Raw genomic sequence first — 56609 nt, 5'->3', positions numbered from 1 at the left:
GCGGAGCCCCGCCGCCGCGCCGGCCATCAGGACCGCCCGCGCCTGGTCCTCGTCGAAGGCTCCCTGCTCACAGAAGACGTCGATCCAGCGGGCGTGCTCCTTGGCCGCATCCAACATCGGGCCGGTGACGAGCTCGACGTACGCCGCGGGGTCGCCCTCGGGGACGACGTGCGCGCCGAGGAAGGTCGTCTCCTCGGTGAACTGCCGCGCGATCGCCAGGCTGCGCGCCTCGTCGCGGACCGTCAGGCCGTAGCCGCTCTTGATCTCGACGGTGGTGGTGCCCTGGCGCCGCATCTCCTCGACCAGCCGCGCGACGTGGCTGGTGAGCTGCTCGTCGGTCGCCGCGCGAGTGGCGGCGACGGTGGCGCGGATGCCGCCGGCCGCGTACGACGTGCCGGCCATCCGGGCCGCGAACTCCTGTGAGCGGTCGCCCGCGAAGACCAGGTGGGAGTGGGAGTCGACGAAGCCGGGCAGGACGGCGCGTCCGCCGGCGTCGTACTGCTCGTCCGCCTGCGGGGCATCGGCGGCCCGTCCGACCCAGGCGACCTTCGTGCCCTCGATGACGAGCGCGGCCTGCTCGATCGCGCCGAGCAGGTCGTCGCCGTCGGGGTCGTTCGTGACGAGCTCGCCGATGTTGGTGATCACGGTGCTGGTCATGCGTGCACTCTCCCGACCGCGGCCGCGAGCTCGCGGCCGATGTCCTCGTGGTCGTCGCGAGTCGCGACGACGCGGCCGTCGGCGACCACGTGGGTGATGTCTGCGGCGGTGGCGGCGAAGACCGCGGTGCCCTCGTCGGAGCCGGTGCCGGCTGTCCGTGGCGCGGTGGTGTCGATGGTGACCAGGTCGGCCCGCTGGCCGACGGCGATGGTCCCGGCATCGTCGAAGCCGAGGGACTCGTGGGCGGTCCCGGCGGCGAGCAGCTCCGCGGCGGTCCAGTGACCGCGCTGCTGGGTCGCCAGGCGCTCGTCCATCTCCAGGGCGCGCATCTCCTCGAGCAGGTCGATGACGGCGTGGCTGTCGGATCCGAGCGTGATCGTGGCTCCCGCCTTCGCCAGGGCGCGGCCGGGGCCGATGCCGTCGCCGAGGTCGCGCTCGGTGGTCGGGCAGAAGCAGGCTCTCGTCTCCGTGCTGCCGAGATGGGTGATGTCGGCGCCGGTGAGGTGCGTGGCGTGCACGGCCGTGGTGCGCGTCCCGAGCGCCCCGGCATCGCGGAGCAGCTGGGTCGGGGTGGCGCCGTACGTCGCGAGGCAGGCATCGTTCTCGGCGACCTGCTCCGAGAGGTGGACGTGCAGCGGCCGTCCGTGCGCCGCCTCGACGACGGTCGGGAGCTGGTCCTTCGGAACCGCGCGAACCGAGTGGATGGCTGCGCCGACGTGGGTGTGGTCGATGGCCGCGAGGCGCTCGGCCCAACGTCCGGCGTCACCGTCGGTGTAGCGGGCCTGGACGCCCTCCGGCGGGCGCCCGAACCCGCTGCTGAGGTAGCAGGTGTCGAGCAGCGCGATCCGGATCCCGACCTCGGCGGCTGCCGCGATCAGGGCGTGCCCCATCGCGTTGGGGTCGTCGTACGGCGTGCCGTCGGGCTGGTGGTGGAGGTAGTGGAACTCGCCCACGCTGGTGATCCCGGCCGCGGCCATCTCGCGAAATGTCGCCCGGGCCAGGGCGAAGTAGCTGTCCGGGTCGAGCCGCCCGGCCACGGCGTACATCTGCTCCCGCCAGGTCCAGAACGTCCCCCGGCTCTGCCCGTCACTTGGCTGGGTCCTCCCGCGCAGTGCCCGGTGGAAGGCGTGGCTGTGGCAGTTGGCCAGGCCGGGGATGGTGAGGCCGGCGAGTCTGCGGGTTTCCCCGGCCGGCCGGGGATTCCCGCGCGGCTCGCCGTCGGCGCCCGGCGTGTCGTGCGGGTTTCCCCGGTCAGCCGGGGAGACCCGCACGAACCGACCGTCCGCGATCTCCACCAGCACGTCGTCGACAACGGCACCGTCGACCCAGGCACGCTCCAGGAGGTACGCCGAGGTCACCGCGCCAGCCTCTCCAGGGTGTCGGCGAGGGCCGAGACGCCGACCAGGCAGTCGGCGATGGACGCCTGCTCGAGCGGCGAGTGCGAGATCCCGGTCGGATTGCGCACGAACAGCATCGCGGTCGGGATCCCCGCCGCGCACAGGATGCCCGCGTCGTGACCGGCCTGGGTCGCGATGATCGGCCAGTCCCCGCCCTCGTGGTCGGTAGCGACCGCGGCCGCCAGCACCGGGTCGAACGCGACCGACGACGACACCGACTCCGCCGTCACCACCAGCGACGTGTCGTCGCGCGAGGCCCGGTCGGACGCCTGACCGGAGATGACCTCCACGAGCGAGGCGAGCGCGGCGTCCGTCGAGCACCGCGCGTCCAGCCACGCGGTGACCCGCGACGGCACGGCGTTGGTGCCGTTGGGCTCGACCGACACCCGGCCGAAGGTCGCGCGCTGGCCGGCCAGCCGCGCCTGCTTGTTGGCGGCGAGCACGGTCATCGCGTAGGTCAGCATCGGGTCGGCGCGGTCCTCCATCCGGGTGGTCCCGGCATGGTTCGCGGCCCCCGTGAAGTCGAACCGGTAGCGCCCGTGGGGCCAGATCTCGCTCGCCACCCCGACCGCCTCGCCGCGGTCGACGAGGTCACGGCCCTGCTCCACGTGCAGCTCCACAAAGGTCCCCACGGCGGCGAGCAACGACGACGACCCGCCGGGGACGACGTCGCCGAGCGCCACTCCGTCCCGGTCCCGCAGCTCGCGCGCGTCCGACCACGAGATCGCGCCCGTCGCCAGCCGCGAGCCGAGGCAGGCCAGCCCGAACCGCGAGCCCTCCTCCTCGACGAACACCGACACCCCCACCGGCCGGGTCGGTACCACGCCGCGGGCGCGCATCAGGTCGATCGCGGCGAACGCCGAGACCACCCCCAACGGACCGTCGTACGCACCACCGTCGAGCACGGAGTCCAGGTGCGAGCCGGTCACGACCGCAGGCCCGGAGCCGGTGTCCCACCAGCCGACGACGTTGCCGAAGTCGTCACCCTCGATCCGCAGCCCCCGGGCGACGCACTGCTCCTCGAACCACACCGCCAGCTCTCGCTCGGGCGACGTGAACGGCTGCCGGAAGTAACCCCCCGACGAGGCCGACCGCCCCACCGGAGCCAGGTCGGCCCACATCCGCTCGAAGTCGTCAGGCACAGTTCGCTCCATGGAGTTCCAGGACGTCGTACGCCGTCGCAAGATGGTCCGCAGCTACTCGACCGAGCCGGTCGACCCGGCCGTGGTCGACCTGGCGCTGCACAACGCGACCCGCGCGCCCAACGCCGGCTTCAGCCAGGGCTGGGCGTTCCTGGTGCTCGACACCGCCGACGACGTACGCCGCTTCTGGGCCGCGACTGCCGACGACCTCGAGCAGCCCGACACCTGGCTGGCCGGCATGATGAAGGCGCCGGTCGTGATCCTGCCGTGCTCCAGCAAGGCCGCGTACCTCAGCAGGTATGCCGAGGCCGACAAGGGCTGGACCGACCAGGACGAGGCGCGCTGGCCGAAGCCGTTCTGGGACATGGACACCGCGATGGCGAGCCTGCTGATCCTGCAGACCGCCACGGACGCCGGGCTCGGCTCCTGCTTCATCGGCGTGCCGGCGGACAAGGAAGGCGCCGTGCGCGAGGCGTTCGCGATCCCCGACGAGTTCGACCCGATCGGCGTGATCACGATCGGCCATCCCGCAGACGGCGGGGCCGCCGGGTCGCCCGTCCGACGGGCACGCAAGCCGGTGGCGGACGTCGTACATCGCGGGCGGTGGGGGCACCACCCCAGTCCATCGGTGTAGCGGTCGCCGGTCAACGAGCCACACCCCGGCGGGGTCTCGGATCTCAGACCATGCCTCGGGGATTACCCTCCCCTGGTGACACACCCCTCCGTCGCCAAGCTCCAGGCGCTCGTCCGCATTCCCACGGTCTCCCACCGGGACCCGGACCTGATCGACGTCGCCGCGTTCGACGAGTTCGTGGCCGAGCTGGCGCGGCAGTTCCCGATGCTCCACAAGCGGCTCGAGCTGACCCGGGTCGACACCCACGGCCTGCTCTTCCACTGGGTCGGCCGCAGCCGCCCAGGATCGGCGCAGAAGCCGGTGGTGCTGATGGCCCACCTCGACGTCGTACCCGTCGAGGAGGACGCGTCCTGGCAGCACCCGCCGTTCGGTGCGGAGATCCACGACGGCGCGGTCTGGGGCCGGGGCACCCTCGACGACAAGGGCGAGCTGGTCGCGATCTGCGTGGCCGTCGAGAACCTCCTGGAGCTGGGCTTCACCCCCGAGCAGGACGTCTGGCTCTCCTTCGGCTGCAACGAGGAGGTGTCCGGCACGTCGGCGGGGCTCGCCGTCGAGGAGCTGCGGCGGCGCGGGGTCGAGCCGTGGTTCGTCATCGACGAGGGGGGCGCGATCGCGTCCGAGGCCTTCCCCGGCGTCTCGGCGCCGGTCGGCGTCGTCGGCGTCACCGAGAAGGGGGTGACCTCCCTCGAGCTGCGGGTCGACGGCCGCGGCGGTCACGCCTCGACCCCCCGGCGCAACGGCCCGACCGTGCGGCTGGCCAAGGCGCTCACCAAGCTCGACCGGCATCACATGGCAGCCAGCGTGCCAGAACCCACGATCGAGCTGCTGCGCCGGATGGCGCCGCACGCTCCCCGCGCGCTCCGGCCCCTGATGGCCAACGCCGACAAGATGCGGCCGGTGCTGACCCGCGCCCTGATCGCGGCAGGCGCGGAGCCGGCGGCGATGACGCGGACGACGTTCGCGATCACCACACTCTCCGGATCGCCGGCCCTGAACGTGATCGCCTCGACCGCGAAGGCCGGCGTCAACATCCGGATCATGGTCGGCGACACCGTCGCCGGCGTGCTCGAGCACGTCCGCAAGACCATCGGCGACGACCAGGTGCAGGTGACCGTCGTCGAGCAGAACGAGCCGAGCCCGGTCTCGCCGTACGACGACGAGGCGTTCGGCCTGATCGAGTCGACGATCACCGAGGTCTTTCCCGACGCGATCCCGGCGCCGTACGTCATGATGGCGGCCACCGACTCGCGGTTCTTCACCGAGATCTGCCCCCGGGTCTACCGGTTCGCACCGTTCCGGATGACGAAGGCGCAACGCGAGTCGATCCATTCGTACGACGAGCACCTCGGGGTCGACGCCTTCGTCGACGGCGTGCATTGGTACCAGCGCCTCATCGAGAGGATCCCCCAGTGAGCTCGCCCGTGGCTGCCACCCTCAACGACCCGCGGACCAGGGGCCTCTTCACGATCGTCGGTTTCCTGGTCTGCGTCGAGCTCGCCAGCGGCATCCTGCAGGGCTACTACACGCCGATCTTCAGCGACATCGCCGACCACCTCGGCATCGCGGACGCCGACGTCAACTGGTTCGAGGCCGCGCAGCTGATCGTCTCGGCGCTCGTCGTGCCTCCCCTGGCTCGGATGGGCGACCTGGTCGGCCACAAGAAGGTGCTGCTCCTCTCGACCGCCGTGACAGCGCTCGGCTCGTGGGTGATGGCCTTCGCGCCGTCCTTCACGACCTTCCTGATCGGCTCCGCGCTCCAGGGTGCGTACGTCGTCTGGCTGCCTCTCGAGGTGGCGATCATCTACCGGCGTACGGCGGGCACCGGCCGACAGCACCAGCTGACCCGCCGGTCCGCGGCGGTCCTGGTCGGCGCTCTCGAGCTCGCCGTGATCATCGGCGCGCTCACCAGTGGCGCGCTGGTCGACGCGACGTCGATGACCGTGCTGCTCGCGCTTCCCGCAGTCGCCGTGACCCTCTGCTTCGTCGTCATCTGGTTCGGCATCGCGGACATGGAGGGCACCGCCACCGGCGGCATCGACGTCGGCGGCCTGGTCCTGCTCAGCTCCTCGATCGGCCTCGTGATGGGTGGCCTGATCGCCATCCGGCTCGAAGGTCCGGCCAGCCCGCTCCCGTGGGCGCTGATCGCGCTCGGCCTCGTCGTCCTCTCCATCTTCGGCCGCTACGAGCTGGTCCAGACCGAGCCGCTCGTCGACGTACGCCTGCTCGGGACTCCCGGCCAGTGGCCGGTGCAGCTGACGGCGTTCCTCTTCGGCATGTCGGTGCTCGGCGCGCAGATCCCACTGTCGACCTTCGCCCGCACCGACCCCGACGTGGCCGGCTACGGGCTGGGCGCGAGCGCGAGCTTCGTGTCCACCCTGATCGGCGTCTACGTCATCTTCCTCGCGATCGGCGCCTTCACGCTGCCACTCACGGCGCGACTGCTCGGTCCACGCAACGCCCTGGTGGCGTCGTCGGTGCTGGTCGCGATCGGCTACGCGCTGTGGCTGCCGTTCCACCACGAGACCTACCAGGCGCTGATCAACATGGCGGTCGCGGGCCTTGGCTCCGGCGCCCTGGTCGCGGCCCTGCCGGCGACGGCCGCCGCAGCCGCTCCCCCGGAGCGCACGGGATTCGCCACCGGCATGACCAATGCGACGAAGACCATCGGTGGCGCGATCGCCTCCGCGATCTTCGCGATCGCACTGTCCGCGACGGGCTCGATCGACGACCCGACCGAGGGCCACGCACCACTGTCGGGCTACCTCACGGTCTGGACCATCTGCGCGGTCGCCGCGCTGCTCGCCGCCTGCGCGCTGCTGATGATGCCGAAGCGGGTGGCGGAGGAGGCCGAGGCTCTCCCCCTCGTTCAGTAACCTGGACCGGGCAGGAGGTGGTGCCCGATGCCGGAGCCCGAGGAAGAGGACCAGCCACGCAGTCGCGAGGCCGATCGGGCGGCCGCGGCCGCCCGGATCCAGCACCAGAACACCTGGGTCGATCTGCAGATCCGCCAGGCGCAGGAGCGGGGCGAGTTCGACAACCTGCCCGGCGCCGGCAAGCCGATCGAAGGCCTGGGCGGCGAGCACGACCCCGACTGGTGGCTCAAGAAGCTCGTCGAGCGCGAGCGGATCGCCGTACTCCCGCCCAGCATCGCGCTACGCAAGGAGGACGCCGAGCTCGATGAGCGGCTCGACAAGCTCAACGTCGAGGGCGACGTACGGCGCGAGGTGGAGGACTTCAACGAGCGCGTGATCCGGGCGCGCTACTCCCTCTCCGCCGGACCACCTCTGATCACGATGCCGCGCGACGTCGACGCCACCATCGAGGCCTGGAACGAACGCCGGCTGGTCCGCCGCCCTCTTCGCTTCCAGCCGGCCGACCCGCCGAAGCGTCGGCGCTGGTGGCGCCGACTACGCTGAGCCAGGCAGGAGGTGCGCTGGTGTCCGGGTACGACGAGAGTCACGACGACGGTCGTGCCGCACAGCGGGCCATCGCCGCGGCCCGGCGTCACGAGCAGCAGAGCTGGCTCGATCTCCAAGCCAGGCGCGCCGTCGAGCGTGGCCAGCACGGTCTGCCGCCCGAACCCGGGACCGAGCTCGACCCGGAGTGGTGGGCCGCGAAGCTGGCCGAGCGTGACCGCGACGCCGTACTCCCCCCAGGGCTGGCGCTCTTGCGGGAGGAAGCCACCGCCGACGCCTCGCAGGAGGACCAGGTCACACTTGACGTCCCACAGGGCGAACCCGCCGCGCAGTCGAGGCCCCGGCACTGGTGGAATCGTCGCTGATGAATTCGGTGTGGCGTGGAGAGGGAAGCTCATGAAGAACGTGGCAGTGGTCGGCGGTGGCCTGATGGGGTCGGGCATCGCCGAGGTCAGCGCCCGAGCCGGGCACGACGTGATCGTGATCGAGTCCAACGAGGACGCCGGCAAGGCCGCGCTCGGCCGCCTGGAGAAGTCGCTGCAGCGCGCCGAGGCGAAGGGCAAGATCGACTCCGCCTCCGCCGTACTCGCGCGGATCCGGGTCGAGACCGACCTGGGTTCCGTCGCGGACCGTGACGTCGTGGTCGAGGCGATCGTCGAGGACGAGGCCGCGAAGGTCGCGCTGTTCAAGCAGCTCGACCAGATCGTGGAGGCACCGGACGCGATCCTCGCGTCCAACACCTCCTCGATCCCGATCATGAAGCTCGGCGTGGTCACCTCCCGCCCGACCCAGGTGATCGGCATCCACTTCTTCAACCCGGTGCCGGTGCTCCAGCTGGTCGAGCTGGTGCCGTCGCTGCTGACCTCGACCGACACCACCGAGCGGTCCCGGGCCTGGGTCGAGGGCTCGCTGGGCAAGCAGGCGATCGACTGCCAGGACCGGGCGGGCTTCGTGGTCAACGCGCTGCTGATCCCGTTCATCCTCTCGGCGATCCGGATGTTCGAGTCCGGCTTCGCCTCCGCCGAGGACATCGACCGCGGCCTGGTGCTCGGTGCCGCCCACCCGCAGGGCCCGCTCGCGCTGGCCGACCTGATCGGCCTGGACACCACCAAGGCCGTCGCCGAGTCGCTGTACGACGAGTTCAAGGAGCCGCTGTACGCCGCCCCGCCGCTCCTGCAGCGGATGGTCGACGCCGGGCTGCTCGGTCGCAAGACCGGGCGCGGGTTCTACACGTACGCCTGAGCGCGGCCGTTGCGGTTTCATCAAGGGATGAAGGTCGACCTGCAGTTGCGCGACCGCCGCGGTTTCATCAAGGGATGAAGGTCGACCTGCAGTTCCCTCGCCGTACTCACCGCGGGAAGTGCAGATTCGACCTCATCCCTTGATGAAACCGCAGCCATCCGCCGATGAAACCGCAGCCATCCCCTGATGAAAACCCCGCACCTGTCAGATCCGTCATACCGGCGCGTAGCCATCCGCTGCTACGTTCCGCGACATGAGCGGATCGCAGAGCGCGAAGGACTTCTTCCGGCCCCTGGCAGTGGGGGCCCCGATGCCCCTGACCGACATCCCGGCGAGGCCGAGCCGGGCCATCCACTTCTTCGACCCGAGCAACCCGAAGATGGCGGCGAAGATCCCCGACATGGTCGGGACGGTCGACGTGCTGCTCGGCAACCTCGAGGACGCGGTCAAGGCGGACAACAAGGTCGCCGCCCGTGAGGGTCTCGTCGAGATCGCGAAGAAGACGGACTTCGGACCCACCCAACTTTGGACCCGGATCAACTCGCTCGACAGCCCCTGGGTGCTCGACGACCTCACCACGCTGGTCCCCGCGATCGGCGACAAGCTCGACGTGATCATGGTGCCGAAGGTGCAGGGCGCCGAGGACATCCACTACGTCGACCGCCTGCTCGCGCAGCTCGAGGCGAAGGCCGGGCTCGACAGGCCGATCCTGATCCACGCGATCCTCGAGACCGCCCGCGGCGTGGCCAACGTCGAGGAGATCTGCGGCGCCAGCCCGCGCATGCAGGGCCTGAGCCTCGGCCCGGCCGACCTCGCCGCCGACCGCCGGATGAAGACCACTCGCGTCGGCGGCGGCCACCCCGGCTACCTGGTGCGCCAGGACCCGCCCCGCGAGGGCGGCGTCGCCAACCTCGAGGCCCAGCGCGCGACGTACCAGCAGGACCTCTGGCACTACACGATCGCCCGGATGGTCGACGCCTGTGCGATGCACGGCATCTACGCCTACTACGGGCCGTTCGGCGACATCGCCGACGTGGTCGCGTGCGAGGACCAGTTCCGCAACGCCTTCCTGCTCGGCTGCGTCGGCACCTGGAGCCTGCACCCCAAGCAGATCGCGATCGCCAACCGGGTCTTCAGCCCCAGCGTCGAGGACGTCGCACACGCCCGCCGGGTCGCGGCCGCCATGGGTGACGGTACCGGCGCGGTGATGCTCGACGGCAAGATGGAGGACGACGCCTCCCTCAAGCAGTGCCTGGTGATGGTGGAGCTCGCCGAGCAGCTGGCCGCGATCGATCCCGAGCTCAAGAAGGCGTACGACAGCATCGAAGATCAACAGAGCGAGGTGGACTGAGATGGCCGACTTCACGCCGCTGCGCAGCGTCCTCTACATGCCCAGCTCCAACGCCAAGGCAGTGGAGAAGGCCAAGACGCTGCCCATCGACGCGGTGATCTTCGACCTCGAGGACGCCGTCGCCCCCGATGCCAAGCCGACGGCACGTGAGGCCGCCGCAGCAGCCGCGTCGAGCGGCGACTACGGCCGCCGTACGCTCACCATCCGGGTCAACGGCATCGGCACCGAGTGGCACGACGCCGACCTCGCCGCTGCCGCACAGGCCGGGCCGGACGCGGTCGTCGTGCCCAAGGTCAACAGCGCCGCCGAGGTCGCCCAGCTCGTCGCCACCCTCGAGAAGCACGGCGCCCCCGACCACACCAAGCTCTGGGCGATGATCGAGACGCCGATCGCCATCCTCGACGTGCTGAGCATCGCCCGCGCGTCCGAGCGGCTGACCTGCTTCGTGATGGGCACCAACGACCTCGTCAAGGAGCTGTACGCCGAGCACGTGCCGGGTCGGGCCCCGATCCTGCCGAGCCTGCACACCGCCCTGCTCGGCGCTCGCGCGGCCGGCATCTCGATCCTCGACGGCGTCTACAACGACGTGAAGGACACCGAGGGCTTCCTCGCCGAGTGCGACCAGGGCCGGCAGATGGGGTTCGACGGCAAGACGCTGGTCCACCCCGGCCAGGTCGAGGGCGCCAACGCCGCCTTCGCGCCGAGCGAGCAGGCCGTCGAGGACGCCCGCGGCCTGATCCAGGCCTTCGAGGACGGGAAGGGCACCGGCGTCGTGACCTACAACGGCCGGATGGTCGAGAACCTCCACGTCGAGTCCGCCCGCCGCACCCTCAGCATCCACGAGGCGATCGCCGCCCTCCAGGCGTGAAGGCGGTCGTCCAGCGCGTCCTCGGCGCGAGCGTCACCGTCGCCGGCGCGACCGTCGGCGCGATCGATGGCGCCGGGCTGCTCGTCTACCTCGGCGTCACCCACGACGACGGCCCCGCCGACGTCACCTGGATCGCCCGCAAGATCTGGGACCTGCGCATCCTCCGCGAGGAGCAGTCCGCCTCCGACGTCTCGGCACCGGTGCTCGTCGTCAGCCAGTTCACGTTGTACGGCGACGCCCGCAAGGGCCGGCGTCCCACCTGGCAGGCCGCGGCCCCGGGGCCGCTCTCCGAGCCGTTGTACGACGCGGTCTGCGCCGCCCTCGCCGACCTCGGCGCGACCGTCGAGCGCGGCGTCTTCGGCGCCGACATGCAGGTGTCGTCGGTCAACGACGGTCCGATCACCATGATCCTCGAGAGTCCTCGCTGACGTTTGCCCTCCGAGACGACGGGTACCCACGTCCTTGGCCCGAACCCGGGCCACGACGGAGGGAGAAACACAATGGTGATCCTCGGACTCATCCTGCTCATCATCGGACTCATCGCGAGCATCCCGGTGCTGACCACGATCGGCGCGATCCTGCTGGTCGTCGGCATCGTGCTCAACCTGGTCCCGATCGGCGGCACCCGGCGCAGGGTCTTCTAGCGCCCGAATCTCGTCGAGACACCCGAAATGGCTGGCCGAACGCTGCCTGGAGAACCACTTCGGGTGTCTCGACGCACGTTCGGCTCTCACGACTCCGGTACGACGACCACCGGGACCGGGCTGTGCCGGATGATCCGACTGGCGTGCGACCCGATGAACACCCGCGCCAGCACGCCGCGTGGCGAGGAGCCCAGCACGAGGATGTCGTCGTGGCGCCATTCGAGCCGTCCGACCGCCTCCGCCCAGTCCCGGCCGGTGGCGACGACGTGCTCGACGTCGCGGAGACCCGTGGCGGCCGCCGCGTCGCGCAGGGCCGCCTCGGACTGCTCGACGAACGAGTCGAGCACGTCCTGCTCGCCGCGTATCTCCGGCGGGTACATCGTCTTGCCGAGGACGCCGAAGGTCGCGATCCGCACCTCGGCCCCGGCAGCGGCGCAGATCTCGGTCGTACGGCGCAGCACGTCGCTGGACGCGCGGTCGGCACGGAAGGCACAGGTCGCCCGATCGAACCGGGGTACGGCGTGGGTGGCGAAGCCCCGCGGCGCCACGGCCACGGGGACGTGCGCGGCGTGCAGCAGGTGGTCGGCGGTGGAGCCGAGGCCCACCCGTTGCCACGCGCCGTCCTCGGCGGAGCCGACGACGACCAGCCCGGCGTCGACTCCGGCTGCCTGCTCCAGCAGGGCCGTCGGGACCGAGCGACCTGGGACGGCAACGGCTCGGGCCTGGAGGTCCGCGGCGACCTCGGCCAGCACGCGCTCCGCGTCGGCGACGGCTGCGGCGCCCGTCTCACGTGACCAGGCGGCGAACTCCTTGTCGACGTTGCCCGCGACCAGGGTCGGCCACGGCGCCGGCACCACCGAGACCACCAACAGGTCGGTGCCGATGGACCGGGCCAGCATCGCGCCGAGCGAGATCGCCGCGCGGTCGTGGGTACGGGTCGGATGGCCGACGACGATCGTCATGACTCGGTGATCTCGACGCCGCAATTGAGCGCCGCGTGTCGGCGGCCCCACAGGAAGTAGAAGGCCAGGACCACCAGCAGCCAGCCCCCGAAGATCACCCACGTCACCGCCGCCAGGCCGGACAGGATGTAGATGCAGACCGCGATCGTCAGCAGCGGGGTGATGGGGAAGAGCGGGACCCGGAACGGTCGCTCGAGGTCGGGTTGCGTACGCCGGAGCACCAGGACGCCCAGCGCCACCACGATGAACGCCATCAAGGTGCCGATCGACACCGTGTCCCACAGGTAGTCGGCCGGGACGAAGCCACCGATCAGCGCGACCACGATCGCGACGACGATCGTGTTGAAGGTCGGCGTGAGCGTGCGCGGGCTCACCGACGAGAACTTCTCCGGCAGCATCCCGTCTCGCCCGATGGCGAAGAGAATCCGGGTCTGGCCGTAGAGCGTCACCAACGTGACCGAGAAGATCGAGATCACCGCGCCGGCGGCGAGCACCGTGCCCCAGGCGGCATGGCCGGTGACGTTCTCCAGGATCACGGAGAGGCCGGCATCCTGCTGCTCCGGGTCCGAGAACTCCGAGGCGGGCTGCGCCGAGAGTCCCGCGATCGCCACCAGCACGTAGACGGTCACGACGACGCCGAGGGCGCCCATGATCGCGCGGGGCAGCGCCTTCTGGGGGTCACGCACCTCCTCGCCGGCCGTCGACACGGCATCGAGCCCGATGAACGAGAAGAAGATCGTGGCGGCCGCCGCCGAGATGCCGGCCGCGCCCTTGTCCCAGAAGCCGTCGAAGTGGTCGCCGTTCCAGGCCGTGAGGCCGATGACCACGAACATCAGCAGCACGCCGAGCTTGATCAGCACCATCACGGTGTTGACCCGGGCCGACTCGCTCGCGCCACGGATCAGCAGCACCATGCACATCGTCACGAGCACGACGGCCGGCAGGTTGATGATGCCGGTCGTGTTGTCCTCGTACGGGATCGGCGAGTAGGACAGCGCGTCCGGCAGCGAGAAGCCGAAGAGGTTGTCGAGCAGCTCGTTGAAGTACCCGCTCCAGCCGACCGCGACGGCGGCGCTCGAGACGCCGTACTCGAGCAGCACGCAGGCGGCGATCACCATCGCCACCAGCTCGCCGAGGGCGTGGTACGCGTAGGAGTACGTCGAGCCGCTGACCGGGATCGCACTGGCGACCTCGGCGTAGCAGAGCGCCGAGAGCCCGGCACCGAGGCCGGCCACCAGGAACGAGATGATCACCGCCGGACCGCTGTCGGGCACGGCCTCCTGGAGGACGAAGAAGATGCCGGTGCCGACGGTCGCGCCGACGCCGAACATCATCAGCTGGAAGGTCCCGAAGCTGCGCTTCAGGTCCGGCCCGTCGTGCGGACCGCGTTGGAGCTTGATCGGCTTGCGCCGCACCAGCTGCTGGGCGAGGGTGGGCCGGGGTCCGACGTCGACGCTCATGGCGGGCTCCTACCCGAGCAGAGGCAGTTCTGAGCTGCTCAGTCTTCGCCCCGACGCAGCGTCTCGTCCAGCCACAGCTTCATGCTGCCCAGCACACCGGCCACGTCGTGCACCATCTTGCCGACAGCGTCCTGGCTCTGCTTGAAGCTCTCGGAGTAGCTCTTCGCCGCTGCCTTGGCGGCGTCGGAGACGGTGGCCTGGTCGTCGTCCTGCCGGCGGGGGTAGTCGCCCGCGAGGATCCGGGTGTACTCCCCCGAGTCGACCCAGCGGCGCAGCTCGGTGGCGCGTACGACGAGGAACGGGTGCGACCGGTTCTCGACCAGCAGCATCTTGAGCACCGAATCCCGCAGGTCGGCCTCGTCGTACTCCTGGCCCTGGGCGAAGAACGACGTCGCGTCGAGGTCGTCGAGGTGGCCGCCGCTGGCAAGCTTCATGTGCACCCGGAAGGCCGTCGCCGGGTCCTGCGTCGCGAGCAGCCCGGCCCGGTCGGCGGACAGCTCGGACTTCCGCGACCACTCGTAGAGAGCGGCCACGATCGCGCGGACACCCAGGCCGCTGAGCGGGATGGCGGTCAGAACGCCGCTGAACTGGAGCAGCCGCTGGAGCAGCGTCTGGTAGACCGCGTGACCGCTCATCGCGTGACCGAGCTCGTGGGCGACGACGAACCGCAGCTCGTCCTCGTCGAGCAGGTCGACCAGGCCGGAGTTGAGCACGATGAACGGCTTGTTCATGCCGATGGTGAGCGCGCTCGGGACCGGGTTGGCCACGACGTAGAGCTCGGGCAGCTCCGGGGCGTCCAGGGTGCGGCCGACCTCGCCCAGGATCCGGTGCAGCCGGGTGAACTGCCGGTCGTCCACGCGGATCGCGGACCCGAGGAAGACCAGGCGTACGGTGCGCTCGTTGAAGAGGCCCGACATGGTCTTCAGCAGCGTGTCGAAGCCCTTGAGCTTCCGGAGCGCGACCAGCGCGCCCTGGTCGGCGGGGTGCTCCCAGGCACGGGAGCTGATGTCGGTCAACGTTGCCCGAGAACGGGCCGGCTGCTGGCTCACGCGCTCACTGTAGAGGCGATCAGCCTTCCTGGATGGGGATCCGCACGCCGCGCTCGGCGGCCACCTCGGCCGCACGCTCGTAGCCCGCGTCCACGTGCCGGATCACGCCCATGCCGGGATCGTTGGTGAGGACCCGCTCGATCTTCTCGGCGGCCAGGGCGGTGCCGTCCGCGACGCAGACCTGACCGGCGTGGATCGAGCGGCCCATGCCGACGCCGCCACCGTGGTGGATGGAGACCCACGATGCGCCCGACGCGGTGTTGACCAGCGCGTTCAGCAGCGCCCAGTCGGCGATGGCGTCGGAGCCGTCGAGCATCGCCTCGGTCTCGCGGTACGGCGAGGCGACCGAGCCGCAGTCGAGGTGGTCGCGGCCGATCACGATCGGCGCCTTCAGCTCGCCGGACGCGACCATCTCGTTGAACTTGAGCCCGGCGAGGTGGCGCTCGCCGTACCCCAGCCAGCAGATCCGGGCCGGCAGTCCCTGGAACTGCACGCGCTCACCGGCCATGGTGATCCACCTCCGCAGGCGCTCGTTGTCGGGGAAGAGCTCGAGGATCGCCTTGTCGGTCGCGGCGATGTCGGCCGGGTCGCCGGACAGGGCCGCCCACCGGAAGGGGCCCTTGCCCTCGCAGAAGAGCGGACGGATGTACGCCGGCACGAAGCCCGGGAACTCGAATGCCCGGTCGTAGCCGCCCTTGCGCGCCTCGTCGCGGATCGAGTTGCCGTAGTCGAAGACCTCGGCGCCCTTGTCCTGGAACTCCACCATCGCCCGGACGTGCACGGCCATCGACGCCTGCGCCTCCTTGGTGAACGCGGCCGGGTCCGCCGTACGCCGGGCCTCCCACTCCTCGAACGGCACGCCGATCGGGAGGTAGAAGAGCGGGTCGTGCGCCGAGGTCTGGTCGGTGACGATGTCGATCGGGGCCTCCATCTCTAGCAGTGCCGGCAGCAGCTCGGCGGCGTTGCCGAGCACCCCGATCGACAGCGGTCGGCGCTCGTCACGCGCGGCGACGGCCATCTCGACGGCCTCCGCCAGCGACGAGGCCTGGACGTCGAGGTAGCGGTGGTCGATGCGGCGCTGGATGCGGCTCTGGTCGCACTCGATGCAGATCACGACGCCGTCGTTCATGGTCACGGCGAGCGGCTGCGCGCCACCCATGCCGCCGAGTCCCGCGGTGACGGTGATGGTGCCGGCCAGCGTGCCGTCGAACCTCTTGTCGGCGACGGCGGCGAACGTCTCGAAGGTGCCCTGCAGGATGCCCTGGGTGCCGATGTAGATCCAGGACCCGGCGGTCATCTGGCCGTACATCGTCAGCCCGAGGTCCTCGAGCCGGCGGAACTCCTCCCAGTTGGCCCAGTCGCCGACCAGGTTGGAGTTGGCGATCAGCACCCGCGGCGCCCACGCGTGGGTCCGCATCACACCGACCGGCTTGCCGGACTGCACGAGCATCGTCTCGTCGTCCTCGAGCGTCGTCAACGTGCGGACCAGGGCGTCGTACGCCTCCCAGTTGCGCGCCGCCTTGCCGGTGCCGCCGTACACGACGAGGTCCTCGGGACGCTCGGCGTTCTCGGGGTCGAGGTTGTTCATCAGCATCCGCAGCGGCGCCTCGGTCTGCCACGACTTCGCGGTCAGCTCGGTGCCGTGCGCGGCGCGGATGGGCAGGCGGGGGTTCAGGGGAGCGTCGTTCATCGCAGTTCTCCAATGACGGACTCGGCGGCGGACAGGACGGCGCCCGAGGCGACCAGCTCGACGGTGGCCTCGATCTCGGGCGAGAGGTAGCGGTCTGGGCCGGGGCCCTCGATGCCGGAGGACCGCAGCAGGTCGACGACCGCGCCGGTGGCGGCCGCCGGCTCCAGCGGACGGCGCAGGTCGAGGGCTCGGGCCGCGGTGAGCACCTCGATCGCGACGACGCGGGTGAGGCCGTCGACCGAGCGGCGGAGCTTGCGCGCGGCCGACCACCCCATCGACACGTGGTCCTCCTGCATGGCACTCGACGGGATCGAGTCGACCGAGGCCGGCACGGCGAGCCGCTTCAGCTCCGAGACGATCGCGGCCTGGGTGTACTGCGCGATCATGTGGCCGCTGTCGACGCCGGGGTCGTCGGCGAGGAACGGCGGAAGCCCGTGGTTGCGGGCCTTGTCGAGGAACCGGTCCGTACGGCGCTCGCTGATCGACGCCACGTCCGCGGTGACGATGGCGAGGAAGTCGAGCACGTAGGCGACCGGGGCACCGTGGAAGTTGCCGTTCGACTCGACGCGACCTTCCTCCGCCAGCACCACGGGGTTGTCGACGGCCGAGTCGAGCTCGCGTCCGGCGACCATGGCGGCGTGCTCGACGGTGTCGCGCGCGGCGCCCTGCACCTGCGGCGAGCAGCGCAGTGAGTATGCATCCTGGACGCGGTTGCAGTCGGGGCCGCGATGCGAGGCGACGACGCCCGACCCGGCCAGCAGCGCCACCAGGTTGGCGGCCGACGCGGCCTGCCCGGGGTGCGGGCGGATCGCCTGCAGCTCCGGCGCGAAGACCCGGTCGGTCGCGAGCTGGCCCTCGACCGACATGGCCGCCGCGATGTCCGCCGTCTTGAGCAGCATCCGCAGGTCGGCGATCGCCAGCACCAGCATGCCGAGCATGCCGTCGGTGCCGTTGATCAGCGCCAGGCCCTCCTTCGCGGCCAGCTCGACCGGGGTCAGCCCAGCCGCGGCGAGCGCCTCGGCCGCCGGCAGCGGCGTCCCCGACGCGTCGCGCACCTCGCCCTCGCCCATCAGCGCCAGCGCACAGTGCGACAGCGGAGCGAGATCGCCCGAGCAGCCGAGCGAGCCGTACTCCCGCACCACCGGCGTGATCCCGTGCGCGAGCAGCCCGGCCAAGAGCTCCGCCGTCTCCCGGCGTACGCCGGTGTGGCCGGTCGCCAGCGTCGACAAGCGCAGCAGCATCAGGGCGCGCACCACCTCGCGCTCCACCTCGGGACCCGAGCCAGCGGCGTGCGAACGCACCAGCGAGCGCTGCAGCTGGGCACGCATCTCGGTGGGGATGTGGCGGGTGGCGAGAGCGCCGAAGCCGGTCGAGATGCCGTACGCCGGGGTGGGCGCCTGGGCGAGCTCGTCCACGACGGCCCGGGCGCGGTCGATCGCGGCCAGGGCGTCGTCGCCGAGCCGCACCGGCGCGCCGTGCCGGGCCACCGCGAGCAGGTCGTCGAACGTGACCGCGGCCATGCCGACCTCGACGGTCGCGGGCAGGTCAGGAGAGCCGGTCGTCATGACTCCATCGTGGTCGCCCCGCGCAGCCGGGACCAGATCCGGGAGGCCCGCGACGTCTGGGATCCGAGACGTGACGTGTGTCACCCGTCACCTCCCGGCCTCTACAGGCGTTGAGCGGACAGCTGGGGGGAACCACGCACGACCTCGCACGGGAGAGCCGCCCGAGTGAGCTGACTTCTCGGGAGGGAACCCGTATGCGACTCACCATCCGCACCACCGTGGCCGCCGTCGCGGCCCTGGCGGCAGCCACAGCTGCCACCGTCGTCGCCAGTCCCGCGTCGGCGGAGTCCGCCGGCCAGGGCCACCGCGCGGCAGCGAAGAAGCCGACCGCGACGCCGTTCGCCCTGCGCGCCTGGGGCTACAGCAGCAGGATCGTCGGCGGCGACATCCCCACCGCCTCCGGCGCCACCGGCTTCGAGTCGATCAGCTGCACGAACAAGGCGGGCCTCGACCGCACCAACGACCTCGCCGACGTCGCCCTGCCGGGTCTCGGCACCATCAGCGCCGCCGCGACCGAGGTCTGGACGACCCGTGACGCCGGCGTGGTCTCCTCGTGGGCGCGCAACACCATCGGCAAGGTGGTGCTGAGCGACTCGCCGCTCGGCACCCTGTCCCTCGACGCGGTCTCGACGACGGCGCGCGCCTACCACGACGGCACGACCTTCCGGACCTCGACGCACACCGACCTCGCGAAGCTGACCTTCCAGCCGCCGATCGGCCCCGCGCAGACCCTGCCGATCCCGACGCCGGGCCAGCCCGTCACCATCCCCGGCTTCGCCAAGGTCACCATCGGCCACTCGCGAACCCCCAAGACCAAGGACGGCGCCCGGGCCTTCGCCAACGGCATCAAGATCAGCCTGCTCGCGACTCACACCGACGTCCGCGTGGCCCACGCGGTCGCGCAGATCGGGTCCGGGGTGCAGACCGCGCTCTTCACCGGATCCTCGTACGCGCTGGGTGGCAAGGCCGCCGGTGACGTCGTGCACCTCGGGCGCAACCCGCTGCTGAAGATGCCGTGCACCGGCACGGACGGCGAGATCCAGGCCCGCTCCCTCACCGGTCTCGACCTGGGCGGCCAGGTCGTCGCGGGTGTGGCGAAGAGCGAGCAGAGGTCCGACCAGAACGGCCGCAAGGCCTGGGGCTTCGAGCGCAGCAGCGTCGCGTCGATCGCCGTGACCGATCAGCTGCGCATCGAGGGCGTCGTCGGTCAGGTCAACGTCGCCCGGCGCGGTGAGCACCTGCGCACCCTGACGCGCAGCACGAAGGGCACCACGATCGGCCGGGTCATCGTCAACGGGCAGCCCCAGGAGTTCCCCGACCTCGGCGTGCTCGAGATCCCCGGCGTGGCCAAGCTGGAGACGGCTGTGACCCAGGAGCTCAAGAACGGTCTCGCCGTGACGGCCCTGCGGATCACGTTGCTCGACGGGACCGGCGCCGTGATCGACCTCGGCAACGCGCGGTTCCAGGTCCGGCGCTCCGCGCGCTGACCCTCGTACGGCGACTCGGGTGCGCCTCCTGACGGGCCACCCTGCAAGACGGAGTACGACGGTGGGACCGGCGCGGCGTTGACTACGAGGTGTGAGCCTCGATCAGCGGCCGACCGCGCCGGTCCGCACCGTCTCCACCGCCCGTCGGTGGGCGATGCTGGTCGCCAGCACTCTGGCGCAGGCCGCGGCCGCGGTGATGGTCCACGGCCCGGCGTTCCTGATCCCGACGCTGCACGACCGGGAGGGCATGAGCCTCGCGCAGGCCGGCCTGGTCGCGGCGGCTCCCACCATCGGCGTGATGCTCACGCTGGTCGCGTGGGGCTGGGTCACCGACCGCCGCGGCGAGCGCTTCGTGATGCTCATCGGCCTCAGCGCCACCACCGTCGCCGGCATCGCCAGCGCCCTGACCGGCGGCCTGATCCTCCTCGTCGTCACACTGTTCCTCGCCGGCGCCGCCGCGGCCAGCACCAACGCGGCAAGCGGTCGCGTGGTCGTCGGCTGGTTCCCGCCCGAGCGCCGCGGCCTCGCGATGGGCATCCGTCAGATGTCGCAGCCGGTCGGCGTCGGCATCGCGGCCATCTCGATCGCCGTGGTCGCCGACGGGCACGGCGTCCATGCCGCTCTCTGGGTGCCGACGATCGCGTGCGCCCTCGCCGCAGTGCTGGCCGCCGCCGTCGTCATCGACCCACCACGGCCCGAGCGCAAGGCGGGCACGGCGGTCACCAACCCCTACCGCGAGGACTCCTACCTGGCCCGGATCCACGGCGTCTCCGTGCTGCTGGTCGTCCCGCAGTTCCTGGTCTGGTCGTTCGCGCTGGTCTGGCTCGTGCAGGACCGCGACTGGTCACCGGCCGCCGCCGGCACCGTGGTCGCCATCGCCCAGGTCGTCGGCGCGCTGGGCCGGATCGCGGTCGGCCACCTCTCAGACGTCGTCGGAGGCCGGATGCGGCCGCTGCGCTGGGTGGCACTCGCGGCCGCCGCGACCATGGCCCTGCTCGGGCTGACCGCGGCGCTCGACCTCGCCGTCGCCGTTCTCCTCGTCGTCGTCGCGACGCTGGTGACCGTGGCCGACAACGGCCTCGCGTTCACGGCGGTCGCCGAGCGAGCGGGTCCGTTCTGGTCCGGCCGCGCCCTGGGGGCGCAGAACACCGCACAGTTCCTGGCCGGATCCGCCGTACCCCCGCTCGCCGGGCTCGCGATCGCCCAGTGGGGGTACGCCGCGGCGTTCGCGATCGCCGCGATCTTCCCCCTGGTGGCTGCACCGCTGGTCCCCGTGCGCGAGGAGCGCGAGCTGTCCTGAGGAGTGCATCCGCTGCCGTCGGGTACGGCTCCGGAGACAGTCCGAGGAGGGACCATGACCACCACCGCCATCATCATCATCGCCATCGTCGTCGTGCTGCTCGTCGCAGCAGCCGCCGTCGTGAGCATGCGACGTCGCCAGGGCGCCCGTCGGCGCCGCGCGACGGAGCTCCGCTCCGAGGCGGACGCCCAGCTGGGCGCGGTCGACGCGTCCAACGAGCAGGCCGCCGCCGCGCAGGCCCGGGCCGAGGCGGCCCACGCCGAGGCGGAGCGGACCGAGCAGGAGGCCGCCGAGGCACAGCGCCAGCTCGACATGGAGCAGGCGGCCCGGGAGGACGCGCTGCGCGAGGCCGATGCGATCGACCCCGATGTCGACCACCGCGCGGACGACTACCGCCCCGAGACGTCGCCGACCGACAGGCCCGCTGCCCCGTAGCCTTCGGGCATGAGCCAGGTGCCCGCAGCCACGCGCGCGATGCGGGTGCTGCGGTTCCTGGCCGGCCAGCCCGACCCGGTCCCGCTCGACCGGATCATGCGCGCCTGCGAGCTGCCGCGGAGCACGACGTACCACCTGCTCAACGCGATGATCGAGGAAGGCTTCGTCGTCCACCTCGCCGACGAGCACCGCTACGGGCTGGGACTCGCGGCGTTCGAGCTCGGCAGCGGCTACGCACGCCAGGAACCCCTCCAGCGACTGGCCCGACGACCGCTGGCCGCACTGGTCGACCACGTCGGTCACTCCGCACACCTGGCGGTGCTCCACGGCCGTGAGGTGCTGTACGTCGTCGAGGAGCGCGCACCCGGCCGGCCGCCTCTCGTCACCGACGTCGGCGTACGACTGCCGGCGCAGCTGACCGCGAGCGGCCGGGCGATCCTCGCGCAGCTGCCCGCGCCCCAGGTCCGCGCGCTCTACTCGCAGCCGTCCGACTTCGTCGACCGGCACGGCCACGGGCCGAGCACGCTCAGCGCGCTGCGGCGGCTGCTGACCGACACCCGCCAGCGCGGGTACGCCGTCGAGGACGGCGAGGTCACGCCCGGGCTGGCCAGCGTCGCCGTCGCGGTCGCCGACCACAACCAGCACCCGGTGGCGGCCGTCGCCGTCACCTACCCCGACGCCGACGGCGGCACGGACGCCGTCGCACTGGCGGCCGAGGTCACCGCCACTGCCACCAGCATCACCCGTCGGATCGGCGGGTGGATCGGCTGAGCACGACACCCCCTCGTGCGGGCTTCGGCCTGCTCCAGATCTGTCTCGCCGGCGTCCTGTGGGGCACCGGCGGCCTCGGCGTCCAGGTGATCCGCGACGAGGTGCCGATGTCGGTGCTCACCATCAGCGCCTGGCGGATGGCGATCGCCGCCGCCGTCCTCCTCGTCGTACTGCTCGTCCTGCGACAGTTGCCCTCACTGGTGGCGCTGGTGCGTGCGCACCCCAGCCGTGTCGTGCTCGTCGGCTGCGGGACCGCGGCCTACCAGGCGCTCTACTTCGGCTCGGTCGTCGCCGTCGGCGTCTCGGTCTCGACGGTCGTCAGCCTGGGCCTGGCACCTGTGCTGCTCACCGTCGCCGAGTCGTTGCGCCACCAGACGACCCCGAGTCGCAGCCAGGTGCTGGTGCTCGTCGTGGCGCTCACCGGCCTGGTCCTGGTCAGCGTCGCGGCCGGCAGCCACGAGCCCGGTCCGCACCCGACGCTCGGGGTGCTGCTGGCGGTCGGGTCCGGCGCGACGTACGCCGTAACCACCGTGGTCGGTCGCTCGCTCACCCGGGCCACGACCCCGCTGACCCTGACGACGGCCACGACGACCGTCGGCGCCGTCGCGCTGATGACGTGCGCCGCGTTCGGCGGTTCGCTGACGGAGGGTCTCGGCAACCCGACCGCCTCTCTGACACTCGTCTACCTGGGCGTGTTCACGATGGCGCTCGCCTACGGGTTGTTCTACGCCGGCCTGCGGACGGTCCCCGGCAGCGCCGCCGTCATCGCGACCCTGCTCGAGCCGGTGACGGCCGCCGTCGTCGCCGCGATCTGGCTCGACGAGCGGCTCGGCGCGGGCGGGGTCGTCGGCACCGCGTTCATCCTGCTGGCGGTCGCCGGTCTCGGGCGCAAGCCCGCCGCGACGACGGGCGTGGTGAGTCCGGCGCCCTGACGGTGACCTCCGGTGGCCTCAGTCGTTGCAGAGCCATGTCGAGTGAGACCACACGTTCGAGCCGACGGGTCGTCGCCGCGGTGGCGACCGCGGCCCTCCTTGTCACGACGGCCATCGCGCTCGGTGGCGCCGCAGGGGTCCGTGAGGGCAGCCTCTCGGGCCGCTATGCCTACGCGCAGAACGCCCTCTCCGCCGTGCGGGCCGACAAGAACGCACTCTCCCGCGCCGGCGACCTCGGCACGTCGACGAAGGACCCCACCACGGCCGCCGATCGCGCCGCGGCCGCGTCGTACGTCGAGCGCGAGCGCCGCCTCGCCGACCCGAAGCTCACCTCCGTCCGCGTGACGCAGCCGCGGGCCGCTCGCCCGCAGGACCGCTACGCGATGGCAGGAGGCTGCTACTCGCTGGCCGGCACCCCGATCTTCTTCAAGCCGACCGACCTCGGCGACTACCTGCTCTACGACGCCGCCCGGAAGTTCGTGATCGCGGACGGCAAACGCGCGAGCGCACCGGGTCGCACCACAGTCTGGACCGCGCGGAAGTCCGGCAACCGGTTCACCTTCACCAACAACGGCTCGCCCCTGACCATCGGCGGCGCCAGCGCCTTCGCGCTCACGCGGACGACCGGCTGCGCCGCCTACCCCGAGTCGCAGATCGACGTCTCGGGCCGCCCGCACGCGGGTGTGACGCCGTACCAGGAGGTGCGCGGGTACGTCGACGCGCACACCCACGGCATGGCCTTCGAGTTCCTCGGTGGCGCCGCCCACTGCGGCAAGCCGTGGGCCGCGTACGGCGCGCCGTACGCACTGGTCGACTGCCCCGACCACACCGCGACCGGCGGGTACGGCGGAGTCCTGGAGTCGATGCTCTCCGGCCAGCCCAACCACGACCCGGTCGGCTGGCCGACGTTCAAGGACTGGCCGGCGCCGGAGTCACTGACTCACGAGGGCACCTACTACCGCTGGCTCGAGCGGGCCTGGCGCGGCGGGCAGAGGATCTTCGTCAACCTGCTCGTCGAGAACAACAAGCTCTGCCAGGTCTACCCGCTCAAGAAGGGCCTCGAGTACGCGAAGTGCGACGACATGGAATCCGTGCGTCGTCAGGCCCAGGACATGCGGGAGATGCAGGACTACATCGACGCCCAGTCCGGCGGCCCGGGCAAGGGCTTCTACCGGATCGTCACCAGCCCCTACCAGGCGCGCAAGGTCATCAACGCGGGCAAGCTCGCCGTGGTCACGGGCATGGAGACCAGCGTGCCGTTCGGCTGCACGGTGAAGCTCGACATCCCGCAGTGCGACATCGGCGACATCGACACCCAGCTCGACCAGCTGAAGCGGCTGGGCCTGCGACAGGTGGAGCTCGTCAACAAGTTCGACAACGCCCTGTCCGGCGTCGCCGGCGACAACGGCGCGGTCGGCACGGCGGTCAATGCCGCCAACTTCCTGGAGACCGGCTCGTTCTGGGACATGCGGCACTGCGAGCCTGCCGACGGAGAGTCGCACGACCGCGACCAGGTCGCGCTCCCCTCGACTTCTGGGCAGGAGATCTCGGCGCAGCAGCAGGACGCGCTCTTCGGCGCCGTCGGCCAGCTCTTCGACACGCTGCACACGGCGCTGCCGCTCTACGGCCCGGCGCACCACTGCAACTCCCGCGGACTGACCACGCTCGGCGAGCACACGATCGCCGGCCTCGCGAAGCGGCACCTGATCTTCGACCCCGACCACATGAGCGCGAAGGCGCGGGCGTCCGCGCTCGACCAGATCGACGACCTCGGCTACCACGGCGTCGTGTCGAGCCACTCCTGGTCCACGCCCGACTCCTACCCGCGGATCTACCGGGAGGGCGGCTTCATCACGCCGTACGCCGGCGACTCGACGGGGTTCGTCGAGAAGTGGCGGACCCACATCGGCTGGGCGGACAAGCGCTACTACTGGGGCATCGGGTATGGCGCCGACATGAACGGCCTCGGCGCGCAGGGCGACCCGCGCGGCACCGACGTGGCCAACCCGGTCACCTACCCGTTCAAGGGGCTCGGCGGCGTGACTGTCGACAAGCAGCACGCCGGCGAGCGCGTCTACGACATCAACGCCGACGGCGTCGCGCAGTACGGCCTCTACCCCGACTGGATCCAGGACCTCACCAAGGTCGCCGACACGCAGAAGCGCGGAGACGGCGCGAAGATCGAGGACGACATGGCCCGCGGCGCCGAGGCCTACCTGCAGATGTGGGAGCGCGCGGAGGGCGTCGCGCCCGACTCCTGCCGCAACCCCGGGCTGCGCAAGCGGGTCGCCCAGGTCTCTAGGCTCGTCCGCCGCGGGATGACGACCACCGCCGTGATGAAGGCCGTCGGCCAGCCCTACACCCGGCTCGGCTCGACGTACGGCTTCTGCGCGCGGACCAGCACCGACCCGAAGGTGATGATGAAGGCGACGTTCTCGAAGGCCGGTCGGGTCACCGGGGTCCGGCGTACCTGAAGTTACCTGCCGGTAGGATTCTTCTCACGTCCATGCGAACTGACACCACCGAGCACGGGGAACTAGGCTCACGGCGCGCCGTACGGCGTCGCCCCGCCCGACTGCCGCCGCTCGAGGGAGTCCCGCTCCATGCAGATCTTCGCCATCGTCGTCTCGCTGGCCATCACGGCCGTCGCCGTCGTCGCGGTCACCCTGGCCGTCCGTCGGATGCTCGCCGTGATGCGCCTCGGCCAGGCAGCGACGCCGCGGACCGACCAGCCCGGTCGCCGTACGCTCACGATGGTCAAGGAGACGCTGCTCCACACGCGGATGCTCCAGTGGCACTGGGTCGGCATCATGCACTGGTTCGTGTACGCCGGCTTCATCGTGCTGAGCGCGTCCGTGCTGACCGGCTACTTCCAGCTGTTCTCCCCCGGCTTCGCGCTGCCGATCATCGGCCACTTCTTCCTCTACGAGTGGGTCATGGAGGCGCTCGGCGTCCTCAGCACGGTCGGCATCGTCTTCCTGATCATCTACCGCCAGATCAACCACCCGCGCCGCCTCGGCCGCAAGAGCCGCTTCTACGGCTCGAACTTCTGGCAGGCCTACTTCGTCGAGGCGATGGCGCTGCTCGAAGGCTCGGCGATCCTCTTCATCCGCGGCGCTGAGTACAAGCTCGACCCTGAGGCCAGCCGCTTCCACTACCCGGTCAGCGCGACCGTCTCCAACATCTTCCCGGACGGGCACGACACCCTCGAGAACATCGTCTACGGCATCGCGATGTTCAAGATCGTGCTCGCGATGGTGTGGCTGCTGGTGATCGCCCGCAACATCACCATGGGCGTGGCATGGCACCGGTTCACCGCCTGGTTCAACATCTGGTTCAAGCGCGAGGGCTCCGGGCGCACGGCGCTCGGCGCGCTCAAGCCGCTGACGATCGACGGCAAGGCGGTCACCCTCGAGGACATCGAGGAGGATCGACTCGACGAAGACGCCATCCTCGGCGTCGGCTCGATCGAGGACTTCAGCTGGAAGGGCATCCTCGACTTCACGACCTGCACCGAGTGCGGTCGCTGCCAGTCGCAGTGCCCGGCCTGGAACACCGAGAAGCCGCTCTCCCCGAAGCTCATGATCATGGGGCTGCGCGACGCGGCGTACGCGAAGGCGCCGTACCTCCAGACTCCGGAGGACCAGCGCGAGGGACTGAGCGAGACGCTCGTCAAGGAGGGTGAGCGACCGCTGGTCGGCGACACCGGCGACGACTGGTTCTACATGCCGGAGAACGGCTCGGCGGTCATCGACCCCGACGTCCTGTGGTCCTGCACGTCGTGCGGCGCCTGCGTCCAGCAGTGCCCCGTCGACATCGAGCACGTCGACCACATCATCGACATGCGCCGCTACCAGATCCTGGTCGAGTCGAACTTCCCCGCCGAGCTCAACGGCCTCTTCAAGGGCCTGGAAAACAAGGGCAACCCGTGGAACATGTCGCCGACGGCGCGCATGGACTGGGCCAAGGGCCTCGACTTCGAGGTCAAGGTCGTCGGAGACACGATCGAGTCGCTCGACGAGGTCGACTGGCTGTTCTGGGTCGGCTGCGCCGGCGCCTACGAGGACCGTGCGAAGAAGACCACCCGCGCCGTGGCCGAGCTGCTCGACATCGCCGGCGTGAGCTTCGGCGTACTCGGCAACGGCGAGACCTGCACCGGAGACCCGGCCCGTCGCGCGGGCAACGAGTTCGTGTTCCAGGGCCTCGCGCAGCAGAACGCCGAGACCTTCAAGGAGTACAAGGTCAAGAAGGTCGTCTCGACCTGCGCCCACTGCTTCAACACGCTCAAGAACGAGTACCAGGAGTTCGGTGTCGAGCTCGAGGTCGTGCACCACACCCAGCTGCTCAACCGGCTGGTGCGCGAGGGCAAGCTGACCCCTATCGCGGACGGCGCGGGTGCACACAAGCGCTCGATCACGTACCACGACCCCTGCTACATCGGCCGCCACAACGGCGTCTACACGCCGCCGCGCGAGCTGCTGCAGATCCTGCCCGGTGCCGAGTTCGTCGAGATGGAGCGCAACTCCGAGAAGTCCTTCTGCTGCGGCGCCGGTGGTGCGCGCATGTGGATGGAGGAGACGCTCGGCGAGCGGATCAACGTCAACCGCACCAAGGAGGCCGTCGGCACCGGCGCCGACCAGATCGCGGTCGGCTGCCCCTTCTGCCGGGTGATGCTCTCCGACGGTCTCACCGCCCAGCAGGCCGCGGGCGAGGCGCGCGAGGAGGTCGAGATCCTCGATGTCGCGCAGATGCTGCTCTCGTCGGTCAAGGGCGAGATGGCCACCAAGCTGGCGCCCGGCGCCGGTGCGGCGGCCGCCGCCGCTCCCGCCGCCAAGGCTGCTCCGGTCGAGACGAAGGCCGAGCCCGAGGCCGGCGACGAGACCATCACCGACGACACCGTCGTCGAGACCCAGGACGCTGGCCCGGCCGCCAAGGCGTCGGGTGGGTCGTCGCTCTTCGACACGCCCGCCGAGGCAGAGGCGCCGGCCGCGAAGCCCGCGGCTTCGGGTGGTTCGCTCTTCGACACCCCGGCCGACGAGCCGGCTGAGCCCGAGGCCAAGCCGGACCAGTCCGAGCCGGCGAAGACCGAGCCCGCGAAGCCGGCGTCGACCAGCGGCTCGCTCTTCGACCTCGGTGGCGACGAGCCCGCCCCGGAAACGAAGGCGAAGGCCGATCCCGAGGCCACGACCGTGCCTGCAGCGAAGGCAGACCTCGGCTCCGGCGGCTCTCTCTTCGACATCGCGGCCGAGCCGGCAACCGAGCAGAAGGCGACACCCGAGGCCGAGGAAGGGCCGAAGGCCGTGCCCGCTCCTGCGACGCCGGCCGCGGAGATCTCGTCGGGCGGCTCTCTCTTCGACATCGCCGTCCCCGAACCGACCCCGGTGGTCGAGCAGCGAGCGCCGGCGACCGACGTCGAGACCCCCGCACCCGACAAGAAGCCCGAGCCGCAAGCCGCAGCTCCCGCGTCCTCGATCCCCGAGGGCGGCTCCCTCTTCGACATCGCCGCACCGGCGGTCGAGCAGCGAGCTCCAGCGACCGACGTCGAGACCCCCGCACCCGACAAGAAGCCCGAGCCCGAGACCAAGGCCGAGGAGACCAAGGCAGCAGCGCCAGCCGCAGCACCGGCCACCTCGATCCCCGAAGGCGGCTCCCTCTTCGACATCGCCGCACCGGCGGTCGAGCAACGAGCTCCAGCGACCGACGTCGAGACCCCCGCACCCGACAAGAAGCCCGAGCCCGAGACCAAGGCCGAGGAGACCAAGGCAGCAGCGCCAGCCGCAGCACCGGCCACCTCGATCCCCGAAGGCGGCTCCCTCTTCGACATCGCCGCACCGGCGGTCGAGCAGCGAGCTCCAGCGAGCGTCGTCGAGACCCCCGCACCCGACAAGCAACCCGAGGCCGCGGCAGTCACAGAGCCGGAAGGCGAGCCGGAGCCCGACGTACTCGCCGAAACCCCGGACGGCGCGGCGCTCAGTGCCGCGGCAACCGCCGCCGCGAGCGACGAGCCCGCTGCAGACGCGACACCTGCCACCTCGGCAGAGCCGGAGCCGGAAGCCGACGCCGAGCCGACAGCCGAGGAGAAGCCGAGGCCCGCGGCCAGCGGCGACGCGCACCAGCCGAAGACCGACGTCGACATCCACGGCGCCGGCTCCCTCTTCGACCTCTGACCGGGCGGTCAGCCAAAACCTGCCGGCACGCCGTTGCTGCAACGGCGTGGCGGCAGGTTTCCCCGGGCAGCCGGGGAAACCCGCAGCCCCAATCCAGGCGTAGCGTCGACTCCGAACAGGAGTCGACATGGATCCCGGCGAGTACCGCGACGCACGCTGGCACTCGCTGCTGCGCGCGGCCGAGGACCTGGGGGTCGACGCGGACCAAGCACCGCGCCTGGTGGACGAGGTGCTCGGCAAGCAGCAGCGACGGATCCGCCGGGCAGAGGATCCCGACCCGCTGGTCCGTCAAGCACTCACCGACGCGATCCTCGGCACGCCGGACCGACCCGGGACACCGCGCCGACGCTGGCCGGCGGTGGCCGCACTGGCGGTCGCCGTCGCGACGGCCGGGACCGTGATCGCGCTGACACGTCCGGATCCGCCTCCGGTCGACCACCTGGACGACGACCAGATGCCGTCCCTGTTCGGGTACGACGGCGCTGCGGCGAGTGCTTTGCTCGAGGAGCGCGGGCTCGACGTCCAGCAGCGCCCGTTCCGCTCGTGCGAGGTGCGCGACCGGGTCGTCGCGAGCGCCCCGGCCGCCGGATCGACCGTCGACCGAGGCGACCAAGTCGTCATCTACACGGCGCTGCCGGCCGACGTGTCCTGCCTGACCGACTACGGCGAGCGGGAGCTGGCGTGGCAGCTCCTCGACTTCGCCAACGGACACGGACCGGCACCGGCGTTCGCTCCCCGGGTCTGGGTCTACCCGGGCGACGGGCAGGCGCAGGTCCTGGTCAGCACCGACGCGGCCGACCGGGACGCGTGGCGGGGCACCGCGGTCCTGGCGGCCTTGCGGAAGGCGTCGTCGGACGTGGCGCTGGTGCAGGAGCACCCACTGACCTACGCCGTCCCGGCCATCCGCGTCGTCGACGTGACCGACGGACTCGGCGAGTGCGGCGTCCCCACTCCCTCGGTCGCCGGCACGGCCGACGTCGTGGCGTTCATCGTGCGGTCGGCCGACCGCACCGGCTGCCCCCTGCGGGTCGAGGTCTACCGCGACCGGGACCGACGGATCGAGAGCGTCGCGCTCTACCCGGCGTCGTCCTGAGTCGCGTCCTCGGTGGACGCGTCGCGCTCGGGTACGACGACCGGGCGCACTCGCGCCCAGATCAGGAACGCCGCCCCCATCACGAGCATCACGATGCCCGCCCAGAGGTTGGCGTTGACGTCGCCGGTCTTGTCGAGCTCCTTGTCGCCGAAGAGCCCCATCAGCGTGAGGATCACGCCGTAGACGCCGATCAGGCCACCGATGATGTTGCGGATGTCGAAGGCGCCCGCTGTGTGCTGGTTCTGTGCCATGACTGGCTCCTCAGAAGATCAGGTTCAGGATGATGACCAGCACCAGTGCGATGCCTGCGAGCGGCAGTGTGCGCTGGTACCACGGACGTGCGGCCTCGTCGGGATCCACGAGGTCCCCCTTGGGTGTCTCGGAGTAGACCAGGCCACGCAACTCCGACGCCTCCTTCGGCTTCGTCACCATCGAGATGGCGATGCTGAGGACGATGTCGACGACGAACGCGGCGCCTGCGGCGACGAAGGAAGCGCCCTGCCCTCCGATCGGAATCGTGCCGGTGCTCCACGACCCGAAGGCGTCCTCGCTGAGGAAGGCCACTGCGACGGCCGACACCGTGCCGGCGACGAGGCCGACCCATCCGGCCGTGGGTGTCATCCGCTTCCAGAACATGCCGAGGATGAACGTCGCGAAGAGCGGCGCGTTGAAGAACCCGAAGAGCGTCTGCAGGTAGTTCATGATGTTCGAGAAGTTGGACGCGAGACTGGCCGTGAAGATCGCGACCACGACCGCGGCAACGGTGGCGATCCGCCCGACCAGCAGGTAGTACGCGTCGCTGCGCTCCTTGACGATGTAGCGCTGCCAGAGGTCGTAGCTCCAGACGGTGTTGAACGCCGAGACGTTCGCTGCCATACCCGCCATGAACGCGGCGAGCAGGCCGGCGATCGCCAACCCCAGCAGACCGTTCGGTAGGACGTCACGCATCAGGTAGAGCAAGGAGTCGTTGTAGGCGACCCCCTCCCCGGAGGCTCCGCCTGCGACCGCTTCACCGGACTTCACCTGCGCGATCTCGTTCACCAGGACCGCCGCGATCATGCCGGGGATGATCGTGATGAACGGGATGAACATCTTCGGGTAGGCGCCGATGATCGGGGTCTTGCGCGCCGACGAGATCGAGTTCGAGGCCATTGCCCGCTGGACCTCGACGAAGTTGGTCGTCCAGTAGCCGAAGGACAGCACGAAGCCGAGGCCGAAGACGATGCCGACGACCGACCAGAAGTCGGACTCGAAACCGGTGAGGGCGTTGCCCGGCCAGGAGTTCAGCTGCTGGTCGGCCGGCGCGATGGTGTCGGGGTTGGCGTTCGCGGCCTTGGTGATGCCGTCGGTCAGGCCGTCCCAGCCGCCGACCCGGTGCAGCCCGATCAGGGTGAGCGGCAGCAGCGCCGCCACGATCACGAAGAACTGCAGCACCTCGTTGTAGATCGCGGCGCTCAGCCCGCCGAGGGTGATGTAGGACAGCACGATCACGGCGGCGACGATCAGCGCGACCCACAACGGCCAGCCGAGCAGCGCGTGCACGATGCTGCCGAGCAGGAAGAGGTTGATGCCGGCGATCAGCAGCTGGGCGACCGCGAAGGAGATCGAGTTGACGAGGTGCGCGCCGGTGCCGAACCGCCGGAACATGAACTCGGGGACCGAGCGCACCTTCGAGCCGTAGTAGAACGGCATCATCACGACACCGAGGAAGAGCATCGCGGGGATGGCGCCGACCCAGAAGTAGTGCACGGCCGGGAGCCCGAACTGGGCGCCGTTGGCGGACATGCCCATGATCTCGACCGCACCGAGGTTGGCGGAGATGAACGCCAGACCGGTGACCCACGCGGGCAACGAGCGTCCCGACAGGAAGAAGTCCAGGGAGTCCGAGACCTGTCGTCGGGCCAGCAGCCCGATGCCCATTACGACCCCGAAGTACAGAAGGATGATCAGGTAGTCGACGAACTTCGCGTCGATGATCGTCGTGGCCAAAACTGTCGGAGCCGACATCTAGCGCGCCTTTCGTGCACCGATCCGGTGGCGAACACCCGGAAGGACCACCGGACCTCGTGCCCACCAGCGTCCGCCCACAAACCCTCGCCCCGCCTCGCCCGAGCCGGGTGAGGAACGGATGACGCCGCATGACATCACGAGAGGCTTGACGTGACATCAAAATGATGTCACGGTGGTGCGCATGGACATCACCCCGTACGTCGAGAGCCTGCGACGCGACCTGCTCGCGGCCGCGGACGCCGCCGGCCCCGAGGCCCGCGCCGCCACTGAGCGGCTCGCCTACGCTCTCGACCCCGCCGCACGCCTGGCTCTGATGGAGGCCATCTCCCAGGCGGCCGCCGAGATCACGGCTGAACTCCCGTCGGGCGGCGTCGACGTCCGACTCAACGGCCGGGAGCTCGAGTTCGCGGTGCACGCCCCGCCGGCAGCGCCGAGCGCTCCGCCCCCACCGCCAGGTCCCGGCGTGGACGAGGTCGAGGAGGACGGCAGCGTCGCCCGGATCACGCTCCGCATCCCCGAGTCGGTGAAGGCCAAGGCCGAGCAGCTGGCCGACCGATCCGGGCACTCGCTCAACACCTGGCTCGTCAACCTCATCCGCGGCGCCACCCGCGAGGGCGCCATCAACGTCGACATCGACCTCTCGAGCATCCCCTTCGTCGGCGGCAACGACCCGTTCGGCGGCAAGCGCGGCAGCCGGCGCATGAGCGGCTGGGCCTAGCCCGCAACTACCCCACAGCACTCCGGGACCGGCAACAGGCCGGCCCCGTGGACGAACACACCCTCACGCAGGAGAGCACCATGACCGACCACCGTTTCGACACCCCCCAGCCCGTCGACCTGTTCGTCGAGATCGGCCGCGGCACGGTCTCGATCACCGCGACCGAGACCCCCCACACCGACGTGGCGATCTCCGGCCGCGACGCCGACCAGGTCACCGTCCGCCAGGACGGACGGCAGATCAGCGTCGTCGGACCCAAGCAGCGCGGCGCCTTCTTCGGCGGCGACCACGGGCTCGACGTCCGCGTGACGCTGCCGTCGGACAGCGACCTCGCCGTACGCACCGGGAGCGCGGACATCTCCGTCACCGGCACCGTCGGCAACGCCCAGCTCAAGAGCGGCTCCGGAGACGTCCGCTTCGGTACGGCGACCGGCCCGGTCGTCGCTGACACCGGGTCCGGCGACATCCGGATCGAGGAGGCGCACGGCGCGCTCAAGATCAAGAGCGGCTCCGGCGACATCGTCGTCGGCACCGCCGAGGCAGTCGTCTCGGTGTCGACCGGGTCCGGCGACGTCCACGTCGGCAGCTCCGGCGGTCCCACAGTCGTGAAGACCGGCTCCGGCGACCTCGAGGTCGGCGACTCGACGAACGACGTCTCGATGAGCACCGGCTCCGGCAACCTCGTCGTCAACCGCGCGCACCGCGGCCGGGTCACGGCAAAGGGGGCCTCCGGCGACGTCCGGATCGGCATCCCCGCCGGCATCCCCGTCTGGACCGACATCACCACCATCAGCGGCGCCATCCGCTCGCAGCTCACCGGCGCTGGCGAGCCCCAGCCCGGTCAGGACCACGTCGAGGTACGGGCCCGCACCGTCAGCGGCGACGTCGTGCTCTCCGAGAGCTGAATCCATCCATCCACCGCAAGGCACCAGAGGAGAACTGTCATGGAGTACAGCAACGTCGTCCTCGACGCCGAGGCCAACCGTCAGCAGCTCGCCGAGCGGATCGCTCGCGCCAGCTCACCGAAGATGCCCGCCACCGCTCACCGCCACCTGCTCGCCCAGCGGCTCCGCCGCATCGCCGACCGCGTGGACAACTAGCAGTCCCGGTGGCGGCGTGCGATCGGTGCGCTACGAAGACGGTGCCCTACGAAGACGGTGCGCTACGAAGACATGGAGACGCCGCGGCGCCAGTAGCCCATGAAGGCCACCTGGCGGCGGTCGACGCCGAGGTCCTTGACCAGGACGCGGCGCAGGGCGGTGACCACCCCGGACTCGCCCGCGATCCACGCGTAGATGTCGTCGAGATCGTGACCCACCACGGTGGCCGCGACGTCGACCTCCTCGCCGGAAGACGAGTACGACGGGGTCTCCCACAAGTCGGGGTCGACCTCCTCGGGCTCCTCGATCGGCACGCCGCCGAGGCCGAGGTGCTCGAGCACCGCCTGGTGCAGGCGCGCACCGTGGGTGTCCTCGTCGCGGGCCAGCCACACGACCTCGACACCCTCCGGGTGCTGGACGCTCAGCACGTCCGCAGCGGTCGGCACCTCCATGAACGCCGCACCGACGGCGTCGTGGGGGAGGAGGCCGAGGACCGCGCAGATCGCCGGCACCGCGGTCTCGTCGCCGACGAGCAGCAGCCGGCCCGCCGTACCGGGCTCGAACTCGATGCCACCGTAGAACTGCCCGCGCCGCGGTGCGATCACGACCAGCCGGTCGCCGACCGACGCGTTCGCGGCCCAGGCGCAGCCGGGTCCCGGCGCACCGTGGTCGTCGGAGTGGACGACGATGTCGACGACCAGGCGCGTGTCGACGCCCTCGCCGCGTACGTCGCGGACCGTGTAGGTGCGCATGTGGCCGCGCTCCTCGACCGGGCGCTTGATCCAGCTGTCGTACCAGGAGTCGTCGGCGCCCTCGAACGACGGGACCGCACCACCGGGCACGCCGGGAAAGACCAGCTTGATCCGCTGGTCGTAGAGCGGGCCGTCGACGCCGAAGTCGGCCAGGCAGGCGCCGCCCAGCTCGAACCGGACGAAGGACGGCGAGAGCCGGTCGACACGCATCACCTCGACCTCATCGAGGATCATCGGCAGAGTCTGCTGATCGGTCGTCATGAAGTAAGGCTAACCTAACTTCACACCTGCTCCCAGGTCGGGTTCGACCCACCCGGAGAATGGGACCCGTGAGCTTCCAGCGGTACGTCGCGATCGGCGACTCCTTCACCGAGGGCGTGGGCGACCCCGACCCGGCCCGACCCAACGGCCTGCGCGGCTGGGCCGACCGGGTGGCCGAGGTGCTCGGCCGCAACGCCCTGTCCGCCGGGGCGGACTTCGGCTACGCCAACCTCGCCATCCGGGGCCGGAAACTGCCCGGCATCCTCGACGAGCAGCTCGAGCCGGCGCTCGCGCTCGAGCCCGACCTGGTGACGGTCTACGCCGGCGCCAACGACATCCTGCGACCGAAGGTCGACATCGACAGGATCGTGGAGAGGTACGACGCGGCGCTGGGTCGGCTCGCGGACACGGGCGCCCGGGTGGTGGTGTTCACCGCGTTCGACCCGGGCGGCTCGGCGATCTATCGCCCCCTGCGCGGCCGGTTCGCCCTCTACAACGAGCTGGTGCGCAGCAGCGCGCGGGCGCACGACGCGACCGTCGTCGACTTCTGGACCATGCGGGAGTACCGCGACTGGCGCTACTGGGACCCGGACCGGATGCACCTCGGCCCGGCCGGTCATCAGCGGATGGCCACCGAGGTGCTCGACACCCTCGGCGTACCCCACGACCTCACGCCGCTCCCCCTCGTCGACCACCCGGCGCTCAGTCGGGCCGAGCAGCGTCGGGAGAACCTCACCTGGGTCCGCGAGATGGCGATCCCCTGGGTGCACCGGCGCCTCACCGGCCGGTCCTCCGGCGACGGACTCGACCCGAAGCGCCCGACCCTCGCACCGATCGACTAGTATCGCCGCGACCGAATCGGCAGCGTCGGTCATGCGGATGTAGCTCAGTTGGTAGAGCGCGACCTTCCCAAGGTCGATGTCGCGAGTTCGAATCTCGTCATCCGCTCCAGATTTCCCCGCGAGTCGGCGCAAAGTGACCCGCGAGTGGGCGCAAAGTGCCCCCGCCGCCCATCTCCTCAGGCCGCCGCCGTACCGGCCGATCAGGCCTCTAGCCTGTGACTGCTGTGACTTGTGGTGCGCTTGACTATTCAAGTGGCTGGGGTGACAGTGGTCGGGCCGCGTCCCCTTCCCCGATTTCGGACTCGAGGTCCTTGATGTCTCGCCCCCGCGCCCTCGTCGTCGCCATCGGCGGCCTGGCCCTGCTGCTCGCGCTCGCCCCCTTCGTCCCCCGCGGCGGTGACGACGACGGTGCGCTGCAGCCCTCCGGCGACGGGACCGGCAAGTCCCAGCGAGTGGCCTCCTCGAACGCCGTCGGCAGCTCGACCGTGACGCCTGCGATGCAGACCGAGATCGACCGCGTCGTCGCGGCCGGACGCTCGGCCGGGCGCCTGGGGACCAGGGCCGGCATGGCCCGGGCCGCGCAGCTCGTGCGGTGTGCCGAGCTCGACGGACAGCGCTACTGCCTCGGCGTCGGCTGGACCGAGGACACCGAGGCCGACGTCCGTGCCCGAGTCACCTCGGCCGCCCGGGTCGCCGCCCGCACCACTGGTCGCACCACCACCGGCGACCTCGACGCCAACGCGGCCCTCGCCCGTACGGCGCGGCTGTCACCCAAGGCCCGCGCCGCCGCCGACCGCGCCGAGCTCGAGGCGGCCGCCAAGTCGGTCGCCAAGGTGTGGCTGCTCCGCCACGAGATCCTCGGCGAGCCGCTGCCTGCCGACTTCCTCGCCCGGCACCCGGAGGCCCGCGCCGCCGCCCCGGCGGCCAAGAAGGCGACCCCGACGCCCGCTCCGACGCCGATCATCACCCCCACTCCGAGCACGTCGGCGACGCCGGTCGTCGCCGCGTCGACGACTCCGAACACCAACGCCTCGGCCACCGCGACCCCGGCGGCGGCACCGCCGCCCGCCAAGACCGGCCGCGACTACCCGAAGCGCGACGAGATCCTCGATCCCACGCACGTCGCCGAGCAGACCCGCAGCTACTGGTGCGGCCCGACCTCGATGCAGATGATCGCCTGGGGCTGGTCGGGCAAGGCCAAGAGTCAGGACCTCTGGGCCAAGCGGCTCGGCACCACCTCGAGCGGCACCGGCATGACCGACATGGTCCGGATCGTCAACGAGAACACCGGCTGGGACAAGCCGACGTACGCCGGGAAGTACATCACCCTCGACGTGGGCGGCTGGACCTACAAGCAGTGGATGCTGCTGATGATGCGGCACATCTCCGACTACAAGGCGCCCGTCGTCCTGCACCCGATCCTGCGCAAGCGCTACTACCCCTACCTCGACGACGACGCGTCCGGCCACTTCCAGGTCGGTCGCGGCTACGACAAGAACGGCAAGAAGGCGGCCCTGCTCGGCTACTTCGAGCCGTGGAACCAGCAGCGCTTCGACCCGTCCGAGCCGCGCATCGAGCGCGTGCAGTGGCGCAACGCCTACAAGAGCTACCGCGCCAACCAGGACCACTTCCTCCACAACCTCGGCGTCTGATGGGCCGGGCCACCGCGACTCTTCGGTACGCCGCCGCTTCGGTGCTGCTGCTGACGCTCGCCGCCTGCGGTGACAGCGACGGCCCGGACGCCGCGCCGAGCCCGACGCCGAGCGCGACCCCGACCGAGACCACGACGTCACCCAGCGCCACGAGCACCTCGACGCCGGACGACCAGGCCTCGGGCGGCACCGCCGACGCACCGACAGCGCTGGAGCCTCGCACCGACCCGCTCGACTGGCAGCCGGTGGACGGCTCGGTCGAGGACGCCGTCACCCGCAACGGTGAGTGGTCGCTGAGTATCCCCGAGGACGGCTCCACCTGGCAGCTCGAGAAGGTCGCGGCCGGCGGCAGCAGCTCCGGCCAGGCCGGCGCCAACCCCGGCTGGAAGGTCAGCGACGGACTGCTCGACGAGGACTGGGCGGTCGTGGTGCTCCAGGACGAGAAGGAAGAGAAGCCCAGCACGGCCACTGTCACGAATCTCGAGACCGGCAAGACCTTCGAGATCAACGGCCGGTCCGACGTACCCACCACCAACGGCGGCACCTGGGCCCTCGGCGACGACCAGCTCCTGCACGCCACCATCGACCAGGGCGCCTACTGCCTCGCGACCGTCGACCTCGAGTCGCGACGCTCGACCGTCGCCTGGTGCGCACCCGAGCAGCACGGGTTCAACGCCGGCCACGTCACCGACGAGGGCATCTCGCTGCTGACCTTCGACAACGCCGCGACCTCGTGCCGCACGGTGGCGAGCATCGCGGACGGCCAGGCCACGCCGTTCCCCGGCGTCACGGAGTGCAAGGCGTGGGAGGGTCTGCTGCTCGAGGACGCGGCCGTCTGGTCCGTCATCCCGAAGGAGCGGCGCATCGAAGAGGCGCACCTCTACGCGCGGGTCGGTGACGGCTACTTCGACCTCGGACCGGGGACGTCGGGCAGCCTCGTGTCGTGCGACGACGCGGCGTACTTCACCCGTGACCCGCAGCAACGGGGCGCCCCGGCGACCCTGATGCGGTGGAGCCCCGAGGACGGACTCTCCGTGGCGTACGAGTCGCCGAACGGCCAGGCCTTCATCGAGCAGCCGCGCTGCGGCGGCGACACCATCACGGTCACGGCACTGACCTCGTCGGGCGACGAGCAGGTGTCGGCGAGGCTGTAGACCCGTCGGCCTAGGCTGGCCGGCGTGACTGACGGCTTCACCGGGTTCCCCGCCGCGGGACTGGACTTCTACGACGACCTCGAGGTCGACAACACCAAGTCGTACTGGGAGAAGCACAAGGCGGTGTACGCCGAGGCGGTCAAGGCGCCGATGACCGCGCTGTGCGCTGCGCTCGAGCAGGAGTTCGGCACCGCGAAGATCTTCCGCCCCTACCGCGACGTCCGGTTCGCGAAGGACAAGACGCCGTACAAGACCCACCAGGGCGCGTTCGTCCGGGTCGGGGATGCGACCGGCTGGTACGTCGAGCTCTCACCTCGCGGCATCCGCACCGGCGGCGGGTTCTACGAGGCGAGCGGTCCGCGACTGGCGGCGTTCCGCGAGGCCGTCGCCCACGACCGCTTCGGCCCCGAGCTCGAACGGATCCTGAGCAAACTCGAGAAGACGGGCTTCGAGATCGGCGGCGACCGCCTCAAGACCACTCCGCGCGGGTACGCCGCCGACCACCCCCGCATCGAGCTGCTCCGGCACCGGTCGCTGACGGCCGGCCACCCGCTCGGCTTCGAACCGGTGATCCACACGCCGGAGCTGCTCGACCTGGTGCGTGCCGACTGGCGGGCGATGCGCCCGCTGGTCGAGTGGTGCGGCCGGCACGCGCAAATCTGACTACTGCTGGTCCTCGAGCCAGACTGGATCCCGCACGAGCTCGACGAGCTGCTTCTCCGTGAGCACCGGGGCCGCGCCGGCCACGCCCTCGGCGTCCTCCTCGCCCGCCGCCCAGGCCGTCGCCGTGATCACGAAGCCATCGGGGGTGGCGTTGGTCGCGGTGCTGGCGCGAGCCCCGACGAGCTCGTCGTCGCGCGGGTGTGGGGCCCCGGTCGGTCCGTTCCCGCTCGCCGGCCCCCCGCGGGTCCACCAGCTCAGGATCCCGCCGAGGACCACTTCGCACTGAGCGCCCGGGGGGAGCTCGCCGCAGGGTGGCCGCGGCTGAGTGCGCTCGAGCCGAACCGTCACCTTCGCGCCATCCAGGAGCACCGACCCTGCCTGGAAGCCCGATGGTTCACCGTGACGCTCGTGCCAGGCACGAATCTGGGTCACGTCTCCGACCAGCAGGTCACCGAGCACCCGCCCCATGTTCGCCGGTTCAGGGCCGAACTGGCGCGGCGTCTGAGTCGGAAGGTCTGTCGACAGGGTTGGGCTGCTCGCCGCCGTCGTGTCATCGTTCTCGGCGGCCTCGTCGCCCGGCAGTGAGGCGTAGCCCAGCGCACCCACGACGGCCACCGCCGCCACACCGGCCACTATCGCGTTGGCTGCCCGTCGCCGCCGCGTGCGTCCCCGCGCGGCACCGCCGGCGACCAGCCACGCAACATCAGGGTCCAGGCACGATCCGACGCGCTCCAGCAGATCGGTCATCTCGTGCTCGTTCATCGAGTGGCCCTCTCCCGCGCGCGCTCCAGCGCCCGCATGCTCCGGTTCTTGACCGCGCCGGGCGTGACGCCGAGGCGGCGCGCGACCTCAGCCACGCTGAGGTCCTCGCTGTAACGGAGCACCAGCACCGCCCGGTCCAGCGGCGCGAGGCCGTCGAGGACCTCCTGCAGCTCGAGCCGCAGGTCGGCCGCCGCGACCGGGTCGACCGAGGCCGAGTCGGGCAGATCGGCGTACGGCAGCTCGTGGCTGCTCCGCCGCCGACGCTGGCTCAGGAAGGTGCGCACCAGCGTGGTCTGCGCGTACGCCGCGGGGTTGTCGATCCGCCATCCCCACTTGACGTAGACCTTGGCCAGCGTCTCCTGGACCAGGTCCTCGGCGCCGTGGCGGTCACCGCAGAGCAGGTACGCCGACCGGTAGAGCTGCGGCGTCCGCGCGATGGCGAACTCCTCGAACTCCCGGTCCTTCGCCATGTCACTCCTGAGGGTGGTAATGCTCCACCCACTACGACGCACGGGACCGTCGTGCGGTCACACCTTCGTGAACGATGCCATCGTGCGCTCGGGCTCCCAGAAGGCCTTCATCGAGGCGACCCGACCGTCGTCGTGGATGACGTAGACCATGATCAGGTCGGTGGTCGTGTAGCTGCCGTCGGGGAACGACGTCTTGATCCGGCCGATGTTGGCGCAGGTGTTGCTGCCCGGGTTGGCGAACGACTCGTAGATCTCGAACTCGAACCTCTCGATCGGCTCGATCGCCAGCTTCCAGAACGCCGAGATGCCCTCGTGACCGCGGTGCCCCTTGCCCTCGGGGTCGAACATCGACGGGCCGACCGGGTCCTCGAGGACCGCATCCTCGGCGTACACCGTCAGCCACTCGGCGAGGTCGCCCTTGGCGACGGCGGAGTACGAGCGCTGCGAGGCCGCCCGCGCCGGGTGGTCGTCGTTCGGCGCGGTCCAGTTGATGGCGTCGGAGGTGATCATGACCGCATCCTAAGCGTGAATTGAAACACGTTCTAGTGTTGAGTGCAACGGCCAGGGCTTCGGCGACACGTCACCGCGAGTTCACCTCGCCGACCGACCCGGCTCTCACCCTGGAGCCATGGCCCGACACATCGTCTACCTGCACCTCGGACTGCCCGGCAGCGGCGGCGGCTTCCTCGAGACCGCGCTCCCCGAGCACGCCGCGACGCTCGCGACCTTCGGGGTGGCCCACCCGGTGGCCACCTCGAACGAGATGTTCCGCTCGGCCGTGGAGATCCGCCGCGACCACCGCACCTGGGGCTACCGACGCCGCGACGTCGAGGGCACCTGGGCCGAGATCTGCCGGCGCATCCTCAAGCAGCGCAACCGGGTGCTGCTCAGCCAGGAGCTGCTCACCGGGTGCACCCCCGATCAGGCGGATCTCCTCCTCGACACCCTCGCCGGCGCCGAGGTGCACGTCGTCATCACCGCCCGTCGCGCGGACGCGGAGCGACACGAGTTCGCCGCGCTCACCGCGCTGTGGACGGCCGCCGTGCGCCACCCCGACCGCGTCCACACCCTGGTGGTCCCGGCCGACGTCGAGCCGCTCGGCTGGATCTGGTCCGAGCTCGGCGAGCTGGTCGGCTTCGACGCGGCACAGCTCCCGCTCGGCGCCGACACGGCGATCGCGGCGTACGGGCTTGCGAGGCAGCGCGAGCTGCAGCGGGTCCGAGCGGCCGCGCAGCCTGACGAGCCACGACGCCGCGGCCTGCGGCAGTGGGTGGCGCGGGCCTGACCTCAGCAGGTCAGTGCGGCTGCCAGGCGTCTTCGTCGGCGGTGAGCGAGGTGACCTCGTCGGGGAGCTTGCGGTCGGCCAGGTCCTGGATCGACACCCGCTCGAAGACCTCGCGCAGCGAACGACGAGCCGCGATCCACACGTGCTGGAGCACGTCGGCCGCCTCGTTGTAGGTGACCGCCTCGGGACGCAGCCCGTAGACGGAGACCAGCGGGCCGTCGACCGCGCGGATCACGTCGGCCACGGACACCTCGGAGGCGGCGCGGCCCATCCGCCACCCGCCGGACTGTCCTCGCTGCGACATCACGACGCCCGCTCGACGGAGGTCGGCGAGGATCGCCTGGAGGAACCCGTGGGGGATCTCCTGGAGCCGGCCGAGCTCCTCCGCGCTCACGGCGCGTCCGTCCTCGCGCGAGGCCATCTCGATCAGCGCACGGAGGGCGTAGTCGGACTTGGCGGAAACTCGCATGCGTCCAGTGTGTCAGATGTGTCGACTTGTTCACTCGACCTTGGTGGCTTGTTGCCGAGCCGAGACCTAGTGCCTCACGCCGCGAGGTGCGCGCGCACCCGCTCCTGCGGTGCGATGCCAGCCCCTTCACGGTCGGCCTCCTCGAGCTTCACGGCGTACGCCACCCACAGCACCCAGAGGGTGAAGACCATCGACGCGAGCACCGCGATGGTGATGCCCGGGACGCCGATCACCTCGGCCAGCGTCTTGAGGTTGGTCAGCACGATCACGCCACCGACGGCGACGCCGAGCACCCGAGGCGGCAGGCAGCGGACCAGGGTCGCGGCGATCGGTGCGGCGATGACGCCGCCGACCAGCAGCGCAGCGACGAACGCCCAGTTGATGCCTTGACTGCCCAGCGCGAGCAGGAAGCCGAGCGAGGCGCCCACCGTGACGACGAACTCGGCGGTGTCGACGGAGCCGACGACCTTGCGCGGCTCGAGTCGGCCCGAGGAGAGCATCGTGGTGGTGCCGACAGGGCCCCATCCGCCGCCACCGACGGCATCGACGGCGCCCGCCACCAGGCCGAGCGGCGCGAGGAAGCGTCCGGACGGCCGCGGCTGGAACCTCAGGGAGCGGAGCGTGAGGAACCGCCACGTGACGTAGAGCCCGAGGGTCAGCAGGATCGCGGCGACCAGCGGCTTGGCGAGGTCCGCGTCGAGGTTGACGAGCAGCGTGGCGCCGACGAAGGCGCCGACGAAGCCGGGCCCAGCCAGGATCGAGACGGTGCGCCAGTCGACGTTGCCGAGCGCCTGGTGGGAGATGCCGGACACCAGCGAGGTGCCGATCTCGGAGAAGTGGATCGCTGCCGACGCGGCTGCGGGGCCGAGGCCGCCGGCGACCAGGAGAGTGGCGGAGGTGACGCCGTACCCCATGCCCAGAGAGCCGTCGACCAGCTGGGCAGCCAGGCCGACCAGGGCGAGCACCACGAGCTTGTGCATCCCGTCACCTCAATTGGATTAATTCTAGTGATTTTATGGTCAATCCAAATCGAGGCAATGTCAACCGATGTGTGGATGCAGTTCGGCAATGCGGTGTTGCGACGTTACTGACGGGTACGTACCATGGAAGTTACCGACCAGTATCCTGACAACCAGCTTGGCGAAGGTGGGGCTGTGAGCCACTACAAGAGCAACATCCGCGACATCGAGTTCAACCTCTTCGAGGTCTTCGGCCGCGACCAGGTCCTGGGCACCGGACCGTTCGCCGAGGTCGACACCGAGACCGCGCGCGAGATCCTGGCCGAGGTCGACCGGCTGGCGCGCGAGGACCTCGCGGTGTCGTTCGTCGACGCCGACCGGAACCCGCCGGTCTTCGACCCGAAGACCAACACGGCGCCGCTGCCGGAGTCGTTCAAGAAGAGCTACGCCGCGTGGATGGACGCCGAGTACTGGCGCCTGACGACGTTCGCCGAGCTGGGTGGCACCCCGGCACCGTCCAGCATCTGCTGGGCGATGGGTGAGCTCGTCCTCGGCGCCAACCCGGCCATCTGGATGTACGGCGCCGGCCCGATGTTCGCCGGCGTGCTGTGGCGCAACGGCAACGAGCGCGACCGCAAGATCGCCCAGCTCGTCGTCGACAAGGGCTGGAACACCACGATGGTGCTGACCGAGCCCGACGCGGGCTCCGACGTCGGCGCCGGCCGCACGAAGGCCACCCAGAACGCCGACGGCACCTGGAACATCGAGGGCGTCAAGCGCTTCATCACCTCGGCCGAGGGCGACCTGAGCGACAACATCATCCACATGGTGCTGGCCCGCCCGGTCGGCGTCGAGGGCGCCGGCGGCCCCGGCACCAAGGGCTTGAGCCTCTTCATCGTGCCGAAGTTCCACATCAAGGACCTCGAGACCGGTGAGCTGGGCGAGCGCAACGGCGCCTACGTCACCAACGTCGAGCACAAGATGGGCATCAAGGTCTCCAACACGTGCGAGCTGACCTTCGGCGACCCGGGCGTCGGCGGCGGCGAGCCGGCCGTCGGCTACCTGCTCGGCGAGGTGCACAACGGCATCGCCCAGATGTTCCAGGTCATCGAGAACGCCCGGATGATGGTCGGCACCAAGGCCATCGCGACGCTGTCGACCGGCTACCTGAACGCGCTCGACTTCGCCAAGGAGCGCGTCCAGGGCGCCGACCTCGCGCAGTCCGCGGACAAGACCGCGCCGCGCGTGACGATCACCCACCACCCCGACGTACGCCGCTCGCTGATGACGCAGAAGTCGTACGCCGAGGCGATGCGCGCGCTGGTGCTCTACACCGCGACCTGGCAGGACCAGGTGATGGTGGCCGAGCACAACCTGAAGAACGGGGGCGAGCGCGACGAGCTCGCGGAGAAGGTCAACGACCTGCTGCTCCCGATCGTGAAGGGCTACGGCTCCGAGCGCTCGTGGACCCTGCTCGGCACCGAGTCGCTGCAGACCTTCGGCGGCTCCGGCTTCCTGCAGGAGTACCCGATCGAGCAGTACGTCCGGGACGCCAAGATCGACACCCTCTACGAGGGCACCACGGCCATTCAGGGCCAGGACTTCTTCTTCCGCAAGATCGTCAAGGACCAGGGCGCCGCGCTCGGCCACCTGGCCGGCGAGATCTCGAAGTTCATCGAGAGCGAGGCCGGCAACGGTCGGCTCAAGGTGGAGCGCGAGCTGCTCGCGACGGCTCTCGACGACGCCCAGGCGATCGTCGGCCACATGATCAACGACCTGATGTCGGCCCAGGACGACACCCGCAACATCTACAAGGTCGGCCTCAACACCAGCCGCCTGCTGATGGTGCTGGGCGACGTGGTCTGCTCGTGGCTGCTGCTGCGCCAGGCCGAGGTCGCGCTCGAGAAGCTCGGTGGAGACCCCGGCAAGGACAAGTCCTTCTACGAGGGCAAGGTCGCCGCGGCGCAGTTCTTCGCGCAGAACGTGCTCCCGAAGATCACCGCCGAGCGCCAGCTCGCCGAGGCCACCGACCTCGCGATCATGGACCTCGACGAGTCCGCCTTCTGAGCCGAGTCGGCGCAGACTGACCCGCGAGTCGGCGCAAAGTGACCCTGACCAGGGTCATTTTGCGCCGACTCGGCTACTTCGGGAGCTTCTCGCGCGCCAGTCGTACGGCGGGGCGCGGCTCCTCGAGGAACGCCAGCAGCGCGGACCGGTCGACCATGTCCCAGGTGGTGATCCGGTCGTGGCGGCCGAGGTAGACGTCGCACAGCTCGCGCCGCTCGTGGTCGCAGCCGCATCCGCAGCGAGTCGCCGGGGCGCTCGGCGTCGAGGGCCTCGATGACGTCGGCCGCGGTCACACCCGTCACCGTAGCCCGGCTCGCGCGGCCCGGCGTACGACGTCGGTGAGGCGGCCGAGCACGGGCGAGTCCAGGCGCCAGCGCTGCCAGTAGAGCTGGACGTCGACGTGCAGCCGGGTGCCGAGCGGCACGAGCCGCCCGGCCTCCACGGCGGGACCGAGCTGTGGGTGCGGGATCATCCCCCAGCCGAGGCCGAGGCAGACCGCCTCGAGGAAGTCAGCCGACGTCGGGACGCGGTGCACGACCGGCGGCGTCCCTACCCCGCGGGCGGCGAGGGCGTCGTGCTGGAGGTGGTCCTTCTCGTTGAAGACCACCATCGGCATCGCGGCCCAGTCGACGCCGCGACCGTGGCGCCAGCGCTCCGCGAACCCCGAGGCGGCGGCGGGGACGTAGCGCAGGTGGCCGAGCGGCTCGACCGAGCAGCCCTGGACCGGCGTCGGCTCGGACGTGACGGCGCCGAGGACGTGCCCGCTGCGCAGCAGGTCGGCCGAGAACGCCTGATCCTCGACGTGGAGGCGCAGCGCCACGTCCGACCAACCGGCCACCTCGATGAGCCCAGCCCGGAACCAGGTCGCCAGCGAGTCAGCACTCACGGCGACGGGGAGGTCGACGATGCCGACGTGCCCGTGCGCGAGCGCGTCGCGGACCTCGTCCTGCAGCAGCCGGGTCTGCCGGGCCAGTCGGATCAGCTCCTCCCCTGCCGGGGTCGGCCGGCACGGCGTCGTACGGCGCACCACGACCTGGCCGATCTCGGACTCCAGAGCCCGGATCCGCTGACTGACCGCCGAGGCCGTCACATGCAGGTGGCGGGCCGCGGCCTCGAAGGTCCCGTGGTCGGCGATCGCGACCAGGGCAGCCAGCTGGGCGGGCACGAACTCCATGAAGCCACGCTAATGGACTTGTAGAAACATTCGGTGGTCTTCATCTCGACGGACACCTAGCGTTGGCCGGGTGCTCGACTCCACCGCCGCCGGGATGCTCACCGGCCTGTCCCTGATCGTCGCGATCGGCGCGCAGAACGCCTACGTGCTGCGACAGGGCCTGGCTCGCGAGCACGTCGGGATCGTCGTCGCGATCTGCGCGCTCTCCGACCTGGCGCTGATCACCGCCGGTGTCGCGGGCATCGGCCGGATCGTCGAGCACGCGCCCTGGGTGCTCGACGTGGTGCGGTGGCTCGGCGTCGCCTTCCTGACCTGGTACGGCGTCTCCTCGCTGCTGCGCGCTCGGAGGCCCGAAGCGTTGCGGGCGTCCGGACGTGCGACCGTCAGTCGTCGCGGAGTCGCCGCCCGAGCGTTCGCCCTGACCTGGCTCAACCCGCACGTCTACCTCGACACCGTCCTGCTGCTCGGCACGATCGCCAACCACGAGGGCACGACGGGCCGCTGGTGGTTCGCGACAGGCGCGGGCGTGGCCAGCATTCTGTGGTTCTGCGGACTCGGCTTCGGCGCCCGCTACGCCAGCCCTCTCCTGGCCCGCGCACGCGCCTGGCAGGTGCTCGACGTGCTCATCGGCGTCGTCATGCTCCTGATCGCACTCCAGCTCGCCCTCGGTTGAGTCGCGGCCACCCGCACCGGTGGGAACCAACCCGAACGCCGGACTCCTCGACACCTCCTCGATAGGCTCGAATCGGGAGGAGAGGAACGGATGACGGAGGCAGGCACCGGGCACGGCGACCCGTCGTTCGACCGGTACGCCCGAATGGTCTGCCGGGCCCTGGGCGTGAGCACCGCGACCGTCACCATCATCGAGCCGGGCCGCGCCGTCTTCCGCGGTGCGTGCGGGCTGCCCGACGACCTGCAGCTGGACCGCGAGAGCCCGCTGTCCCACTCGTTCTGCAAGCACGTCGTCGCCGAACAGGGCCCACTGATCGTCAGGGACGCCCGCGAGGACGACCGGTTGCGCGACAACCTCGCCATCTCGGACCTCGGGTTGATCTCGTACGCCGGCTGGCCGATCACCGACCACACCGGCGTCATCGTCGGCTCCCTGTGCGCCGTCGACGGCGAGCCCCAGGACTGGACCGACGACCAGATCGAGATGCTCGAGGACCTCGCGGCAGCGTGCTCGGCGGAGCTCTCCGAACGCGGCCTGCGCAGCCTCGCCGCCGTCGGGGAGCGGGCGGCCAAGGATCTGACGCACCGCAGCCGGGTGCTGCTCGCGCTCAGCGAAGGCCTGTCGGCGACCCGCACGATGTCCGACGTCGCGCAGGCGGTCGAGCTGATCGCCGTCGAACAGCTCGGCTGCCTGCATGCCGGCATCTGGCTGCGCAGCACGGGACAGGCGGCCGACACCGACCACGCGCACGAGATCCTGACCTTCGTCGCGCCGCCGACGACCACCTGGACCTCCGCCCTGCGCAACGCTGTGCTGCCGTACGACGACACCAACCCCCTGGGTGGCGCTGCCGTGCACGGTCGCGCCGAGTACTTCAGCAACAAGGCGACCCAGAACGCCCTCTACCCGCACCTCGACACCAGCAGGCAGGTCGGCGAGGCCCGCTCCTTCCAGCCCCTCATCACCCGGGGCGCCGTCCTCGGCACCATCGCCCTGATCTGGGACGACCCGCACCCACTGACGGAGGAGGACCGGATCACGATCGAGGCGCTGGCGTCGTACTCGGCCCAGGCCGTCCAGCGCGCCGACCTCCTACAGGAGCGGTTGGACGCGCTCGTGACGCTGCAGAGCGCGCTCCTGCCGGCCCTGCCCGAGTCGGAGTGTCTCGAGCTGGCTGCCCGCTACCGCCCGGCCGCGTCCCGCGACCAGGTGGGTGGCGACTGGTACGACGTCGTGGTGCTGCCGTCCGGCGCGACCAACCTGATGGTCGGCGACGTCGTCGGCCACGACATCGCCGCCGCGGCCGTGATGGGCGAGCTGCGGACCATGCTCCGGACGATCGCCTGGGCCCTCTGGGACAGGCCGGCCGTCCAGGTGCAGCGGCTGGACCGGGCGCTGGAGGACCTGGAGGTGGATGCGATGGCCACCCTGGTCTACGCCGTGGTCGAGGCCAGGGACGGCAGCGACGGCCGGACCCTGCGATGGACGAACGCGGGTCACCCCCCTCCACTGCTGGTGGGCGTCGGCGGGACGACGACGTTCCTCGACGACGGCGTCCCGGACCTGATGGTGGGGGTGCAGCCCGACACGGAGCGCAGTGACCAGACCATCCTGCTGGCACCTGGGGCGACGCTGCTGCTCTACACCGACGGCCTCGTCGAGCGCCGCGGGGAGGACATCACCGACGGCCTCGACCGTCTCGCCGACGCCGCCCGGCGATACCACGACCTCGGTGTCGACGACTTCCTCGACGCCGTCCTCGGCGACCTCGTCGGACGAGAGCTCGCCGACGACGTGGCCGTGCTCGCCGTACACCTCCGCGCATAGGGTGCAGGGCATGACGGACCAGGATCTGCTCAGGGCGTACGTCGACGTCTGGTGGCAGGCGATCAACGACTTCACCGACCTCCTCGAGGAGCTGCCGGCCGAGGAGTGGTCGACCCCGACCGACCTGCCGGGCTGGGACGTGAAGGCGGTGGCGTCGCACGTCGCCCACCTCGAAGGGATCCTGGCCGGCGGGCCGGAGGAGACCGCCGACGTCGGTGAGCCGCCGCACGTCACCGGCATGATGGGCCTCTACACCGAGGCCGGCGTCGTCACCCGGCGCGAGGCCAGCCCGGACGCGATCATCAACGAGATCCGCGCCTCCGCCACTGCCCGGCACACGGCCCTCATCGCCGACCCGCCCACCGACGCGTCCGCCAAGCCGGAGCGGATCTTCGGCGGGGTGCCATGGGACTGGCGCACCCTGCTGCGCAACCGCCCGCTCGACGTGTGGATGCACGAGCAGGACATCCGCCGCGCGGTCGACCGTCCTGGAGGCATGGACTCTGCGGCGGCGCGGCACACGGCGGAGTACCTCGCCGAGAGCCTGGGCTTCGTGCTGGCCAAGCGCGTCGGGGCCGAGTCCGGGACGACGGCGGTGCTCGAGCTCGAGGGCAGCGACCCGTTCGCGTTCGCCGTCAACGACGCGCGCCGTGGCGAGCGGCTGGCCGCCGCGCCGACCGACCCGACCGTGCTGCTGCGGATGGACCGCGAGGCGTTCATCCGCCTGGCCGGTGGCCGCTGCCAGCCCGAGCCGGGCACACTCGCCGTCGACGGTGACGAGGCGCTCGCGGCACGCATCATCGACGCCATGGCGACGACGCCGTGACCAGGCCGGACCGCTGGGACCTGGCCGACATCCCCGACCAGGCCGGCCGCACCATCCTGGTGACCGGCACGACCGTGGGCGGGCTCGGCCACCACACCGCGCTCGAGCTAGCCCGGCGCGGCGCCCGGGTCGTGATCACCGGCCGGTCGCCCGACCGGCTCGCCGAGACCGTGGCCGCGATCCGCACCGAGGCGCCGACTGCCGCCCTCGAGACGGTCGAGCTCGACCTCTCTGACCTGTCGTCCGTACGCCGGGCCGCCGCGGACGCAGCCCGGCTCGGACCGATCGACGTACTGGTCAACAACGCCGGCGTGATGGGTACGCCGTACCACCGCACCGGCGACGGCCTCGAGCTCCAGATGGCCACCAACCACTTCGGGCCGTTCCTGCTGACCGGGCTGCTGCTGCCGCAGCTCGTCGCATCGGAGGACGGCCGCGTCGTCGCGGTCTCCTCGCAGATGCACCGGATCGCACGCTCGGCGCCACTGGGCGATCCCCTGGTCCAGCACGGGCGCTACCAGCCGTGGCCGACGTACGGGCAGTCCAAGCTCGCCAACCTGCTGTTCACCTACGAGCTCGACCGGCGGCTGCGCCGGGCGGAGCTGTCGGTGAAGGCGCTCGCCGCCCACCCGGGCTTCGCGTCGACGCACCTCGCGGCCAACGGGCAGTACGGCCGAGCCGTCGGCGGGCGCGCGTCGATCCTCGACGGCGCCATCAAGCTGGTCTCCCCCAACACCGCGGCGCAGGGGGCGTGGCCGACGCTGATGGCGGCCACCGCCGAGCTGCCGGGCGCGACGTACTGCGGTCCCGACGGCTTCCTCGAGTGGGGCGGCCGGCCGCGGATCACGACCGGCAACAAGCTGTCGAACGACGAGAGCGCTCAGCAGCGGCTCTGGCAGCTGAGCGAGGACGTCACGGGGATCACCTACCCCTGACCGATCTGTTGGCCGGCCCGAGTGGGATTGCCGCGGACCGTCGTCTTGGCAACCGCGGCCTAGACATTCAGGTCGCTAGGCGGTCGACGAACGCGGCCGTTGGTGGCGACGGGCAGGCCAGAGCACAACAACGAAGACTGCCGCGCAGACCCCCAGCGTGGACACCACGACCACCGCGATGAAGTCCCAGGGAATGTCGAGGATCAGACGTTGCCGCGTCGCACCAGCGAGGATGGCGATCGCCGACACGCTGGCGCCGGTGGCGGCCAGCCCTGCTCCGAGCAGCGTGAGTCCGAGCTGATTGAAGCCGACAGCGAGAGTCCATCGATGGCGGAGCCCCAGGGCGACGAGGCGTGCCCCGTAGCCGCGCAGGTAGTTCGCTTGAGCGATGACGAGTGCCCCGAGGATGAGCGTGGTCACCGAGAGAAGCCCGACCAGGGCGGTGTACCAGTCCCGCGTCGGCGAAGTCGGCTCCGGGACCACGTGGTACTGAAGGGGGTGGGTGTCGCGCCCGGCGCGTTCGACAGCAGCGGTCGCGCTTCGGATCTGCTGGTCCGAGAGGTCATTGAAGACGTCGAGGCTGGGGGTGACCCTGAGGCCGAGGTCCTGCGCGGTGCTCGTGAGCATGAAGCCGGCGGCCGCCTGCTGGAGCTCCGGCGCGACCCCTCGCACGACCGCGAACTCACCGGGTAGTGCCTGAGGATCGGCCTTGCCGGGCTGGATCAGGACCGTCCGACCCTCAGACACTCCGCTGATCAGCAGGACGCCGCCGGAGGTGAGCAAGGACTCGTACTCCGATGCGATGCGGGTTCCGAGCAGGTCGCCCAGATCGTCCATCGACCTGACGGTGCGGATGCCCGCCTGAATGGCGCCGACGCTCTCGGTGTTCCCTTCGGAGAAGGCCATGGTTGCGCCGAGCTCGATGGGCTGCGCACCGACGTCGTCCGCGACCATGTGACTCGCCCTGGCAGCGGGCCTGCCTTCAGAACGATCGACCCACAGCTGTCCGTCCGGGACCGCACTCAGGTTGGCCGCGGCCTCCGTGCGAGTGGAGGTCGCGACGAAGGTCGACGCCGAGACCGGCGCCGCGATGCTCACCGCCACGAGCGTCCCGATGATGGCGAAACGAGCCCGGTCCGCCTGCATGAGTCGCTTCGCGATGAGCGTTCGGGCCTTGCTGGTCGAGAGTGTCGCAACCAGCAGGCGCATGATGTCCGGCACCAGGAGGATGGTGGCGGCGACCAACTGCGCGATCAGGATTCCTGCGCTGTCTGAGTCGGAGTCGCGAGTTCCCGCCGAGGCGAGCGACCTGATCAGGAGGACGGCCACGGCGAGCCATCGCAGCAGACTCCACGGGACCGACCTGGCCACGAGACGAAGTCGCGACGGTCCAGATGCGTGCGCGAGCAGCGGGCTGAAGATGACGGGAACGATCAGGGCCGGGACGAGTACGGCGACCAGCGCCAGAGGTCGCAGGTCTCGGACGGGTCCGACGGGTTGATCGACGATCGAGGGCAGTACGACGGCTCGTAGCCCCTCTCCGACCAGCAGGCCCGCCAGCACCCCGGCACCGAACGCGAGAGCGGCGAGACCGGCCGTCATGCCCGTCACGAGGATGACGAGCCGCCGCCGCCTGAGTCCGACCCGAACCATGGCTTCGACGACCCCCCGAGCCCACCCGAGAACGGACCGACCAGCCATTGCGACGGCGGCAACGGACAGTGTCAGGAACGGCAGCGTGAAGACGAACCCGGCCGTATCTGCCAGGGAGAGATCGTCCACGCTCTCCCACGTCGCACGATCCACGAGCCCGGTGATGATCTCGTCCGGCTTCTCCGAGCCTCCAGAGATCCTGGCCAACGCGTGTGCTACGCCGTCCGCACTCGCAGGCCCCTTCCAGTAGAGGGACAGCTGCGCTCCGGTCCCGGTGAATCGCTGTGCGATCTCGTCTGTCGGCATGGAGTTCCAGGTCCCCGGCGCAGCGATCACGCCGTACGACGACTCCGCGAACGTGTCCGTGAACGTGCCCGTGACCGTGAAGGTCGCTGCCCCGGAGAACGCTGTGAACTCCTGGTCGACGAGCGCGTCCTTCGCTTCGAGTCGGTCTCGGAGGCCCTCGGTGATCGCCACCTCCCCAGGAGCACTCGGCCAGCGGCCCTTGCCGAGTTTCCGTCCGGACGGAAACAGCGTCTCGATGTCCGAGGCTTCCACGTAGCTGACGATCCGACTCTTCCCGGTCGTCATCGGCCTCGGGATGGCGTCGGGGCGCACGTCGAAGGACCGCAGCACGACCCAGGACTCGCTGGCACCGAGGCCTTCGACGTCGCGGCGGAGTCGATCCTCGACGTTCGGTTCTGCAGCCCGGTCCCCGGGGCTGACTCCGATGGACAGTTGGGCGTCCGCTGCACCCAGATCCCGAACGGCAGTCTGCTCTCCGGAGAGCGCGAGGCCGCAGAGGACCACGTAGAAGGCGGTGAACAGCAAGGCCACAGCGGCAGGCAGGATCATGGGATGCCACAAGCGCTTGGAAGTTCCGAGCCGCCTGACCAGGAGCGCGGTCGCGTCTCGACGGACGCCCGCGATCACGACTCGACCATCCGGCCGTCGCGGACCGTGACTGTGCGCGTCGCATAGTCATGTGCGAGCGGGTCGTGGGTGGCCACGAGTACGGCGGCACCCGCGTTGTCGCACAGTTCGCGCAGCAGAGCGAACAGATCGGCGGAGTTGGCGGAGTCAAGAGCGCCGGTCGGCTCGTCGGCCACCAGGATGCTTCGGTCGCCGACCAACCCGCGGGCGATCCCCACCCGTTGGCGCTGGCCGCCGGACATCTGGTCGGGATGACGCGCCCCGACGGCTGCAACGCCGACCCTCTCCAGTGCGGCCCGCGACAGTTCGCGGGCCTCCCTGGACGAGAGCCCTCTGGCCAAGAGGGGGAGCGACACGTTCTCGAGTGCTGTCAGCTCGCGAACGAGATTGTCGTCCTGGAAGACGACGCCCACACGCCGCAGTCGCAGATCCGCACGGTGGTCCTCCGACATCGCGGACACGAGCTCCTCGTCGACGGTCACTGTGCCCGAATCCGGCAGGTCGAGGCCCGCCACCAGGTTGAGCAGGGTCGACTTGCCGGACCCACTCGCGCCCTGGAGGCATATCAGTTCCCCCACCCCGAAGGACAAGGTGACGTCATCGACCGCGACGACACGATCAGGCTCCTCCCCGAACACCCTGCACACACCATCGAGCCGGACCAGATCCTGCGGCACGTCGCTCACCAATCTCGTCAGCAGCCGCGGTTGGTGGCCCAGGACGTCAGCTTGTCGTTCTGGGAGTCAGCCAGGTCCGGGTTCGACGAGGTGTTCGTCATAGTGATGCAGAACCCGCCACCATTGGCCAACTGGAACCAGCGGGCGTTGGTCAGCGTCCGGTTCGCCCAGGACGAGGTCCGGTCGTTACTGGCGTCCTGGATGTTCGCGATCCCGAGCCCAGCGGCCCTGGAGCCGAGATAGTCACCGCTGTGGTGGTTGTTCTGCCACGCACACACCCTGTTGGACGCGCAGTCGCTGTATGCCGCGTTCGCCCCCAGGACGGGCGTCACGGCAAGGCCGGCCGCCGCGAGTGCACCTACGCCAATCAGGACCTTCAACTTCTTCAGGAATTCTGCCTTTCCGAAGCGACCGACGCGGATGGTCGTGGCCGCGGTGGCAGTAGACCAACATTGCCCGGGATCCCCTGACACGGGGCCCTAGAATGACACAGAATTTTGCCAAGATTTGTCACGTGGATGACAAGAATCCGGCGCGCCCATCAAGATCCTTGGTCCGGTTGGCTCACCAGAGCAACCCGAGTGTGGCAGCGCTACCGCGGCGGTAGCTGAGCGAGGAGACGGTCGGCATCACCTACCCCTGACCAAAGTCGATGCTCCCGTCGGCCCGCGGCCGATGTGCTCACCGCCGGCGTCGGCTCGAGGTCCGGTTCAGCACCCTCGGCGCACCCCGAGCGCTACGCGCTGCTCCAGACGGTCGGCAAGGTACCGATCGTGTGGCGTCGCTGCCTGGCCTGCTTCGTCTTCTCGTTGCCGATCGACCTGCCGTCGATCCCGTCCCCTGACCTGCCCTCCCTGCCCCGGTCCGACCTGCCGTCCCTCCCCTTCCCCGACCCGCCTTCGTGGTCGGCACCCGGCTGGGTCGAGCAGGTCCTCGACGTCGCGCACTACATCTGGCCGGTCATGCTGACGTTCGTCTTCGCCCGCGCCGAGATCCGGCGGCGCCGGCGGCAGGACGAGAAGCGGGCGCCCGCCGAGGACGGCCCCAGCTAGGCCGCGTGCGGGCAATTGGTTCGACCGCGGCGGCGGCGCGGGGCATGCTTGCGCCGGTGACCTCGAGGTGGCCGTGCCCGTGCTGCGGGCACCTGACCCTTCCCGACGGGCCGGGCGCCTACGAGCTGTGTCCCGTCTGCTTCTGGGAGGACGACGGCACCCAGCTGCGGTGGCCGATGAGCCCCGACGGCGCCAACGGGATCAGTCTCGTCGAGGCACAGCAGCGCTACCGTCGCACCGGGGCGATGGACGGCGGGTTCCGCCGGAAGGTCCGCCGCCCGCTGGCAGGCGAACTCCTCGATCCCGGGTGGCGGCCGTTCGACGCCGACGTCGACTGGACCCATCCCGAGATGCCCGGTGAGCGCTGGCCCGCGAACCCGGAGGCGCTCTACTACTGGCGCCCGACGTACTGGAACGGGGATCCTCACCGCACACCTGCTCCGCCGCGAGAGCTCACCGGGGATGACCGGCTCGTGCAGCACCTGATCACCGAGGTGCCCGAGATCCAGTCGGTCGTCGATGCTGTGGAGTGGAAGTACGGCGAGGCCGCTCCCATGGCGATCTGCGCACGCGCCGCGGACGTCGCGATCGGCGCCTATCGCGACGGCAGAGCCGATCTCGGTCTGAGGATCGCTCGCGCACTGAACCCGGGACTCGACGAGTCGTCGGAGCTCTACGCGCCCAACTGCGTCAGCATCAGCTTCCTGGAGAACGACGGCTGGCACGACGACGCGCTCCTGCACTTCTTCGACCAGTGGCCCGACGAACTGCGCGCCGAGATCCGGGAGCAGCTGGCGCACGTGGCCTGGTCGCGTGCACAGAGCACGGCACGGCTGAATCTCTGGGAGAGCTCTCGGGGCCAGCCGATTCACGTGGTCGAGGACCAGTTGCGGAACCTCGACGGCATCCACAACGGCGGCCTCCACGCCGAGTTGCACCGTGCGTTGATCGCGCGCGTGCTGTCTGACCATCGGTGGGGATTCAAGCATCCCCTGGCAGCGCTCGCGCTCGCGTGGCGATATCGGAGCGTGCAGTCACCGCTGCGCACCCTCAACTGGTTGCGTAGGCCGCGCTTCGCGGGTTGAGCAATCGTCGGCCTAGGGTCGTCGGTGGAAGCTGACCCTGCCGCTGGGGTGATGGGTCGTCTCGTAGGTGGGGTCGTGTGCTCTGGCGTGGTGTCTCGGGCAGAGGAGTCCGCCGTTGGTGAGGTCGGTGGGTCCTCCGTCGGCCCATCGCTGCCAGTGGTGTGCGTGGCAGAGCCAGGGTGGCCAGTCGCAGCCGTCGGCGACACAGCCGCGGTCGCGGAGGGTCATCGCGGTCAGCTGGGCCTTGGTGAAGAGCCGGCGGACACGGCCCACATCAAGGACCTGGGAGTCGCCGTCGAGGACGACGGGGATGATCCGACCCGTGCAGGCAAGCCGGCGGGCCTGTCC

54 protein-coding genes and 1 tRNA gene (1 of these 55 running past the window's edge) are annotated in these 56609 nt (G+C 70.6%); 34 read left to right on the top strand and 21 right to left on the bottom strand.

Annotation, left to right across the window (positions count from 1 at the left end):
• The 3 genes in view from hutI to ABEA33_RS23510 are tightly spaced (each overlapping or abutting the next) and all read right to left on the bottom strand, a layout consistent with a single transcriptional unit that may run on beyond the window.
• Window positions 1-657 carry the 5' portion of an imidazolonepropionase gene (gene hutI, locus ABEA33_RS23520; protein WP_345529524.1) on the bottom strand. 507 nt of this gene lie to the left of the window's left edge, so 657 of the gene's 1164 nt are visible here — the first part of the coding sequence; its start codon is at window positions 655-657; the stop codon falls past the left edge of the window.
• Complete coding sequence (locus ABEA33_RS23515) at window positions 654-2015, bottom strand: formimidoylglutamate deiminase (protein ID WP_345529522.1); 1362 nt, start codon at window positions 2013-2015, stop codon at window positions 654-656. The genes hutI and ABEA33_RS23515 overlap by 4 nt, the downstream gene beginning before the upstream one ends.
• Window positions 2012-3196, bottom strand: a complete 1185-nt coding sequence (locus ABEA33_RS23510) for an allantoate amidohydrolase (protein ID WP_345529521.1) — start codon at window positions 3194-3196, stop codon at window positions 2012-2014. Before ABEA33_RS23510 ends, ABEA33_RS23515 begins: the two co-directional genes overlap by 4 nt.
• A gap of 10 nt (window positions 3197-3206) precedes the next feature.
• On the opposite strand from ABEA33_RS23510, the gene ABEA33_RS23505 reads away from it, so the two are divergent.
• The 10 genes from ABEA33_RS23505 (at window position 3207) to ABEA33_RS23460 (ending at window position 11351) form a co-directional block, all read left to right on the top strand.
• Window positions 3207-3830: a nitroreductase family protein gene (locus ABEA33_RS23505; protein WP_345529520.1), complete on the top strand. Its 624-nt coding sequence runs from the start codon at window positions 3207-3209 to the stop codon at window positions 3828-3830.
• A gap of 75 nt (window positions 3831-3905) precedes the next feature.
• A complete protein-coding gene (locus ABEA33_RS23500; protein ID WP_345529519.1) occupies window positions 3906-5243 on the top strand; it encodes a M20/M25/M40 family metallo-hydrolase in 1338 nt (445 codons plus the stop codon).
• The gene (locus tag ABEA33_RS23495; protein WP_345529517.1) at window positions 5240-6703 is read left to right on the top strand and encodes an MFS transporter; all 1464 of its coding nucleotides are present in this window, start codon (window positions 5240-5242) and stop codon (window positions 6701-6703) included. The genes ABEA33_RS23500 and ABEA33_RS23495 overlap by 4 nt, the downstream gene beginning before the upstream one ends.
• A gap of 27 nt (window positions 6704-6730) precedes the next feature.
• The gene (locus ABEA33_RS23490) at window positions 6731-7246 is read left to right on the top strand and encodes a DnaJ family domain-containing protein (RefSeq protein ID WP_345529516.1); all 516 of its coding nucleotides are present in this window, start codon (window positions 6731-6733) and stop codon (window positions 7244-7246) included.
• A 20-nt stretch (window positions 7247-7266) separates the two neighbouring features.
• Window positions 7267-7611, top strand: a complete 345-nt coding sequence (locus tag ABEA33_RS23485; RefSeq protein WP_345529514.1) for a hypothetical protein — start codon at window positions 7267-7269, stop codon at window positions 7609-7611.
• 31 nt (window positions 7612-7642) lie between these two features.
• Window positions 7643-8488, top strand: coding sequence for a 3-hydroxybutyryl-CoA dehydrogenase (locus ABEA33_RS23480; protein ID WP_345529513.1), 846 nt, complete (start codon window positions 7643-7645; stop codon window positions 8486-8488).
• Window positions 8489-8741: 253 nt separating this feature from the next.
• Window positions 8742-9839: an HpcH/HpaI aldolase/citrate lyase family protein gene (locus ABEA33_RS23475; protein ID WP_345529512.1), complete on the top strand. Its 1098-nt coding sequence runs from the start codon at window positions 8742-8744 to the stop codon at window positions 9837-9839.
• A 1-nt stretch (window position 9840) separates the two neighbouring features.
• Entirely contained in the window at window positions 9841-10707 is an 867-nt protein-coding gene (locus ABEA33_RS23470) for an HpcH/HpaI aldolase/citrate lyase family protein (RefSeq protein WP_345529511.1), read from the top strand.
• A complete protein-coding gene (gene dtd, locus ABEA33_RS23465; RefSeq protein ID WP_345529510.1) occupies window positions 10704-11135 on the top strand; it encodes a D-aminoacyl-tRNA deacylase in 432 nt (143 codons plus the stop codon). Before ABEA33_RS23470 ends, dtd begins: the two co-directional genes overlap by 4 nt.
• Window positions 11136-11207: 72 nt before the next feature.
• Window positions 11208-11351, top strand: a complete 144-nt coding sequence (locus ABEA33_RS23460; RefSeq protein WP_345529509.1) for a hypothetical protein — start codon at window positions 11208-11210, stop codon at window positions 11349-11351.
• An 86-nt stretch (window positions 11352-11437) separates the two neighbouring features.
• Here ABEA33_RS23460 and ABEA33_RS23455 read toward each other — a convergent pair whose 3' ends face one another.
• From ABEA33_RS23455 to hutH, 5 genes are read right to left on the bottom strand one after another with little or no spacing between them, the layout of a single operon-like run.
• Entirely contained in the window at window positions 11438-12313 is an 876-nt protein-coding gene (locus tag ABEA33_RS23455) for a universal stress protein (RefSeq protein ID WP_345529508.1), read from the bottom strand.
• Complete coding sequence (locus ABEA33_RS23450; protein ID WP_345529507.1) at window positions 12310-13773, bottom strand: amino acid permease; 1464 nt, start codon at window positions 13771-13773, stop codon at window positions 12310-12312. Before ABEA33_RS23450 ends, ABEA33_RS23455 begins: the two co-directional genes overlap by 4 nt.
• Before the next feature lie 38 nt (window positions 13774-13811).
• Entirely contained in the window at window positions 13812-14822 is a 1011-nt protein-coding gene (locus tag ABEA33_RS23445; RefSeq protein WP_345529506.1) for a M48 family metallopeptidase, read from the bottom strand.
• Window positions 14823-14841: 19 nt separating this feature from the next.
• Window positions 14842-16512 (bottom strand): urocanate hydratase, encoded by a 1671-nt coding sequence (gene hutU, locus ABEA33_RS23440; protein WP_345529505.1) that lies wholly within the window; start codon window positions 16510-16512, stop codon window positions 14842-14844.
• The gene (gene hutH, locus ABEA33_RS23435) at window positions 16509-18077 is read right to left on the bottom strand and encodes a histidine ammonia-lyase (protein ID WP_345529504.1); all 1569 of its coding nucleotides are present in this window, start codon (window positions 18075-18077) and stop codon (window positions 16509-16511) included. The genes hutU and hutH overlap by 4 nt, the downstream gene beginning before the upstream one ends.
• Window positions 18078-18271: 194 nt before the next feature.
• On the opposite strand from hutH, the gene ABEA33_RS23430 reads away from it, so the two are divergent.
• The 8 genes from ABEA33_RS23430 (at window position 18272) to ABEA33_RS23395 (ending at window position 30262) form a co-directional block, all read left to right on the top strand.
• Window positions 18272-19564, top strand: coding sequence for a choice-of-anchor P family protein (locus ABEA33_RS23430; RefSeq protein WP_345529503.1), 1293 nt, complete (start codon window positions 18272-18274; stop codon window positions 19562-19564).
• Between the two features lie 91 nt (window positions 19565-19655).
• Window positions 19656-20864, top strand: coding sequence for an MFS transporter (locus ABEA33_RS23425; RefSeq protein ID WP_345529502.1), 1209 nt, complete (start codon window positions 19656-19658; stop codon window positions 20862-20864).
• 54 nt (window positions 20865-20918) lie between these two features.
• Window positions 20919-21299 (top strand): hypothetical protein, encoded by a 381-nt coding sequence (locus ABEA33_RS23420; RefSeq protein WP_345529501.1) that lies wholly within the window; start codon window positions 20919-20921, stop codon window positions 21297-21299.
• Between the two features lie 9 nt (window positions 21300-21308).
• Complete coding sequence (locus ABEA33_RS23415) at window positions 21309-22070, top strand: IclR family transcriptional regulator (RefSeq protein WP_345529500.1); 762 nt, start codon at window positions 21309-21311, stop codon at window positions 22068-22070.
• On the top strand, window positions 22058-23002 hold the full coding sequence (locus ABEA33_RS23410) for a DMT family transporter (RefSeq protein ID WP_345529499.1): 945 nt from the start codon (window positions 22058-22060) through the stop codon (window positions 23000-23002). The genes ABEA33_RS23415 and ABEA33_RS23410 overlap by 13 nt, the downstream gene beginning before the upstream one ends.
• A gap of 35 nt (window positions 23003-23037) precedes the next feature.
• Window positions 23038-25476 carry an amidohydrolase family protein gene (locus ABEA33_RS23405; protein WP_345529498.1) on the top strand — a complete coding sequence of 813 codons (2439 nt, stop codon included), beginning with the start codon at window positions 23038-23040 and terminating at the stop codon, window positions 25474-25476.
• A gap of 129 nt (window positions 25477-25605) precedes the next feature.
• Window positions 25606-29169: a heterodisulfide reductase-related iron-sulfur binding cluster gene (locus ABEA33_RS23400; RefSeq protein ID WP_345529496.1), complete on the top strand. Its 3564-nt coding sequence runs from the start codon at window positions 25606-25608 to the stop codon at window positions 29167-29169.
• A 127-nt stretch (window positions 29170-29296) separates the two neighbouring features.
• The gene (locus ABEA33_RS23395) at window positions 29297-30262 is read left to right on the top strand and encodes a PASTA domain-containing protein (protein WP_345529494.1); all 966 of its coding nucleotides are present in this window, start codon (window positions 29297-29299) and stop codon (window positions 30260-30262) included.
• Here the strand turns inward: ABEA33_RS23395 and ABEA33_RS23390 are convergent.
• Window positions 30244-30513, bottom strand: coding sequence for a hypothetical protein (locus tag ABEA33_RS23390; protein ID WP_345529493.1), 270 nt, complete (start codon window positions 30511-30513; stop codon window positions 30244-30246). The genes ABEA33_RS23395 and ABEA33_RS23390 overlap by 19 nt on opposite strands.
• 10 nt (window positions 30514-30523) lie before the next feature.
• Complete coding sequence (locus ABEA33_RS23385) at window positions 30524-32269, bottom strand: sodium:solute symporter family protein (RefSeq protein WP_345529492.1); 1746 nt, start codon at window positions 32267-32269, stop codon at window positions 30524-30526.
• Between the two features lie 184 nt (window positions 32270-32453).
• Between ABEA33_RS23385 and ABEA33_RS23380 the strand changes: the two genes are divergently transcribed.
• From ABEA33_RS23380 to ABEA33_RS23370, 3 genes are all read left to right on the top strand, one after another.
• Window positions 32454-32990 (top strand): pilus assembly protein HicB, encoded by a 537-nt coding sequence (locus ABEA33_RS23380; RefSeq protein ID WP_345529491.1) that lies wholly within the window; start codon window positions 32454-32456, stop codon window positions 32988-32990.
• An 80-nt stretch (window positions 32991-33070) separates the two neighbouring features.
• On the top strand, window positions 33071-33895 hold the full coding sequence (locus tag ABEA33_RS23375) for a DUF4097 family beta strand repeat-containing protein (RefSeq protein ID WP_345529490.1): 825 nt from the start codon (window positions 33071-33073) through the stop codon (window positions 33893-33895).
• Between the two features lie 39 nt (window positions 33896-33934).
• Entirely contained in the window at window positions 33935-34090 is a 156-nt protein-coding gene (locus tag ABEA33_RS23370) for a hypothetical protein (RefSeq protein WP_345529489.1), read from the top strand.
• A gap of 62 nt (window positions 34091-34152) precedes the next feature.
• On the opposite strand, the gene ABEA33_RS23365 is transcribed toward ABEA33_RS23370, so the two are convergent.
• Window positions 34153-35103 carry a siderophore-interacting protein gene (locus ABEA33_RS23365; RefSeq protein ID WP_345529488.1) on the bottom strand — a complete coding sequence of 317 codons (951 nt, stop codon included), beginning with the start codon at window positions 35101-35103 and terminating at the stop codon, window positions 34153-34155.
• Window positions 35104-35171: 68 nt separating this feature from the next.
• On the opposite strand from ABEA33_RS23365, the gene ABEA33_RS23360 reads away from it, so the two are divergent.
• The 5 genes from ABEA33_RS23360 (at window position 35172) to ABEA33_RS23340 (ending at window position 39414) form a co-directional block, all read left to right on the top strand.
• The gene (locus ABEA33_RS23360; protein ID WP_345529487.1) at window positions 35172-35945 is read left to right on the top strand and encodes an SGNH/GDSL hydrolase family protein; all 774 of its coding nucleotides are present in this window, start codon (window positions 35172-35174) and stop codon (window positions 35943-35945) included.
• 33 nt (window positions 35946-35978) lie between these two features.
• Window positions 35979-36054, top strand: a tRNA-Gly gene (locus tag ABEA33_RS23355).
• 205 nt (window positions 36055-36259) lie between these two features.
• Entirely contained in the window at window positions 36260-37597 is a 1338-nt protein-coding gene (locus tag ABEA33_RS23350) for a C39 family peptidase (RefSeq protein ID WP_345529486.1), read from the top strand.
• A complete protein-coding gene (locus ABEA33_RS23345) occupies window positions 37597-38751 on the top strand; it encodes a hypothetical protein (RefSeq protein WP_345529485.1) in 1155 nt (384 codons plus the stop codon). Before ABEA33_RS23350 ends, ABEA33_RS23345 begins: the two co-directional genes overlap by 1 nt.
• A gap of 24 nt (window positions 38752-38775) precedes the next feature.
• Window positions 38776-39414 (top strand): DUF2461 domain-containing protein, encoded by a 639-nt coding sequence (locus tag ABEA33_RS23340; RefSeq protein ID WP_345529484.1) that lies wholly within the window; start codon window positions 38776-38778, stop codon window positions 39412-39414.
• Here ABEA33_RS23340 and ABEA33_RS23335 read toward each other — a convergent pair whose 3' ends face one another.
• The 3 genes from ABEA33_RS23335 to ABEA33_RS23325 are packed head-to-tail and all read right to left on the bottom strand — an operon-like array spanning window position 39415 to window position 41156.
• Entirely contained in the window at window positions 39415-40176 is a 762-nt protein-coding gene (locus ABEA33_RS23335) for a hypothetical protein (RefSeq protein WP_345529483.1), read from the bottom strand.
• Complete coding sequence (locus ABEA33_RS23330; RefSeq protein ID WP_345529482.1) at window positions 40173-40646, bottom strand: SigE family RNA polymerase sigma factor; 474 nt, start codon at window positions 40644-40646, stop codon at window positions 40173-40175. The genes ABEA33_RS23335 and ABEA33_RS23330 overlap by 4 nt, the downstream gene beginning before the upstream one ends.
• Before the next feature lie 57 nt (window positions 40647-40703).
• Window positions 40704-41156, bottom strand: a complete 453-nt coding sequence (locus tag ABEA33_RS23325; protein WP_345529481.1) for a nuclear transport factor 2 family protein — start codon at window positions 41154-41156, stop codon at window positions 40704-40706.
• Window positions 41157-41274: 118 nt separating this feature from the next.
• On the opposite strand from ABEA33_RS23325, the gene ABEA33_RS23320 reads away from it, so the two are divergent.
• Window positions 41275-41931, top strand: coding sequence for a hypothetical protein (locus tag ABEA33_RS23320; RefSeq protein ID WP_345529480.1), 657 nt, complete (start codon window positions 41275-41277; stop codon window positions 41929-41931).
• A gap of 10 nt (window positions 41932-41941) precedes the next feature.
• Here ABEA33_RS23320 and ABEA33_RS23315 read toward each other — a convergent pair whose 3' ends face one another.
• Complete coding sequence (locus ABEA33_RS23315; protein ID WP_345529479.1) at window positions 41942-42400, bottom strand: RrF2 family transcriptional regulator; 459 nt, start codon at window positions 42398-42400, stop codon at window positions 41942-41944.
• 74 nt (window positions 42401-42474) lie between these two features.
• Window positions 42475-43380, bottom strand: a complete 906-nt coding sequence (locus tag ABEA33_RS23310) for a sulfite exporter TauE/SafE family protein (RefSeq protein WP_345529478.1) — start codon at window positions 43378-43380, stop codon at window positions 42475-42477.
• Between the two features lie 174 nt (window positions 43381-43554).
• Between ABEA33_RS23310 and ABEA33_RS23305 the strand changes: the two genes are divergently transcribed.
• The gene (locus ABEA33_RS23305; RefSeq protein ID WP_345529477.1) at window positions 43555-45426 is read left to right on the top strand and encodes an acyl-CoA dehydrogenase; all 1872 of its coding nucleotides are present in this window, start codon (window positions 43555-43557) and stop codon (window positions 45424-45426) included.
• A gap of 298 nt (window positions 45427-45724) precedes the next feature.
• On the opposite strand, the gene ABEA33_RS23300 is transcribed toward ABEA33_RS23305, so the two are convergent.
• Complete coding sequence (locus ABEA33_RS23300; RefSeq protein ID WP_345529476.1) at window positions 45725-46600, bottom strand: LysR family transcriptional regulator ArgP; 876 nt, start codon at window positions 46598-46600, stop codon at window positions 45725-45727.
• A gap of 70 nt (window positions 46601-46670) precedes the next feature.
• Here ABEA33_RS23300 and ABEA33_RS23295 point away from each other — a divergent pair, with 70 nt between their 5' ends.
• The 4 genes from ABEA33_RS23295 (at window position 46671) to ABEA33_RS23280 (ending at window position 50861) form a co-directional block, all read left to right on the top strand.
• Window positions 46671-47273 (top strand): LysE/ArgO family amino acid transporter, encoded by a 603-nt coding sequence (locus ABEA33_RS23295; protein WP_345529475.1) that lies wholly within the window; start codon window positions 46671-46673, stop codon window positions 47271-47273.
• 90 nt (window positions 47274-47363) lie between these two features.
• Entirely contained in the window at window positions 47364-49100 is a 1737-nt protein-coding gene (locus tag ABEA33_RS23290) for a SpoIIE family protein phosphatase (RefSeq protein WP_345529474.1), read from the top strand.
• A gap of 10 nt (window positions 49101-49110) precedes the next feature.
• Window positions 49111-49926, top strand: coding sequence for a maleylpyruvate isomerase family mycothiol-dependent enzyme (locus tag ABEA33_RS23285; protein ID WP_345529473.1), 816 nt, complete (start codon window positions 49111-49113; stop codon window positions 49924-49926).
• Complete coding sequence (locus ABEA33_RS23280; protein ID WP_345529472.1) at window positions 49923-50861, top strand: oxidoreductase; 939 nt, start codon at window positions 49923-49925, stop codon at window positions 50859-50861. The genes ABEA33_RS23285 and ABEA33_RS23280 overlap by 4 nt, the downstream gene beginning before the upstream one ends.
• A gap of 75 nt (window positions 50862-50936) precedes the next feature.
• Here ABEA33_RS23280 and ABEA33_RS23275 read toward each other — a convergent pair whose 3' ends face one another.
• The 3 genes from ABEA33_RS23275 to ABEA33_RS23265 all read right to left on the bottom strand — a co-directional run bounded on the left by ABEA33_RS23275 (window position 50937) and on the right by ABEA33_RS23265 (window position 54597).
• Window positions 50937-53369 carry a hypothetical protein gene (locus ABEA33_RS23275; RefSeq protein ID WP_345529471.1) on the bottom strand — a complete coding sequence of 811 codons (2433 nt, stop codon included), beginning with the start codon at window positions 53367-53369 and terminating at the stop codon, window positions 50937-50939.
• Window positions 53370-53443: 74 nt separating this feature from the next.
• Entirely contained in the window at window positions 53444-54133 is a 690-nt protein-coding gene (locus ABEA33_RS23270) for an ABC transporter ATP-binding protein (RefSeq protein ID WP_345529469.1), read from the bottom strand.
• 8 nt (window positions 54134-54141) lie between these two features.
• A complete protein-coding gene (locus ABEA33_RS23265; RefSeq protein WP_345529468.1) occupies window positions 54142-54597 on the bottom strand; it encodes a peptidase inhibitor family I36 protein in 456 nt (151 codons plus the stop codon).
• Window positions 54598-54801: 204 nt separating this feature from the next.
• Between ABEA33_RS23265 and ABEA33_RS23260 the strand changes: the two genes are divergently transcribed.
• Both ABEA33_RS23260 and ABEA33_RS23255 read left to right on the top strand, forming a co-directional pair.
• Window positions 54802-55176: a hypothetical protein gene (locus ABEA33_RS23260; RefSeq protein ID WP_345529467.1), complete on the top strand. Its 375-nt coding sequence runs from the start codon at window positions 54802-54804 to the stop codon at window positions 55174-55176.
• 56 nt (window positions 55177-55232) lie between these two features.
• On the top strand, window positions 55233-56261 hold the full coding sequence (locus ABEA33_RS23255; protein ID WP_345529466.1) for a CPCC family cysteine-rich protein: 1029 nt from the start codon (window positions 55233-55235) through the stop codon (window positions 56259-56261).
• Between the two features lie 12 nt (window positions 56262-56273).
• On the opposite strand, the gene ABEA33_RS23250 is transcribed toward ABEA33_RS23255, so the two are convergent.
• Window positions 56274-56609: HNH endonuclease signature motif containing protein (locus tag ABEA33_RS23250; RefSeq protein WP_345529465.1), on the bottom strand; the 336-nt coding region annotated here is incomplete at its 5' end.

Origin of the sequence: Nocardioides endophyticus (assembly GCF_039543845.1) — a bacterium.
Classification (GTDB): domain Bacteria; phylum Actinomycetota; class Actinomycetes; order Propionibacteriales; family Nocardioidaceae; genus Nocardioides; species Nocardioides endophyticus.
The sequence above is the reverse complement of the archived record's forward strand: the minus strand, read 5'-3'. Positions and strand labels throughout refer to the sequence as shown.

Excerpts from the sequence above, each read along its gene's own strand:
- ABEA33_RS23385 (WP_345529492.1), bottom strand. The coding sequence starts at position 32,269 with ATGTCGGCTCCGACAGTTTTGGCCACGACGATCATCGACGCGAAGTTC.
- ABEA33_RS23275 (WP_345529471.1), bottom strand. The coding sequence starts at position 53,369 with ATGATCCTGCCTGCCGCTGTGGCCTTGCTGTTCACCGCCTTCTACGTG.
- ABEA33_RS23460 (WP_345529509.1), top strand. The coding sequence starts at position 11,208 with ATGGTGATCCTCGGACTCATCCTGCTCATCATCGGACTCATCGCGAGC.
- ABEA33_RS23290 (WP_345529474.1), top strand. The coding sequence starts at position 47,364 with ATGACGGAGGCAGGCACCGGGCACGGCGACCCGTCGTTCGACCGGTAC.
- ABEA33_RS23325 (WP_345529481.1), bottom strand. The coding sequence starts at position 41,156 with ATGATCACCTCCGACGCCATCAACTGGACCGCGCCGAACGACGACCAC.
- ABEA33_RS23480 (WP_345529513.1), top strand. The coding sequence starts at position 7,643 with ATGAAGAACGTGGCAGTGGTCGGCGGTGGCCTGATGGGGTCGGGCATC.
- ABEA33_RS23310 (WP_345529478.1), bottom strand. The coding sequence starts at position 43,380 with ATGCACAAGCTCGTGGTGCTCGCCCTGGTCGGCCTGGCTGCCCAGCTG.
- ABEA33_RS23370 (WP_345529489.1), top strand. The coding sequence starts at position 33,935 with ATGGAGTACAGCAACGTCGTCCTCGACGCCGAGGCCAACCGTCAGCAG.
- ABEA33_RS23490 (WP_345529516.1), top strand. The coding sequence starts at position 6,731 with ATGCCGGAGCCCGAGGAAGAGGACCAGCCACGCAGTCGCGAGGCCGAT.
- ABEA33_RS23455 (WP_345529508.1), bottom strand. The coding sequence starts at position 12,313 with ATGACGATCGTCGTCGGCCATCCGACCCGTACCCACGACCGCGCGGCG.
- ABEA33_RS23505 (WP_345529520.1), top strand. The coding sequence starts at position 3,207 with ATGGAGTTCCAGGACGTCGTACGCCGTCGCAAGATGGTCCGCAGCTAC.
- ABEA33_RS23420 (WP_345529501.1), top strand. The coding sequence starts at position 20,919 with ATGACCACCACCGCCATCATCATCATCGCCATCGTCGTCGTGCTGCTC.
- ABEA33_RS23335 (WP_345529483.1), bottom strand. The coding sequence starts at position 40,176 with ATGAACGAGCACGAGATGACCGATCTGCTGGAGCGCGTCGGATCGTGC.
- ABEA33_RS23475 (WP_345529512.1), top strand. The coding sequence starts at position 8,742 with ATGAGCGGATCGCAGAGCGCGAAGGACTTCTTCCGGCCCCTGGCAGTG.
- ABEA33_RS23450 (WP_345529507.1), bottom strand. The coding sequence starts at position 13,773 with ATGAGCGTCGACGTCGGACCCCGGCCCACCCTCGCCCAGCAGCTGGTG.
- ABEA33_RS23430 (WP_345529503.1), top strand. The coding sequence starts at position 18,272 with ATGCGACTCACCATCCGCACCACCGTGGCCGCCGTCGCGGCCCTGGCG.
- ABEA33_RS23470 (WP_345529511.1), top strand. The coding sequence starts at position 9,841 with ATGGCCGACTTCACGCCGCTGCGCAGCGTCCTCTACATGCCCAGCTCC.
- ABEA33_RS23400 (WP_345529496.1), top strand. The coding sequence starts at position 25,606 with ATGCAGATCTTCGCCATCGTCGTCTCGCTGGCCATCACGGCCGTCGCC.
- ABEA33_RS23330 (WP_345529482.1), bottom strand. The coding sequence starts at position 40,646 with ATGGCGAAGGACCGGGAGTTCGAGGAGTTCGCCATCGCGCGGACGCCG.
- ABEA33_RS23375 (WP_345529490.1), top strand. The coding sequence starts at position 33,071 with ATGACCGACCACCGTTTCGACACCCCCCAGCCCGTCGACCTGTTCGTC.
- ABEA33_RS23415 (WP_345529500.1), top strand. The coding sequence starts at position 21,309 with ATGAGCCAGGTGCCCGCAGCCACGCGCGCGATGCGGGTGCTGCGGTTC.
- ABEA33_RS23390 (WP_345529493.1), bottom strand. The coding sequence starts at position 30,513 with ATGGCACAGAACCAGCACACAGCGGGCGCCTTCGACATCCGCAACATC.
- ABEA33_RS23395 (WP_345529494.1), top strand. The coding sequence starts at position 29,297 with ATGGATCCCGGCGAGTACCGCGACGCACGCTGGCACTCGCTGCTGCGC.
- hutH (WP_345529504.1), bottom strand. The coding sequence starts at position 18,077 with ATGACGACCGGCTCTCCTGACCTGCCCGCGACCGTCGAGGTCGGCATG.
- ABEA33_RS23380 (WP_345529491.1), top strand. The coding sequence starts at position 32,454 with ATGGACATCACCCCGTACGTCGAGAGCCTGCGACGCGACCTGCTCGCG.
- ABEA33_RS23285 (WP_345529473.1), top strand. The coding sequence starts at position 49,111 with ATGACGGACCAGGATCTGCTCAGGGCGTACGTCGACGTCTGGTGGCAG.
- ABEA33_RS23320 (WP_345529480.1), top strand. The coding sequence starts at position 41,275 with ATGGCCCGACACATCGTCTACCTGCACCTCGGACTGCCCGGCAGCGGC.
- ABEA33_RS23300 (WP_345529476.1), bottom strand. The coding sequence starts at position 46,600 with ATGGAGTTCGTGCCCGCCCAGCTGGCTGCCCTGGTCGCGATCGCCGAC.
- ABEA33_RS23405 (WP_345529498.1), top strand. The coding sequence starts at position 23,038 with ATGTCGAGTGAGACCACACGTTCGAGCCGACGGGTCGTCGCCGCGGTG.
- hutU (WP_345529505.1), bottom strand. The coding sequence starts at position 16,512 with ATGAACGACGCTCCCCTGAACCCCCGCCTGCCCATCCGCGCCGCGCAC.
- ABEA33_RS23365 (WP_345529488.1), bottom strand. The coding sequence starts at position 35,103 with ATGACGACCGATCAGCAGACTCTGCCGATGATCCTCGATGAGGTCGAG.
- ABEA33_RS23350 (WP_345529486.1), top strand. The coding sequence starts at position 36,260 with ATGTCTCGCCCCCGCGCCCTCGTCGTCGCCATCGGCGGCCTGGCCCTG.
- ABEA33_RS23315 (WP_345529479.1), bottom strand. The coding sequence starts at position 42,400 with ATGCGAGTTTCCGCCAAGTCCGACTACGCCCTCCGTGCGCTGATCGAG.
- ABEA33_RS23345 (WP_345529485.1), top strand. The coding sequence starts at position 37,597 with ATGGGCCGGGCCACCGCGACTCTTCGGTACGCCGCCGCTTCGGTGCTG.